The sequence below is a fragment of the Candidatus Fokinia cryptica genome, assembly GCF_034359305.1.
Taxonomy (GTDB): Bacteria; Pseudomonadota; Alphaproteobacteria; order Rickettsiales; family Midichloriaceae; genus Fokinia; species Fokinia crypta.
The window spans coordinates 576,182-633,852 of record NZ_CP110343.1 but is presented as its reverse complement, the minus strand read 5'-3'; the positions used below and the strand labels follow the sequence as shown (position 1 = coordinate 633,852).

The window sequence follows — 57,671 nt, the reverse complement described above, 5'->3', positions numbered from 1 at the left end:
AATGAGAGTGATAGAGAAGAAATAAATCAACTGCATAAAAGTTTAAGACAATTATTACAGCATAAGGAAGCTGAGATTGTGAAATATTTAGCCCCAGCTTTAACAGATGCAATTAAAGTCGATAATATTACCTTAGATTCTACTTTTACAGTTTTAGAAGAGATATTGGATGAGAATATGAATCCATCATTTAGTGAGCGTTTTACGGCAATATATAACACTCTCATGAATGATGAGGCGGTAATAGATTTTTATAAATTAGGGGAAGGTAAAAATCTGATTGAATCATATTTAAATTCTATCTCTCAGTCAGTTTTTGACCGAAGCATGAGAGATGAGATGCTTAATAGCTATATAACTGTATTGAAGGATAGGAAAAATAATACTGTGAGATTATTGGAAGATTTTAACAAAATTCTCCTTTCTATCGATGTTGGTGCAGTTAGGGATAATTCTGCTTCTAGTAGTAATTCAAAGTCGAAGAAAGATATTACTAAATTCTGGAAGAGTTTATATTCAAATCTTTCTAAGGGTAATATCTTTATACTTAAATATTTGGATAATCCAGAGATAATTGCTGAAAAATTCGCTCCTCTTACAGAAGGGCACAAAGAATATATTATTAAGCTTCAAAAGGCAGTTCCATCTTTAGTAAAGAGTACGTCTTTTCTATTAGAGAAGGAGGAAAAGCTTCTTGAAAGCTTAGAAGCTTATAAAGATGCTATATACGGAAAAAATTTGATTCAAGCTAGGGAGGAGCTTTTGAAGTATCCGCTTATCAAAGAAATACAGCCTTTATCGTATTATAGTAAATATGAAGCTTTGAAATATAAGTTTTTATTCAATGAGGAATTGATGACGTTATCGGCTTCTGATGCTTTTGCTAAGCTTGAATCAGGTCAAATAAGAAAAAATACAAGAGCAGAATTTATAGAAGTAATAAACGATGAATCAATTGATGAAATTTTCTCATTAATATCTCGTGTTATATTAGGTTATAGAACATCAGTTGCAGTTTTCGGAGTAGATTCATCAATTTCTAGTATTATATCAAAGCTTAATAGTAGTTTTGCATTACCTCTTCTTCAGGAAGATAAAAATCGAACTCCGAAAGATAAATTATTAGCGGATGCTTTAAGATTTTTATTCGAGCACTCTGGTGAGAATTCTTCTTCTATAATGGACGCTGTTATATCAGCTAGTAATAGTGCAAGCATGGGGGTTCGCAATTTTATAACTGATGTGATAGGTAGTATGAGTAAAAATTATGAAGATACTGCTGGTCCGTCCAAACATTCTATCAATTTAAAAATAGAGGAACTTAGTAAGGGTTTAGATAACCTTAAGAAGACTATAAGTAATTCTCGCTTGTATAGTAAAGAGATAGAGCGCTTCTTTATAGGAGTGAAGGCAGAAATATCTAAAGAGTTAACGAATTTTGATGAAAATGCTAGGCTTTTAGTAGAAGAAGTAATTCATTTTGAAACCCAAAATACTCATATTGCTGGGATGTTTGGTGTTGCTCTAGGTAAAGGAGATAGAAGTGTATTTCAAAATAGATTTGTGAATTATTATAATTTAGCAACCAGTCTTAAAAAGCTTAATTTACCATTGGAGTACTATAAGAAAATTATGTATGAAGTTTTAGATTGGACGATGGGGCTATTTTATCATTTGGATTTAAGAGAAGCAGAAAAAGCAATAGAAAGGAACACTACCTCCATTATGGACGGTGATAAAAATAAAATATCTAGTATAGCGGAGCTAGTTTTTGGTAAAGCTTATACTAAAAATTACTCTCTAGGGGATTCACAAGGTAAAATTCAGACAAGAATCAAGGAATTAATGCGTCAAGGAATTGTAGTACGAGAGCTCGAAAAAATTCATCAAGTAGCAAATGAATTGAAAATTCTAAAAGAATATTTGATACAATATGACGAAAGTAGTGCTGACTCTGTTGAGGTTAAGTTAGAAAGCTTAGGAAAACCAGAAAAACTCAGAAAAGTTATTTCTGATGCTCATTTACGTCTAGAATGGTTTGGTGAGGGGACAAAAGAGGGTGATTTAAGAAAGAAATGGTGGGAGGCTTTCATGAAGCAATGCAAGGTGATATTGGAATCATGTGAAATGGGGAGATATATGCCATTTAGTTACATAGTAGAAATTGCATATTTGAGTATGGTAAATGATAAGGGATATGAGAAATATGGGGCAGAGTTGAAACGAATGTATGCTACATGGCATCATGATATTGATAAAATTCTGAAAGATACAAAAAATAGTAGTGATTTTGGTGATAGTGTAGATGTGAAGCTTGAAGATATTGTTGATAAAGGTTCAAAGTTAGCTTTAAAAGCTTTATGGAAACATGTTGGTGAAACTATAAATGGGATTGCTGAACAAGAATTTGTTACTACAGAATTTTTTAGAAATGAATTGAAGAAAGTTCTTCCGTCTCATCTTAAAATTAAAGAAGTTATCTTGGATCTCGCTCAAAATGTATTTTCTAGATATGCACGTTCAGATGCTACGGTAAAAGAAAAAATAGATTTCTTTGTAGGTATTATTAACATTTTCCTTCCAGTTGCTACAGATGAAGGTAAGTCTATAGATATCAATGCGTTACAAGAAATATATGGCGGTAAATTATCTATTCAGATTTTAGAAGAACAATTGCTTAGTCTTGTAGAAGATCTCAGAAAAATAAGCACTACATTTACAGAGACATTATTGCAGCACGATTCATCATCGCGTCTGTTTTCAGAAGCGGCTTCATATATGAAGGATATTAATAAATCTTTTGTCACTCAATTACTTGAGATAGATGAAAATATTTCATTATCTAAAGCATTAGCAGCTGAGACGTTCAAAAATTTCGTATCTTGCTCTTTGAGAAAGGGTAATATTATGAAATATCAAGATGTGCCAAATAGTGATGAAAAACAAAGAATTGAGGCATTACTAGATGAAATGAAATGTGTTGAGTGGAGTGATATTTTCGTATCAGAGAGATTATCAAAATTGAATATTAAGTACATTTTTGATTACTTAGGTACAAAGCTTAATAGTGCTCCTATTACGCAATTTAACGATATGACTGCTGCATACAATTTCTTAGTTGGAGATCAAGTTTTAGTTAAGGCATTTGGGACAGAAAATTTACAGAGTATTTTCAATAAATTTAGAGAATACGTTACAAAAAAATTGAATGGAGAGTCGAAATACGTTGGTGAGATATTTGTTGCTTTCATGAAAGACAAGTATGCTTCTTTTGTCACTGATGCAGAGGCATTAAAATTATTAGAAGGAGAGAAGTCAAAAGAATTTAAAAATGAATCTGAGTCGTTACTGGATATTACGTTAAAAGCAGCTAGGGAGGAACATGACATGAAAGGTATGGAAGATTTTGCTAAGAAGCACTTATACTATCATGAAATTTTACCTAAGTGTTTTGAGGGTATTAAGATTTCATTTATCGATCCATCTTGGAAAGAGCAGAATTTGGAATCTACGTTACGTTCCAATTGTAATAGAATTTTGAAGGAAAATGGCGAAAATCCTAAGGATTATAAAGAGGTAGCATCTTTTGTTTCAGTTATTATTTATGATATTCAGAAAAGTATTGGAATGAATAAGGTAATTGGAGGAGAATATCATTCAAAAATTGTACAAAATGTAGTGGAATATGTTCTTTATGATGGCAATTTAGCGCTTGATGAAGGTGTTTTAAGTGTAGCTGGGGTTAATTTAATTACTGTGCTTGCAAAAAATCTAAGGTATTCAGTTGATGAATTAAGGGCTGGTATAAAACAAGCTACTGGTAGGATGGAAGAGTTAAATGCTACTAAAGTAGCTTTATCAAAAAATTTGGAGAAATTTGAAAAAATTCTAGAGTCAAAAGATTCATTTTACGGTGAATTAATAGAATTTCCGAGAATGAAAAAAGCAAGAAAAGATTGTGTAGAGAGTGCTGTTCAGAATGATAGTGAAATGATGAAGCATTTAAAAGTTGTTATAAATTTGGGATTGGTACAAGCTAAGTATAAAGTTAAAGATATACGTAGAAATAATTTTGTAACAAAAAAGAATTTCCCTTCATTAACTCCACAAGAGTTAGTTAAGCTTAGAGAGTCTATAAATTTCTTACAAAAATATGAAAAACATCACTCTATATTTGGTGATAATGTGTTTTATAAGAGTTTTGATAAGCTTTATAATTTCAATAGTGATACTAAATATGAAAAACATCACTCTATATTTGGTGATAACGTGTTTTATAAGAGTTTTGATAAGCTTTATAATTTCAATAGTGATACTAAATCATTTGATTCTATGAATGTTTGGGGGAAATTTACAGATACAGAAAAATCTGAAAAATTCACTCTAAATGATATGGTAGAATCTGAAGAACAGTTTCTTCGCGCTTCTCTTTCAAAACTTCATACTGAGGATTTATACAAAGTTCTTGATAAAGTGAAAGTGCCTGGTGATGGGGATAGAAGAGGCATCATTTTTAATTTTTTGGATACTTTTAGAAAGGTGTTAAGTTTCTCTAAAGTAAATGGAAAGTTTCAAAATTTAAAAAATGTAGATTTATCCGTTGCACTTACGGAGATGATAAAGAATCTTACAGCGAATCAAATAGCTAGTATTGATCTTTCTAGTGTTGATATTGCTTCTTTCTTTGCAGCATTAGGAGATATGAAAGGTTCTATTACAAACATTTTGCTCGATTCAGATAGTAATTTGAATGCACTCAGTAATGATCAAGTCCAAATACTATTACATGCAATAAAAATTTCTTATGAAGCTAAACTTCTGGAAATAAATAACAATTTAACAGGAATATCTTACTATATAAGTTATTTTGCTCCTCCAGATGTTGCAAAGCAAAAGGCTTCTATTGAAAACAAAATAGATGATGTTGTAAACAATATAGAATCTCTTCGTGATGATGTATTCAGGATTTTTGAACCAAAAATTGAGAAATTATTCTTATTAGCTGGGTATATGTATGAGCATTACAACGATGCTGAAGATAGGGCAGCTATACTTCAGACTAAAAGTACTGCTTCTCTAATAGATACTATAGTGAAGCTTCTTTTGAAACGACAAGCTATCTCACAAGAGTTTGCGAAAGAGGCATTAGAAATTATGCATCTATTTGAGTCAATAGAAAAACCTTATAATGATGTTTATCATAGTAAATATGCGGAAACACTAAATTTTACTGACGGTATAAAGAACGCAATTATCAACTCGGTACTTGGTCTCACATCAAAAGACCAGATACTGTTAAAAAATGTTATGAGAACTGATAAATGTTCATTTATGGATCTTGATCCTAATGCTGATTTGGAAAAAATAACAGAAGAAGACAAACTCAAGCATAAGGCAAAATATCATACCGATGAAGTAACTCTTAATAAGAAGATGCTTTTTAATTTCTTCCAACATTTTGAGGTTTTTGGTAATGATATTCTTACAAGTGAAAATATTACTAATGCCGCATCTGATTATATCTCACAAAAAAGGAAAAGTTATGAAGAACTTATGAATTCTTCAGAAAATGCTAAAGCTTTAGAAGTGGAGAAAGAGATAAAGGAATTAGAAAAAGTGTTGGATATGCTTAAATCATTTGATAGGGATGGAGAGATTACAAAGAGGATATATGCTATATATCAGCCAGCATCATCATCTGAGCTTGAAGAATCCTCTTTCCTAATTGATGGTCTACTCAAGGAGTATATAGAGAATATGTCTGATAAGGAAGCTTCAAAGTTGATCGATAGCATCGTTGGGCTTTCTTATGATATGGTAAATGAAATTGCTTTCAAAGATATAAATCAAGAGATTGGGGAAATGCAAAAGAAAATTAGCGATCTCAATAAAAGCATTATTTCAGAGAATGATATCGGAGCATTTATAAATAATTTTGGTCCAGAACATATACAAATACGCGCATTACAACTGATGAGTGGAGGTTTAAGAGAGCTTTTTAAAGAAGACAATTTAATGGACATATTGCGTAATGCCAAAATAAAAGATTACTACCCTAATTTAGTTACGCTATTTGATAAAATGTTATCTTATAGAAACAACGTAATGGAAGATATGCCAGATTTTATTAAAAAGATGAAAGATGGATTTTATGGGTTAATAGATGCTATTAAAGGAGTGCAGTTATTCTCTGAAAGTAAATTTGATGTTGATTCGTTAAAAGCTAATTCAGACTCTCTAAGGCACTTTATTAGATATCTAGATCCAGAGAAAGGAATTCAATTTAGTGAAGATACGAGAACAGAAGAAGCTCTACGAAAAGTGGAAATGAAGTTGATTTCTATAAAAGCACAGATTAATGATGAACTGGTTAATGAAGTAAAAAAATTACCTATAAATAGTACTACTACAGTTTCGTTTGATATGTCTTCTACTTCAGATGAAATAGTGTTTTCCAACAATATAATAAAAGAGCAAAACCCATTCACACGTGATCTTAATCTGTCTTCATCATATAATGTGAATGATTTATTCTTTAACAAGATTTGTTCAAAAGATTATGAAGGTAGACTTGAAATAGTCGATATAGCAAGAAATTTTTCTTCAGAAAAGAAATCTTACGAGATACATCTGGAACGTAAGGAAATGAGTGCAGAATCAGTAGCAGAATGTGGCTTGGATAAGGTGCCAGAATTTGCTACTAATGTTACTAAAATCATGACAGAAAGTAATGTGTATGATTTTCCTAAATACCGCAATCTAGAAAATGATTCTCATAAACTGACGAAGGAGAAAGAGGAGAAAATCTTTAGTGATATCGTTAAAAATATTACACTCCTTGAAGAACAGTCGAATAAATTCACAGATGATATAAAGAGACAGTTGCAGGAAGGGACGATTACTACAAATGAACAGATACAGAAGATTCTTGCAGAAGATGTTGTATACTCTCCAGTTATCAAACAAAATATTCAGAAAATTACTGATGGTTGTAGAGGTATTATGGTACGTTGTAATACTCATGGTATAAAGGAAATAATCGCTGCAGTTGAAGATGCTCCACAGTCTATATTTAAAAGTCATATGCGCGCTATATCGATAGCTAGTGTTTTAAACGGGCATTTACTGAAATTATGTAAAGGGTATGAGAAAGACTTTAGTGATAAATTAAGAGATGAGTTAGTAGGTAAAATTAGTACGGTGAAGGAGGCATTCGAAATCTTTACAGTACAGGAAAAATGGAGACTTTCTTTAGAAATGAAACTTTTTGCTATACAAAGAGGTATAGCTCAACAAGACTCTGACGTTTCTAATGCTAAATATCGTAATGTAGTAGAGGAAATACTAAAGCATAGAGCTGACGAAATAAAGAAAATAAAAGATTTTGAGGATTATGATAAAAATGACATTACTGAAAGAGCTTTAGAGATTAAGCGTTTGGAGGAAGAGCTTCTAAATACTAATAAAGTGGATGATGTCGAGCTTATATCGAAGATAGATAAATTATTATTATCGTTTAAAGAGGAATATCAAAAACTACAATTAACTAGAGAGTACTACTATACGACCTATACTAAGAAGATGAGTGAGATCGCTAGCTCGAAGAAAACGGAATTTACTGCACTATTGTCACGGAAGTTAGCGCCTCTGAATTTACATGTTGATAGTTCATTAGGTGGTAGTGATAGTATTTCAGCAACTGATCAGGCTCTTTATGAAAATCTGAAGAATGATATAAAGAATTCGAATACTGATAAATATAGTGAGCAGCAGCTTAAAGAGTTTGCTAAAAAGAATGGGCTTCAGTTATTTTCTCCTGAAATGATACAAGCTGTTGCTTCAGTGTATGTTGATTACAATATTGAGCATGTGGCATACCGTACTAACAGTAGAAGATGGGATAAAGATAGAAAAGACAGGGCTGTAGGGAAGTCTAAAAAAGATATAGAAAAATTTATGAGTGGTGCACTATTTGGTAATGCATTGAATACCGGTACGGTACAACTCGATCAGTACATTGTGGAAAAGCATAATGATGATATGACTCACTTTGCGGATTTCTTTACTAATTTGTATAGTTTCGTGAATGAAAGTGTAGAGGAGCATATTGTAGCTTATGAGTTTAAAACTAGAGCTGATTTTGGTATTTCTTACCATATAGATGATTTAAAACAGAGTGTAGAAAGTGTAATTCCCGAATTGGTAAAGAGTTATCTTGGTGATATAAAACAAGTACTAAATAATCGCCTTAAATTCTTCATTGAGAAAGGAAAAAGCGAAGTAATAATGGCGAAATATGAAAATATTGAAAAACTTGAAAAAAGGTTGAATCAAATAGTTCTTAAACTAGTGTCTTCTTATGAAGCTAAAGTTGCTGCTTTTGTGAGGGAGCAAAGTAATGTTATAGAGGAATGTGATAAAGCAGTTGACAAATTAACTTCTCTAGAGAAAGCGATAGATGATTTGTTTAGCAATGAAAGCATTGTTAAGAGCGAAATTATGAAAAATGAAGAATGGAGTAGTAGTAGAAGTGCTTACATTAATATGTTGGATAGTATTGAGCATTTCAAAGTTGCACTTTTATTCGTTAGTAGTAATTCTTGCAAAGTAGTATCTTTCGGAAATTTTGATGATAGCGTAAGAAACTATGTGAAAGAGTTTTCTGCTATTTTAAAAGAAAAAGCTGATAGAATTAAAAGTACAAAAATTAGTGTGCGGAATGGATTAGAGAGCAAAAAGTATGAGATGGATGCGTTTATTGCAAGTCAAGATTATATGAAAGCATTTACTGATGTTGAGACACTCTTAAAGAATAGTATGGAGCACTTGAATGAAGGAATTCTTAAGATTTCTCCCAATATTATAAATGGTTCAATCAAACTTTCTCCTTATGAGGCTTTAATTTCTGTAGTCAAAAATACAGTAGAAGATAGTTCTGAGTATGAATTGTTAGAGGAGTTATGCAGTAGTAAGAGCATGGTGAGTTATAGTGATAGATGTAATGATATTAATGCTAGGATTGCTGATTTTGGTATAAATGTAAGTAGCTCTATACGTGGTATGGCAACTATAGTAGAAGCACTATATAAAGATGCTCTGAATCTCGTGAAGAGTAAAAAAGATGAGACGATATATAATATCGGACAGATGAAGATGAGAACAGAAATTGAGATGAAAACTGCAGAGAATTTAGTGCAAGATATGATTTCTGGTATTCGAGGAGTATCTCTCAATGTAACTGATATCAATTTTAATATAATTGAGATATATGAGAAATTCATATCAGCATTCCGCTCAAGGCTATCTAATGACATAGAAAAAGTAATTAATGACGTCGTGAATACATTTACGTCACGACAAGATTATGCTTCTCTTAGTAGAGCTGTAGCGTTTGATAGTGAATGCAAAAAATTCATGGAGAGTAAGAAAAATATTGAATATGTTAAGGGTCTAATACGTAGTAGAGTCCAGAATCATAAAGATTTTGATTTTGCCGGTTGTGTAGATGATATTAAAGATTATATAGATAAAAACATAACTATACCGTTTACTTATAGGATGACAGAAAAAGACTTTAGTTCAGTACAGATGGTATATGATGATACTTTGCAGTTTTTCACAGTTTTTTGTAAAGACCAAAATACGCTACATAAAGATGTAGAAAAAGCGATACAGTATAAGTTGTCTGCTACAACTAATGACATGCTTGCATACAGTGCTATTGATAAATCGATAATAGAACAAATCAAGCACAGCTTTATTGAAGCTGTTAAAATAGTTATTGACGATATGTATAGAGGAATAGTACATTCCAACACAAATTATATGAAGTATTCGTTAGCGTATTGGGGTGAGAAGTTTGACGGTAGAGCTGGAAAAGTTTTTGCAGTAAATGCTCTCAAGAAAGTTATGTTTTCTATTGGTACCGTAGATTTTGTTAAGAATATCTTTTCTACTGAGAATACTAGAGATAGCATTTTGCTAATGATCGATAAGTCACACGGTGATAATTTAAAAGCTATTAATGATGTGTTGGTCGAATACGGATTAGGGCAATCACTGGATGAAAAGAGTACTTGTATGAGTATTATAGAAAGTGTATTAGAGGATTTTCCAGAACAGCATGCAATTACAAAGCGTTGCAACGATCTACAATCCCAATATAGTGCTAAGAAAAAAGAAGTGGAGGCGATATATAATGCTATTGCATATGTTGCAGCTCAAATAAATAAGCATGAGGAATTGTTAAGTAAATTGAAAGAAGAAAATAGCGATAGCGTAGAGCAATTTATTGACAAGGCAAGTAGTATAATGCAACAGTGTGAAGTAGAAATAGTCGCGTTTCTTAATAGTGCATCCTTACATAATAGTATATACAGTGCTATCATGAAGAAATTTCCTACATGTAGGGATAATCTAGCAAAATATCCTAATCATAAAATTGAGATGCAAGAGATGTCGAAGCATGACTTTTTTGAAGAAGAATCAATGCTGATTCACTATATGAATGCTGGTGTTATATTCCGACATGGTGTGCATGAATGTAGTGCTGTTGGTGAAAACAAATTTGTTAATGGAATTAATGTAATTGGTAGCAAGTGCGATGAAATTATTCCAATTAGTAATGAATATATTGATACTGTACAAAGGTTGGTATATAGAGCTTTAGGATATTGTAGTAGTAAGCGATTTATGGGTGAAGATGATATTATAACTGCTAAAAAAGCTTATATATTCTGTGAAGGAGTTAATAAAATACCGCCTGAAGCATTGAAAGATTTCAGTAGAATGAGTTATTATCGCGAAGAGAGTAAAAAAATGAAAGACGTATCGGAATTGATGATTCAGTGGAATGAAGCGATTGATAAGTTGGTGAATAATGGTATTTACAAGATAGATTATGACAAAGTAAAAGCGTCCTTTATCGCAAAGGATACATGTTCAGTTGGTCTTTCTGATGCTGTTATTCATAACCATAAAAATTGGATAAAGGATACAGTAAGTACATTAAAAGAAGAGGAGATATCTATGCGTTTTATGGAGAGGGGTGATGATTTATATACCAAGCTCTACGACAGTAAATACTTCTGTAACAACGATGATCGTTATAATGATTTCGTATACGGTACGAATGATCCTGCATTATGTGATTATAGAATTACGAAAAACGAATTCTTTGTATTTGTAATGGGTGGAATGGATTATTTTGTGATAGACAGGGATGAGTTGAATAAAATAGATGCTATAGTAGGTGAGACTTATTTGGAAGATATGAGTTAATAAAAGAGGGATTATAGCTTGTAGTCACGTTGTATTCCTACGACGTGGCTACATTCTCCTAAAAGGTTTGATGTTATAATGTAGTACTGTTAAATTTCTATGATTATGAGAATACGGTATGGTGGTTATTGGTAGAGTTCTAGCTGATATATATGTTGAGCCCGATAAGAGGTGCTTAACTTAAGATGCAGGTGTTAGTTGTATAGTGAAGTAGTTTTTAGTATTTTTTATGATATTGGATTTGTGCTATATAATCTGTAGTATAGTTTTTTTTATGGTTATAAGTGTTGTATTATCTATCTCTGTAAAAAGAAAAATGAGAGAGGAAGCGTATGTAAGAATAGAAATGCAAAGAGAGAAGATGGCTGTTAGAATGGAAAGAAGAATTAGAGGTAGGCTCTGGAGATATCACTGGATGTTTGATGAATAAACAAAATATTAGATTTAGAGTATTACATTTCTGGAGTTATTATAAGGTACTAAATGTCTTTATATGTAGTAGTTACAAAGTTATGTTCTATATAAATTGCTAAGATAGGTCGTTAAAATTCTTGTAATATTTCGCACGAAGTGTTTTCATTATTTTTAAACGTATTACGCGTCTTTCTTCTAGTGCTCTTTTTTTTATTTCCGCTTTTTTCTTTAGGTTAATACTGATTTTATAAGCTACTATTCCATTGATAATTGAAAATGAAGCAATGCCCATTATCATATAAATTCCTATCATTATGAAAATTTTTGCTGATAATAAGCAATTTATATAGCACGAAGATTCTTGCTATGAAATACCTCTTAAGTATATTAATGAGAGAAATAAGCTCATTTTTTGATTTCTATTTTTCCAAAGTGATACTCAATTATATATGTATGTATGATATAAGTTATCGTTTGCAGTGATATATTAAAAGAAAAATTACATATAATAGCCTCTATTTTCTGCTATTAAAAAGACTTGGTAATTTAGCCTCGCCGAGACCAGTACCAATTTTCCCCGCAAGTAACGCAGTATCTTCTAATTTTATTTTATGCAACATATTAGATATCTCTGCTCCCCAAAAAAGTGGAGATGGATTATTAGCATGTGTCGTCCAATCTTCTAATGGTAAGCTATATCTTTTGTTACCATCGAATCCACCTTGTGATAAGAATTCAGACTCCATATTAAACAGTTTCTTCTTAATATAGAAAAATTGTATATCTTTTATCTTTTATATGCAATATATCTAACTATTTTTCTATAAAAGCTACTACCAAAGACAGTATAAAAGCATGAGATATAGTTTGCGATATTTTACCTCTATAATTCACTATCTAATGATAATCGTAGATTTGGTAATACTGTAAAATTCATAGTATTGTCATATCTTTTTTGAGAAGTTGTTTCTAAAAAATAGCCATTTTTTACCTTTTCTATTGCCGTCCATGCAACCATTGCTGCATTATCAGTACATAAGGCTGTTTTGCAAAAAAATAATTTGCAGCCCAAATTATGTAAAAAATTCCCTATATTGTAGGATAAAAATGAGTTGGCTGAAACACCACCTGATATTACTACCCTCTCAATTTGAATACCATAATGTTTTTTAATATGTATAAGAGCTTGAGAAATTTTATCATTTAATAAATCTAGAATAGTACGTTGAAAAGAAGCGCATATATCACATATATCACGTTGTGTAATTTCACTTTTGCTATAAATTATTTTTTTTATAGCAGTTTTTAACCCTGAGAAAGAGAAGTTTAATGTATTGCTTCTATATAATGGCTTTGGAAATTGATATGCTTTTTGTTCTCCGTACAAAGCCATTTTTTCTATCAATGGTCCACCAGGATATCCTAATTTGAGAAATTGTGCAACTTTATCAAAAGTTTCTCCAATTGCATCATCTAGGGTTTCTCCAATTATTATATGTTTTCCTATATCTAGCGATAATACGAGTTGAGTATTTCCACCTGATACTAATAACAGTAAATATGGAAAGGTAAGATCTTTATTAGAGATTCTAGGGGCAAGGGCATGTGCCTCTAGGTGATTAATAGGAATGCATGGTCTTTGAAGAGCTGTTGCAATTCCTTTAGCAAAAGCTATACCAACCATAAGAGAACTTACTAACCCAGGTCCAGCAGTAACTCCTATAAAATCTATATTTAAAGGAGAAATTCCTGATTCATTGATACCTTTTATGAATAGTTTTGGGAGAGATTGAGTATGAGATCTCGAGGCAATTTCTGGTACAACTCCGCCATAAAATGCGTGTAATTTAATATGAGAGTATGAGTCGTTAAAGAGAATTGTACCATCAGTTTTAACTAATGAGATACAAGCATCATCGCAACTTGATTCTATTCCTAAAGCTATCATGTGATTCTTAAGATACAACTTCTATTAAAGTTTGAGATGAGCTATTAAGTTTTTCCCAGCATGCATCTAGTAAATGATTAATAAGACCTAATCGTTGTGTTTGTCCAAAAAGCAGCGCGATACTTAAGTATTCTGATATGATACGGCTTTTCCATATCGCATTGTCTTGTTCTACTTTTTTAGAAAGTTCATAAAATGCACATCTAAGGATTGCTTCTAGCATATAAGACATTGATATGTCTGTACCATTTTCAAGGCAACTAGACATTATCTTAATAATATTGAAGTAATTAGTAGAGCAATAAGAAACAGCATCTCTTACATTATCGTTTATAAACGGAACGCATGGCGATAAAGGATCGACTTCTTCATAGCCCAAACATTCTAAATTATCGTGCTCTGAAGGAATGTCCGAGTATTGACTAGACACAGTCACATACGTAACAGCATGCGATTGTCCTAGAAGAGAAGATTTACAGGAAATCTCATAAAGAATTTTTATTGCAGAGAGTCTATCATTTCTGTTCATAACTATTCACTTTCACTCAGCACTTGAACTAGATGTAGCTAAAATAGCTTTTTTAATCCCACGAAGCTTTAAGGTAAGCTTTTCGTCAGGAGTTGTGATAAGATAATTATCTATTCCATGATGCTTATCTAAAGTTCTTAAGCCAGAGGTTGATACCGCAAGTCTAAAGAATTTTTTCATCGTAGAACTAAATACACTAACATTTTGTATATTCGGTAAAAATCTCCTACGAGTTCTCCTATTAGAGTGTGAAACATTATTACCATAGGAAACCATTTTACCGTTTATATCGCATTTTCTAGGCATAGCATTTCTGGCTGAAATTCACTAAATTCGAGACAATACTATCACTAAATAATAGATAGTGCAACATTAAATATAGCAGTATATTGGGTATGGTATAGTTTTACTAAAGGTTTATATATTCCTGTTGTACATTTGCATATCTTATGATACCATTCCAAACGTTATTAAAATGGCAACATACTAAGTTATGCGAAGAAGAACTCATACTAGCTCCTCATACGGTGAGAGGAGTAACGAAAGGCGAAGTCCTAGACAAGGCGATGCACGCGGATACCGAAGCAATGAACGCTCATCTAATTTTTCCAATGAACGCTCATCTAATTTTTCTGCTGGTTCAGGCGATAGACAAGAAAGTTCCTTCCGTGGTAGGAACGATGAGCGTGGACAACGTGATGGCGAGCGTTCTAGGCCTTACAGCAGGCCGGATAGACAAGGAAGTTCATTCCGTAGTAGAGATGGCGAGCGTGGGCAACGTGATGGTGAGCGCTCTGGTTTTTACGGAAGATCAAATGATAGACAGGGAGGTTCATTCCGTAGGGATGGTGAGCGCGGACAGCGTGATGGTGAACGTTCTAGCTCTTACAGCAGATCGGATAGACAGGGAAGTTCATTCCGTAGTAGGGATGGTGAGCGTGGACAGCATGATGGCGAACGTTCTGGTTTCTTCACAAAGTTAAATGATTTTAGAGATAATTATGGAGCGAGAAGACAAAAGAAAATTTTGGGACGTGGTGTAGGTTCTGGTCTTGGAAAGACTTCCGGTAGAGGAGGAAAAGGACAAACAGCTCGAAGTGGAGTAGCATTAAATGGGTTTGAAGGTGGGCAAATGCCTTTGTATACAAGGTTGCCAAAACGTGGATTTAGAAGTGCAAATAGAATAGAGTACACTTTAATTAGCATTGATGCTTTGAACGATTTGATTAGAAGTGAGAAGATTAATGCTGACTCGGATATTACAATGGATATTATGCTGGAACTTGGATTAATTGAAGAAAAAGGTGAAAATGTGAAGTTACTAGGGCCTAAAGAACCAGATACTGTTCTTGATAAAGCTTTTCGTTCAATAGAAGTTCATAAAGTTTCTCAAAATGCTAGAGCGGTATTAGAGGAAAAAAATGTAAAAATCGTCGAGATAGATTTGGGTAGAAACAAAGTTGCCGAAGTAGAATTATAATTATAATTTTGAGAGCGCTCTGTATTGGAAAAGCAGAGCGCGAATTTCAGAGAGTATGTTTTTCATTTCGTAGTCATTTTCTTTTACGCTGTTGGATATAAGTGTTGTGTAATTTAGCAGTGAAAAGTTTTCCGATGCATCTTTCAAAGAAGGATGTAACAGTTCATTTCTGTATAATTCTAAGTGGTGTGCGTTTCCATATGTAGGTGGATAGTGTTTTTTTGGAGATATTACTGTCTTATATAAAATAGATATCAGCAGAAAAAGTATAACATTTTCTGGTGGTGATTGAGGTGATGGTATTCTGAATTCTATCCTTCTATTTTCGCAATGAGAGGATGGTATCCTGATAGCGGTAGTTCTATTATTGATCCCCCAACTTATCGTAAGAGGTGTGTGTATGCTACTTCCAAAGCGCGTATATTCTTCATCGTTTTGGGCTAATAAAAAATATAAGGCGTCGTTCAGCATTTCCAAAATGCTATCGATATGATCTATGAGTTGCTTATTTTCTGTGATAAGAGATTCTGAAAAGATATTTGTACTATTAGTATGCAGACTTATATTATATTGAGCACTTGAGCTGCTCTTACTTGGAAATGGCCTTGGTGATGTAATAATTGTATAATTATTAAAATTAGCAAGTATTTTATTACATATTTCAACTTTTTTGCATAGAAAGCACAGATTTGTGGTATGAGGTATCTTAATTTCGTACTGATTCTCCTCTTCTTCTGAGATAACTGATATTCCATACTGTTTCAATTCCTTTGTGAGATCAGCTATAAAATTGCATTTATACGTATTTTTAGGTATTGCATAAAATTCTATCTCCATTCCTATAGCACATTCTATTTTATATCTTTTTGTTATGATAGTGCTCAATCTATGGATGATTTCAGATTTATATAGCACTAAAAAAAATGATGTGATACCATGCACATAGTGTATTATAGTGTGCTAATGAAAGCTATATGAAATTAATATGGCGATATTTATTTCCACATATAATACATCTCAGATTGTTTCTTTTAGGTGCATGTAGTGGTACTTCTTTTGGTATTTTTTCAGCAGTAACCACGATTTTTCTTCACGATATACGATATTCCTTAATTTCATTAGGTGTATTTTCTATCAGAATGATGCCGTTTTCTTTAAAATCTTTAAGTGCTCCGTTTACTGATATTATACCATTAAATATATTTCCAGAAAAATGGGGGATAAGGAAGAAATGGATGTTCTTACTCCAAACTATGCTCTCATTAAGTATGATTATGGTTCCATTCGTTGCTCGTAATGAATATATATTTTTTATCTTTACCCTATTACAAGCATCTATGGGTGCCACTTTTGATAATAGTGTAGAAGCTTATAGACTTGAAGGTTCTAATAATTATGAAATACCGAAAGTAGATTTATACTTTATTCTCGGATGGACAATAGCGATTTCAGGTATAAGTTTCATTGTTCTTAATCTTGTAAGTTTCCTTTCTTGGAACAGTATATATGCCGTTTGCGGATTTTTATGTTCAGGATATTTGATAGTGATCTATAGAATAGATGATACCACTATCACAGTTGAAAAAAAGAAACATGTCATCACTTCTTTCATTAAAGAATACTACAGTGCCTTTACTGCCTTTCTCTCAGCGGATAAAGCATCATTAGTATTGCTTTTAGTTGCTACATTTAAGTTGAGTGACGGATTTATGGATGTGTTACTTATGCCTTTTCTTTTAGAAAATGGCTTTTCTAAAGAGCAACTTGCAACTTTTAATAAGGTTTTTGGTACAATTGGATTTTTCGCTGGTACTGTAATTGGAAGTTATGTCTTACGAAAGTTTTTTGAAAAGACCATACATATATTGTTAATTGCTGAAATTATGGCTGCTTGTTCTAATTTATTATTTTTGGTATTTCTATCATCAGCTTCTGGAAATATAATGCTTGGTGCTATTTCGTGCTTAGAAAAGATGTGCCAAGGATTCGCGAATGTGGCTATAATAAGTTTTATGAGTATATTTTGTAGAGCACAAGATTCTTATAGAGCTACTATGTTCGCAATTTTGAGTTCATCTTCTCAGCTCTTAAGAAATATATTTGGCTCTTTTTCAGGATTTGTAGCATCGTTTTTTGGATGGAAAGTATATTTTTTATTATCGGTGTTTCTTTCTATACCAGCGCTCTTTATTGCTACTCTCTTTTTGAAGAATAATTATCAATCTAAATTTAGTGCAAGAGATTAAGACAAAAAATACGTGCTTGTACTAGTTAATGCTTTAGAATAGGATTTCGTTTATCTGAGTGTTATAAGTTATTTTAATTTGAAGATTAATGTTAAAATATTCTTTTATTCTCTTTATATTACTTTTGCTGCATAGCAACTATGTTATTGCTGTTCATGATAATAAGCTGTTGAAGATTGAGCGATTTATAGAAGAGTGTGAAAGAGAAAAGCATCAACTACATGGTGGTGCTATAGCAATTTTATATCAGGGACGCGTAGTTTATAAGACAGCTTTTGGGAAAAGAGTTGGAAATCGTAAAAATATTACTTTCGATACGTTATTTCCACTTGCATCTGTTTCAAAGCCAATATCAGCATTGACTATTGCATTCATCGCAGAAAATGGCAATTTCTCTTTTGAAGATAAAATGAATCTTCCATATCTTAGCAGTAGTATTAGTATGAAAGACATCTTGAGTCATAGTACAGGCTATAATTTTTCAGGCAATTCTCAAATAGAGAAAGGATTATCTAGAAATGCATTACTTTCGCAAATATCGAAACAATATCCAAAATGTAAGGTAGGAGAATGTTATTTTTATAGTAATGCTATTTTTAGTTTAGCTGAAGAAATTTTGAGCGCTAAAGAACTTAATTTACGAAATGCTATTCTTGCTATGTCTAATCGCTTGGGAGTAGATGGAATTCATATGTTTCCAGTTCAGAAAAGTTTTATGATAGCTTATCCACATCTCGTAATAAAAAGAAAAAAGAAAAAGATATTGAAATCTCTCCCATTTCCGCCTTATTACCCTAAGACAGTTGCTTCTGCTGCTGGTGTATTTGCTTCTCTTAATGGGATGATAGAAATCTTAAGATTGAGTTCTGGGTATAGAACAGATATTATTTCTCAAAAAATGTTACATTACTTATACACTCCAATCGTAAAGAGTGATTCAAGAAATACTCGTAACGATATAGAAAAATATTATGCAATTGGGTGGAGAATAGGAAAGAATTTAAAGAAAAAAATGATTTTTCATGGAGGATCAATTAATGGAGTAAACTCTTTTATCGGATTTGTACCTTCTGAGGAAGTTGGGATAGTGATTCTTACCAATCAACAATCGAATTTTCCTTCTAAGAAAGGTTTAAAATTTTGCGAATTATTTATGAATTAATACAGTTTTAACCTGTGGAGGGATGAAGTGATAGGTAAGGAGTTTTGCATTTTTCTGAGAGCGAATCAAATCGTCTTCGCTTATAATCTCACCTTCGACTAAATTTGTGCCACCAGACTTAACTACTTCCATTCTTCCCATCATCTGACGTAATAATACCTCTATATGTTTATTATGAATGTTGACACCTTGTAATCTATAGACTTGTTTAATTTCGGATATCATATATCTAGCGAGAGCTTCTTTACCAAGCACGCTTAAGATCTCACTAGGAGAGACATCACCCTCTACTAATAAAGCTCCACGTTTTACAAATTCTTCTGGATTTACAACTATATTTCTATATCTAGGAACAAAATATTCATATAATTTATCACTTCCATCTGCAGGTTTTACTACAAGTCGTTTCTTAGATTTATAATCTTTTCCAAAGCTTATTACTCCATCTACTTCACTTATAATTGAGTGTTCTTTTGGTTCTCTTGCTTCGAATAGTTCTACTACTCTTGGTAATCCTCCTATAATATCCCTTGCTTTAGACGAGCCTTTTGGTACTCTCGCCATAATATCTCCTACCTCTGCTCCATCTTATTAACACTACCACACATGCTAAAAGAGAAGAAACATGAGAAGTTCGCTGTTTTAAGGCGCTTCCCTTATTAATCTTAATTAGATCGTTGTTCTTCTTCACGTATACTGTTTGGATGAGCCGCTATAATAACAGCAACTCCAAGCACACCATATGTAGTACGAGCAATCGCATTACTCTTTTCGATCGGCATTCTCAGTGTGTGAAGTGGCACGCTCCCGTCTTTTTGCCATTCCGTTCTTGCTATTTCAGCTCCTCCTAATCTACCACTTATAGCAATTCTCACTCCGTATGCTCCAGATTTCATGACATCTCTAATAGCCTTTTTCATTGCTTGTTTTGGAGCTACTCTCTGCTCAAGTTGTTGAGAAATCATCTTTGCTACAACTCTAGATTGTAGCAAAGGCTTCTTTTCTGTGTCTATATTAATATCCACTTCTAATCCATGATCTACAATACCAATAATACTCTTTTTGAGAACTTCTACCTCAGAACCGTTCTTACCCAATATCATCATAGCTTTCGCAGCGACAATTCTCACATTCAACTTAGACGAAGAACGACGCATCTCAATTTTAGATATCAAAGCACCTCCGAAACGTCGTTCTATAAGTTCACGTATAGCAATATCCTGACGTAAAATGCGAGGGTAATCTGTTTTAGACGCGTACCACATCGAATCAGTACTTCTGTTAATGCCTAATCTTAGACCTACTGGATTAGCTTTCTGTCCCATATTGAGAAAATTCCGTAATAATAACGAACGCGTTGAGCGTATCATAATGTATGATGAATTGCAATCTGTGGAATATGCAATTCAGTAATGTTGAGTGTATTTACCGTTTTAAAATGCTTTGCTTTATTGAATTTTACTAATTCAATCTTTAATCTTTATGAGAACTGCTGTAGAATAGCGTGAAAAGACGTGAATAATAATAAAATTTATGGCTGTAAAAAAGAAAGTCGGCGACTTTAATGCAAAACCTGTTATGCCTAAAGCTACCGCTATGTGGTTGATCCTTAATACAAAGTTGACTTTTACGCAGATTGCTACTTTTTGTAAGTTGCACCTTTTGGAAGTACAAGCTATGGCGGATGATGAATTAGGGAGGAAGATTACACCTATAAGTCCCATTAGCATGGGACAACTTGCTGCAGAAGAAATTAAAAGATGCGAAAATGATGTAAACAGTACCTTAAAGATGTCTGAAATAATGAAAGGTGTACTCTTTACTAAGAATAAAGCAAAGAAATACACTCCTGTTGCATTGAGGAGAGAAAAAGCGAATGCGATATTGTGGGTTATCAACAGATTCTCGACTGCAAATTCTAAAGAAATAGCAAAAATTCTTGGTACAACTGAAAAATTAGTCGACTCTATAAGAACTAAAACTCACTGGAATTATGAAGAATTAGAGCCAAAAGATCCTGTACTTCTAGGTATATGCAATCAATCTGATCTAGATTCTATTAAATGAGTGACGGAAGAATGTGAACTAGTTTTCAAGGAGAATTTGAAGTATTTAGCATGCTAGCTAAACCTGGTAGGACGTTACCACTGAGAAATGAGATGAATGAGCCACCACCATCTGATATATGAGTTATGTTATGTTCATTTTTGATGCATGCTATTGTATCACCTCCTCCTATAAAGCTTTTAATAGTGCCATTTTTCGTGAGTCTGGATAATATATTCATAACATGATCAGTTCCTTGTTTGAATTTTTCATTCTCATACATTCCTAGTGGTCCGTTCCATATTACTGTTTTTTGTATTTGTAAGATATTTTCTATAGCGGAATTTGTAGCATTGCCTATATCAAAAATTGAGAATTGCTGTTTGTTTATGTTTAATTCTTGTATGTTAATTTTCAGTATTTCTAAGTTTTTTCTACTATCCTCAGAAATATGAAAATCTGATGGTAATAAAATTTGTGTTATTTCAGAATCTTCTTTATAAAGGTTAATTGGAACGATTTTACAATTTTTATTACAGAGTAAATTATTTATCTCTAATTCCATTCCTATTTCTGTCAAAGAAGAACCTGTATTATAATTAAACCCGTACTTTAAAAGTGTATTAGCAATACCACCTGACACTATAATATTTCTTACTTTTCCAATCATAAATTTTATTAACGGTAGTTTTGTCGATATTTTAGCTCCACCAAGGATAATTGTAGTATCTTCAAAATTTACCTTCATAAGTGGTAATATAGCTTGCAATTCTTGTATGAGACGAATTCCACAAAATTTATAAGTAGTATGCATTGGAAGGGAATACATTGACATATGCTTTCTATGACAACACGAAAATGCTTCATTAATGTAGAATTCGGAGATTTCTGAAATTAGCATTTGCGCTGCTTCATCAGAATTTTTTTCCTCTTCTTCATATAATCTCATATTTTCAATAAGAAATACTTTTTTTTCTGTTTCTTCAGTGATTGAAAGAAGCTTTTGCAATGCTGTTATCTGTTCTGAGAAGTTACTTCTTTCGGTTACTAAGTGTAGTTCGTGAAATTTATTATTTTTGAGATATGAATTTATCTGTTTGATATGCATTTCAAATTTTTCGTACTTCTTTCCAAGATGGGATAAAAGCACAGGAATACCACCACATTCGAGAATGAAATTTATTGTATCTTGAGCTTTTTCTAATCTTTGAAAATTTGTAATTCGCCCACTTTGATCAGTTGGCATATTAAAATCCACTCTTACTAATACAGCCCTATTTTTAGTTAGTCTTTTTTGGAAAAAGTTTTGAAAATTTTGTAGATCTTGCAAATTATCAAGGATTTTCACTTTATTTTTTTATAATTGTTACGAAATTTTCTTTGCGACATCATAGATACGTTTAAAGCTATTAACTGGTATTGGAATTTCAATCGTTCCTGAGTTCTTAGTAATAAATGCTAAGATTGCATTTGGTTCTGAAGTTGTGCAAGTAGCTTGTATGTTAGATATTATTGCTTCGTCTTGTTCTTTATCGTAACTAGTCGCACAGTACACGTTATCACCATTGAATAGTATAAATGATTTATTATTTACTGTGATACTAGCGTTCTTATCCATTTCTATTTCATTGCTACTGCATATAGATATAGAAAATTTACCATTTTTTCTTTTCTCCAAAGCGATATATGCAGTACTGTTGTGGGAGTTATTTTCAGTACCTATAATGAAATTTCCTTTTTCTGATGAAACGAGCTTCCAATTGTCATAATGAGCTATGATATGTACTTCATTAACATCTTTCTCTTGTGTACTTTCTTCATGTTTCTGAGTTGTGGTTGATGGTGTGGAGGACGTATTTGCAGTGTTATTTACTTGAGGTGGTTGAGGTGGAGTGGCTGTAATATTTTGTTGTGTGGTTGATGATGTAGATGATGTATTTGCAGTGTTATTATTTATTTGAGATGGTTGAGGTGGAGTGGCTGTAATGTTTTGCTGTGTGGACTGTGTGGTTGATGGTGTGGATGACGTATTTGTAGTGTTATTTACTTGAGGTGGTTGAGGTGGAGTGGTTGTAATGTTTTGCTGTGTGGACTGTGTGGTTGATGGTGTGGATGACGTATTTGTAGTGTTATTTACTTGAGGTGGTTGAGGTGGAGTGGTTGTAATGTTTTGTTGTGTGGACTGTGTGGTTGATGGTGTGGATGACGTATTTGTAGTGTTATTTACTTGAGGTGGTTGAGGTGGAGTGGTTGTAATGTTTTGTTGTGTGGACTGTGTGGTTGATGGTGTGGATGACGTATTTGTAGTGTTATTTACTTGAGGTGGTTGAGGTGGAGTGGTTGTAATGTTTTGTTGTGTGGACTGTGTGGTTGATGGTGTGGATGACGTATTTGTAGTGTTATTTATTTGAGGTGGTTGAGGTGGAGTGGCTGTAACGTTTTGCTGTGTGGACTGTGTGGTTGATGGTGTGGAGGACGTATTTGTAGTGCTATTTACTTGAGGTGAGCTATCGTTAAGATTATCTACTGTTGAAGAATTTGATTGGTCTTTAGCTTGAACATATGTAGTATTTGCAATACATACCGATGCTATCACGAAGAAATTAAAGATTTTTGATTTCATTTTTACTGCCGTAATTACCTTAATAGAAGGATAGGAAAAATAGCATATTAGTCAAGAAAATGAGAGGATTTTGTTCGTCATTATTTGGATTATGTTTTTCTGCTAAATAACAAAACAACTTTCACTTATGAAGTAATACTATTCTGTGTTTACCTCAAATGGTCTGCGATGTGCTGATTGTTAAAAAAACAAGCAGTTTTTAATTGCATTAGGAGCATTCAAATAATTAAGATAAGTCCTACGATGATTTATAAGTTAGAATATTACAGTGTTGAGTAACATGAATTTCAATTTTGTCCGCTATTTTCGTTGGGCAGTACTCCTAAGTATCATACTAACAACTTATTCAGTTTTCATTTTTCTTTATAAAGGGTTGAATTATAGTGTGGATTTTACAGGTGGTATTGTGATGGAACTTACAGCTAACAACCAAATAAATAGAGATATTCTAGAGCAAAAATTAAAGCCTTTTGTAAAAAATTTAAGTGAAATAAAAAAAGTGCAAAATCACTATATAACGGATAGGGAGCTTTTTCTCGTTAGGGTAGGAGGCGCGGAGAACAATGTGAAAAATTTAAGTAGAATGGTGCTTGATAGTTTAAAGGAATATAACCCAACTATAGAGAGTATGCAGTATATAGGCCCTAAACTAGGAAGTGAGCTTTTGCATAGAAGCTATTTTGCGATAATTGTTGCGCTTCTAGGTATTATGATATACACGTGGTTAAGGTTTAAAATGGAATTTGCAATTGGTGTACTGATAAGTCTTGTGCATGATGCTGTAGTTACGGTGGGATTTTGCTCGACTTTTGGGTATGAATTTGATAGTGCTTCGATAGCTGCTTTGTTGACAGTAATAGGGTACTCTATTAATGATAGTGTTGTAATATATGATAGGATAAGGGAAAATTCTAAAAGCAATGTGCCATTATCTGATGTTATTAATTCTAGTATCAATCAAACACTTTCTCGCACTACAATGACAGTAGCGAGTACTATAATTGTGTGTGTAGTGTTATTGCTCTTTGGTGATGAAAAACTCAGGAGTTTCAGCTATATTACGACGTTTGGAATAGCATTTGGTACCTATTCTTCTATTTTTATATCAGCTCCTATTGTGCTATTATTCAGTCCAAAATTAAAGCTTTAATGTTTTTTTTCATCTTGTAAATATGAAGATATATTTTCTATATTGTGTTGTTTGTTATCTTGTTGGCTCCATATGTTTTGGAAAAGCGATAGAAGCTCTTTTTGGGCTTGAGGATTTACGCAGTGTTGGCTCGGGGAATATAGGTGCTACTAATGTTTATAGAGCTGGAGGTGCTATACCAGCAGCAATCACTCTTTTCTTAGATTGTAGCAAAGGATTTGCAGTTGTTTCCGGATTGTATTACTTATCTCAAAATACATCTATAAGCATTCTGATATTTGGTAAATTTAGTATGGCATTGATATGTGGTGCTCTCGCTATTATAGGACATATAAGACCACTTGTTATGTATCAAGGAGGTAAGGGGGTAGCTACTGCGTTAGGTGTTACACTAGGATTATCTCCACTTTCTGCATTACTCGGTGTAATTGTATGGTTGAATGTTTTTTTACTAGTAAGAAATGTAGCTTTATCATCATTGTGTATGATATGGGCTATGTATATTCAGATAATAAAGTGTGAAGGTGGTATTTTTGCTACTATTGCCTGTATGGTTTTCACATTCTCCTTTCAAATGATTACCTTTGCACATAAAAGAAATTTTACGCATTAAAGTATGTCAGATAGCAAAAACTTATCTCTTACAAGGACTAAGCTATATGCTTTGTCAAAAGTAGATGATGTGATGTCGTACTGTGATGCATCGATCATTGCTAACATTATAGTAGCAAAATATAGAGAATTTGGATATGCAGTTGTTTTAAATAAGTTGTTGATTGCTGATAATTACATTAAAGTTTGCGGAAATTATTTAGCAGAGAGAAGGTTTATATCTGATTTGCAAATATCTGATGATATGTGGAATTCTGCTGCAAAGTTGATTGGAATAACTCTTTTTAAAGAAGCCGTATTATCAGAAATAGAAAAGCTATTTAAGATAATATATTGCGGTGAGATAGCATTTCAGATAATGCATCTTATCAACAAAGACGTAGTTGACTTTCTTATTAGGGAAATAGAAAAGACTTGCGGAGTATATAAGCTCCGTTCTAAATCCTTTCATTCTTTAGATAATTTAGGAAAAATTTCTGTAGATTTAAAATCAGATTCGTCGATATCTTATCTTTGCTCTTTTCAAAATAAGTATGTTAAGATATCCGTCCATGATTTTTCTACGAAGATAAGATGGGATTCTCCTGAAATATTGCTTATTGCTGATAATGATTGTTCAATGCAAATTAGTGAATTACGTACTAATATGTTGAATAATCAAGTACCTGTACTCATCACTTCGATGAAGGCTAATTTTTCAGAGCAAGATACAGTTTTATGGTGTATTGCTACGGCAGTCTCTTATAGTTTTCACTTAAATTTACCTATAATCGTTATGGTATGTCATGCTACAATACGGCAAATGGCTTTTATATTGGATGATTTTTCAATTAGATTAAATTTAGGTAATGAATAATATTGCATATTAGGTTTGCGAATGTCACTATTAATTACAGCAATGCATATAAAAGTATTTAATGCGTGGTATTTTCTGTGTTGTGATACCATTATGTATCGTGTTTTCTACCGCTAGCGCAGATGATACGCAGCTTATTCAGAATTATGCAAATGTTTTAAATAAGCAACGAGATGAAAGTCAGGAGGTATTTCGTAAAGAAAGCATAAGTTTTGATGCTTCACTTATAAAAAAAGCGTTTTTTGGAATATCTGGTGGAATATCTACCAATTTCGAACTTACTACTGCCGCACCAGTAGTGCCTTATGCATTAGATGGTAATGTTCAAGGAGGCTCCAGTATAATATCATTAGCAGAAAATGTTAGAAGTAATAGTGTTTTTGCTCAGGTAGGGTATAATTTGTATGCTCAGGATACTGATGTTATTTCGTGTGGTTTAGCAGTAGGTTATACTACCACTACGAGTAACAATAACACCACTACGAGTAATAATACCTCTTCTTCAGATGATAGTAGTAGTGCCCCATCTTCGGGTAATGTTGCTACTGCTCTGGAAGTTGACAGACTTAATATAGGGGGCTTTTTGCAATATCAATATTATTTTACCTCGTTAAATGGAGTATATTGCTACTTAAAAGCGTATGCATTTGGTAGTCAGGTAAAATTAGATCTGTCTGTAGCAGATGATTGGGAAATGGTATCGGCATATGGGCCAGCTTATACTGATAGCACATGTTTGACTCCAGTTAATGCTGCATATGTACAAAGTACAAGCTTAGCTTCTGTAGAGTCTGCAATAGGATTTGGAACTTCATATAATAAGATGTTTTTCTCTCCTGGTGTAGAACTTGGGGTGGGCTATTTATGGAATAAATTAGGTATGTATTTTGGATTTTGGGGGAATTTTCTCGATTCACAGCAATCGGTGTTAGGGAGCGATAATTTTGGTTCTATTATTAAGAAGAAAAATGTTGGAGAGCTGCAAGTCGATAATGCTGCAAATTCCTTTTATAATGCTGGTACTACATCAACATCAGTTATGACTCGTATCGTAGGAAGTAGTACTAAATGCATTCAAATTAATCAGGTAAAAAGTCTTTCTTCACTTAATGATAGTGTATATAATTTCAGTAATCTTAAGTTAGGTACTAAAGAGTTTGTTTTTTCTTTTGTTGGGGGAGTGAATTGGTATTTTTAAGGCAATTATCTATGTTATTGCATTATATGATGTGAGGCTATACAATCCCACCGTTCCGTCGTTTCAGTTCTAAAATTAATAATTATGGCTTATGTGTTACATTAAATTTCTTATCTCTTTGGTTACATCTCTTTCTCTGTTTGTTATATGTACAGAAGCGTACGGAGATGAAGCGAGTGTTGTTACACCATATCATTATGATTTAAGCCAGGTTGCTGAAAAAATTCTTCCTGCAACTGTTGAAGTGAGAGCGCATTATACTAGTAAAGAATCCGTGATGGAGGTTGATGATTTATTTCGAGAGTTTGAGAAATATATGAAGGAAGGTGTTCCATCTCGTAAGAAATTACTTGGTTTTGGCTCTGGGTTCATTATATCCAGTGATGGATATATTGTTACGTGTGCTCATGTAATTAAGGATGCAAGTAAAGTAAGTGTTCTTTTAAGAAGTAATGGAAGAACAAGAAGGGTAGATGCGAAAGTTATAGGGTATGATGAGATGAGTGATGTTGCGGTAATAAAGGTAAAAGAGTCAAATTTGCCATACTTGAAATTTGCTGACTTTAGTAAAGTAAAGGTTGGGCAAACAGTAGTAGCATTTTCTTCTCCTATGGCTCTTTCGTGGTCATTCACAAGTGGGGTAATTTCGGATATAGGTCGTGATGGTTATGTGCAAACAGATATGTCAGCAAATAGGGGAAGTTCAGGAGGAGCAATGTGTAATATTCATGGTGATGTCATAGGAATGTTAGCGTTTATTACTACTTTTCCAAGTTCTTCGGCTTTTTCTGGAATATCTTTTGGTATACAGGGTGATAGCGTACAAAAAATAGCTCTTCAACTTATTAAAATCGGAAAAGTTGAAAGAGGATATTGGGGAGTGTGGTTACAAGCACTAGATGAAGATGTTGCTAAATCGTTACAATTGCGAGATGAAATGAGTGGTGTTTTAGTGACTGATGTAGCTCCTGGCTCTATAGCTCAAAGGGATGGTATAAAAGCAGGTGATGTAATACTTGAAGTAAATGGACAAGTAGTGAACAATACTGCGCAACTTGCAAAAATCATACGAGAGAGTGATGTTGGGATTAAGTTGCCGGTAAAAATAATAAGAAATGGTAATTCGATAATGCTGAATGTTGGAGTGGAGAAAAAGGTTGATAATGAAAATGATGCACAAGAAGAGCAATATGGAAAGTCTATCAAGAAGAAGAGTACAAAACTTGAAATGGGTGCTTATGTCAAACCTATTACTCAAGAATTAAGAGATCTCTTTCATATACCTTCTACAATTACATATGGTCTTGTAATTGTTGATATAGAGCAAGATTCTATTCTTTGGGATACTCAAAAGCCTGTGATTGGATATGTGATAGTAGAAGTTGATGGTACTAAAGTAACTTCAACAGGCGATTTTGAGAAGGCCATTTCAAGTGCAAAAAGAAGAGAACAAAAATATGTAAAAGTCGTAGTAGCTAAGGAAAGTAGGATGTACATTGGATTAAGGATTAAGTAAAATTTTAAACAGTCATAGACTTTTTGTCTATGGCTTTTGTATTGGTCGCACTACCTCCTTTGACGTGAGGGAAATCCATAAAGAAACTTGTTCCTTCTTTGTTCGAAGTGCACGATATTGTAATTCCTAGCATATCACACATTTTTCTGCAAAATGCTAGTCCAATTCCATGTTGTGTAGTGGGAGAACTTGTCTCAGGAGTCATTGATGAAAATAGGTTAGATAATACATTTGATTTTATAGACTCTCCATTATTCACAATAGTTACATTATTTTTTCGAACTTCGACTATAACTTCTACATCTTTTCTTCCACCGTGTACAAGAGCATTTTGTATAATATTATTGATGATAGATTTCAATAATCCGGATGGAGAATTATATATAAAATCTTCAATAATGTTGAATTTAATATTAGGTTTTTCTTGATACAATTCTCTTAAACTTCTTATTACAGTGTTACTCAATGAAAGTCCGGTAGATATTTTGTTGTCTTTTGTTTTTGATATTCTTATGGATTGTAATAACGTACTAATGAGATTTGATACTTCGATTAAATACGAATTCATATGAGGTAGCAATCTATCACATACAAAGGCAATATCTGGTCCCTTTAATTCTAAAATATCGTCATTTCTTGCGTTATTTATGATTTTTTGTAGGCTATCTAGTAGCATTCTAAGTGTTGCTATTGGCGCGTTAACTTCATGTGCTATAGCAAAGCCTAAAAGCCTAGATTCTACTATTTCTTTCCTGTCAAGCTTTTTTTCTACAGTAGAATTGAGGTGCTGATATACTACTAGTAGAAATGCTGATACTGCAACCAGTAGGAATCCATGTTCTCTATAATTTTCTAATTCCCATGTTAGTTGGGAGAATCCATCGTCGCTAAGCGGGATTGGCGCCGATATTAAGAGTGCTACAAAAAAGCTTGGTACTGTGAGAAATATAACTTCTATGTATGAAAAAAATAAGCTAAGAAGTAAAAGTATCAATGTTGTACTTAAAAGATAGTGCATTCCAAAAAGAGATTGGAAGAATAAAAAGAATTGCATAAATGAAATAGAGAATGCAAGTACTAGGTAATAGTAGGTACCTCTATAAATTGATGGGACGAATTGAAAATATTTTTCACAAAAATAAATCGAAATCATTGCTGCGCCTGCAATAAATTGCAAAACGGGAAACGGTGCTGGTATTTTCAAAAGTACTGGTAATATGAAAAACGCAAGCGAACATGTCATAAGCACCTGTAACTGCAAATAAAATCCTTTCTCCATCATTTTACTAGGAAGAGAAAGAATAAAGTTCACAATATGCTTAGTAAATATTTTTTTTATTGAACTATATAAAAACACAAATAGAGAAAATTTTTATTGCCAAAACACGCCGCTATAGATAGCTGTATTATATTGACAATTCAACGTATAATGTATTTTTAAAATGTTAAACGCAGAAGAAATGAATGCTCTTTTCGCTGATATAGCCAAAAAAATGGAGGGAGCAATCGATAAATATAAAGAATTATTGGGAGGACTACGAGTAGGACGTGCTACTCCCAGTATGGTAGAAAATATACAGGTGGATGCATATGGAAGTAAGATGCCAGTTAATCAACTTGCTAATGTTTCTGTTGCTGAAGCAAGAGTATTGTTAGTAAAGGTTTGGGATGACGGTTTAGTGAGTAAGGTCGAAAAAGCAATTATTGAAGCGAATATAGGTTTAAATCCTAGAACTGAAGGGAGTACTTTGAAGATAAATATACCAGAATTATCTGTAGAAGTGCGAGAGCAACTTAAGAAAAAAGCTGCTTCATATGCAGAAGCTCAAAAGATTGCTGTTAGAAATGTTAGAAGATATGCTTTAGATGTGCTAAAGAATTTAGAAAAGGAAAAAGTTATCGATGAGAACACTATGAAAGATGCTTCTAAAAAAGTTCAAAAAGTAACTGATGAACATGTGGAGCAGATAGAAAAGTTATTAGATAAGAAATGTTCGGAAATGGATTAGAACGATTTTAAATAAGGAAGTACATTGTGTAGTTGATCATCCCTTTAGTTATCTTGAGCGCGAGAAGATGTCTCTCCCATCTAATACTAAGACATTGTCTTCGATTCTGTGAGTTATATTTTGATATTTGTCCAGCTCGCTTTCTTTTTCTCCGAATAGTTCTGTTTGTGGTATATTTTGTACGGAGAGTAATTTATCGAAATCCACTGAAAAGCCAGCTACTTTATCTTCAAACCTTACAAGGGAAGGGAAGGGTATGGAAATATTTTCATTCATACCATTGAAAGATAGGGTAACGGAGATTGCTTCGTATGATACTTTCAAATCCCTAAATTGATGTTGCAGTATTATTGTCATCTCCCTAGGATATTGAGCCTTAAGTCTATCTGAAAGGACTACTCCATAACTTCTTGTGTCAAAACTGATTACTATGCAAAAGTGATAAGTGCCTGTAGGTGCAGAAGCGAGGGTTTTCACAACATCCATCACTATCAGTTTCATTAGGTTTGAATATATCAAACCGTATTTAATTGTATCCATTACTGAAGTAAAATTCTGTATTTTTCATACGAGATTGTACTATCAAAATACTTACAATGCAAAGCGTAAATATATGATTTTAAATGTGTGCTACATAGTACATTAAATTTAGTTTTAATTCATATATCGATGAACGGGTTGTTATTTTTACTTTTTTATGTAAAGTTAAGGAAAAGTACTCTTTATTAGAGCATGTCTGCTAAAATTACTGCATTAGAAACTTATCTCGCTCCTCTCGAAAGTATCTTCGCTCAAGACGGTGTAAGTGAGATATCTATTAACAGGTATGGTGAAGCATGGATTGAAAAAATGGGAGAATTGTATAAAGAGCTTATTCCTGAACTTAACGAAATTCACTTAAAAGGGCTGACTACGTTAATAGCGAGTTTTACCGAGCAGAAAATAAGTGAAGAGCAACCGATTTTATCTGCTACTCTTCCTAATGGATTTCGTGTTCAAATAGTAATACCACCAGCTACTGAGATTGGCACTATTGGAATTTCTATAAGAAAACCATCTGGTATGAATTTTACTCTTGAAAAATATGAACAAGCTGGGATGTTTCAGAAGGCTGCAATAAAGAGTGTAAAAGATCCATATCTCAATGAGTTGCAATCACATCTTGATAATGGAGAGATAAAGCTCTTTTTAAGAAAAGCTGTTACTTACAAAAAAAACATTATCGTTAGCGGTGGTACTTCAACAGGAAAGACCACTTTTACAAATGCACTTTTACAGGAAATTCCAGCAAAGGAGCGGTTAATTACATGTGAAGATGCTAGAGAAATTTCGTTACCTTTACATGAAAATAGGTTGCATCTTATAGCTTCAAAGGGTGGACAGGGTAGAGCTAATGTTACAATTAAGAGCCTGATAGAAGCTTGTTTAAGATTACGTCCAGACAGAATAATAGTAGGAGAGCTGAGAGGTAGTGAAGCATTTGACTATTTAAGAGCGATCAATACTGGTCATCCTGGGTCAATTGCTACTCTTCATGCTGATTCTCCTGCAATGGCTATATCGCAACTAACTTTGATGGTTATGCAAAGTGGAGTAGAAATGAGTCTAAACGACATTACAATGTACATTAAAAATGTGGTAGATGTAATAGTCCAAGTGAAGAGGGGAGAGAAGGGTTTTAGGTATGTATCTGAAGTATTTCTCAATAATGAGAAGGAGAAAAAATAAATAAATGTTAGTAATTTAAATATTCTTGTTGAAATCGCTACATGATTTGGTGTAGAGTTTTCACCATAGTTATTTCTCGTGAATAGTGAGATAAAACGATTCGTAATTCTAAAATACCCCCTCTGGAAGTATGAAGGAATCTGGAATATTACAGGTAGTTCAGTACGTGTCAAGAGAGAAGAGCATGCCAGTTGGTTTACTTTTCGAGATGCTGGAGCAGACCATAGAGGACGTGATGTGCAGTAAGTACGGCAATCACAGATTTAAGTGCCGTTTTGATAGGAAGACTGGAAAGAGCGTCCTGTATAAAATCACTGAAGTAATAAGTGACGAAGATGCTCTGCTCGTATCACAGGAAGAAAATGCACAAGAAGCAAATATTTGTGATGTTATTTCTGTTTCTGAAGCTAAACAAAACGGACATGTTGTAGAGGTTGGAGATGAAATTTTGGAAGAAGTGCCAATGCTAGATATCGAACCTTCTATTGTTTCTAAAGCTCGTGTAGCACTTATTTCGAAAATAAAGAGGATAGAAGCAGAAAGAGAATTTGAGGAGTATAGTGAAAAAATTGGTGAGATGTTTTCAGGAGTTGTAGAGAAAGTAGATCGTATGGCTGTTGTAGTGAAGCTAGCGAATGGAGTGCTCGCAGTGATTCCACATAATCATCAATTGAGACAGGATAATTTCATACATGGCACTAAAGTTAAAGCTGTGTTAGTAGAGGTGAAACCTTCTCAAGATGAAGAGCCTCAGTTGATTTTATCTAGAACTTCTGATCTCTTTTTGGAGCAATTGTTACATAGAGAGGTGGCGGAAATTTATAATAGCACCATAAAGATTGTGAGAATAGCGAGAGAAGCTGGTTCTCGTTCAAAGGTTGTATTGTATTCTAGTGTTTCTTCCATCAATCCGGTAGGGGCGTGCATAGGTATAAAAGGTAGTCGTGTGAAAGCGATAATGGCTGAATTAGGGGGTGAAAAAATAGATTTTATACTATATTCGGATGACATGAGAGAAATGGTAGTTAATGCAATATCTCCAGTTGTTCCTCAAAAAGTCTCTTTTAGTGAGGATGAAGATGTAGTAAAAATTATAGTGGGTTCCGGAGTTGCTCACGAGGTAATAGGTAGGAATGGTCAAAATGTAAGACTTTTATCAGAACTTATAGGAATGAGAATTGAAGTTGCTACTGAGCAAGATTTAATTTCAGATGCTTATAACAAAACTAAAAAAGATTCTTTGATTCTTCAAAAGCGGTTAGATATAGATATGATATTAGCACAATTATTGATATCCGAAAAACTGAATACTGTTGAGAAAATTGCAGAAACAAGCGTCTCTGACTTGAGTGCGATAGTTGGTGGAGATGCTGAAATTGCAGAAGAGCTGATTTCTCGAGCTAATTTGGCAATTCAGCTTGGAATAGAAAATCATGCTGATCTTGAAGAGGAAAAGGGAGATAAAGCTGCTTTTGCTAATATAATTGGAATGACTTCCGATGGCCTAGTAAGAGAAAAACAGATGATGATGAGAGCATTTGCTCGTCTCAGATTAAATTCTCTAGCTAGGATTGCGCCTTATTCTAGCGATGAATTATATGAGATGTGTAATGCTAAAGGATTTGATATAAGGAAGGAGTTGTTGGATATCGTGATAGCTAAGGCTAGGCAAAAAGCCTACTTTTCTATTTTTAAAAATTCTGATGATTCTTAATGAATTTTCGTGATTTAGTGTAATGGTTCAAGATTTTAATAAATTGAGTTTTTCAGAATGAAGGATACATTTTTACTTGCTGAGTTTGCCAGATTGCGTAAATTCTATGGTCGTACATGCTTGAGTGATGTTTTCGGAGAAAATGATTTGATATCTACTCAAATAGATTCTTATCGTGATTTTCTACAATTAGACGTTGAGCAGGATAAAAGAGAGAATGTAGGTCTTGAAAAGTTGTTACGCTCTATTTTTTCCATAGAGAGTAATGAGGGTAATGCAACTTTAGAGTATATGGGATATAGGATAAATCCTTCTAAGTATTCTCCTCAAGAATGTAAAAGACGTGGAAATGCTTCATATTCTGGTGCTTTAATTGTTAAATTGCGGCTAGTTACTTGGGAAAAGAAAGAGAATGGAAGAGAGATTAAAAGTATTACTGAGCAAGAAGTTTATGTTGGGGATATACCACTTATTACTGAAAGTGGTTCATTCGTAATAAATGGAGTAGAAAAAGTTGTAATACTTCAGTTACACCGTTCTCCTGGTGTGTTATACACTCACGATGAAGGAAAAAGTAATCCAAGTGGTAGATATCTCTATTCTGTTGTTATAGTTCCACGTTCTGGGTTTTGGCTAACAATAGAGTTTAAAGCAAGTGGTATCATAATGTGTAAGAGCGAAAAAGGCAGAAAATTTCCTCTTACTACATTATTTAGAGCTTTAAATTTTAGTACGAAGCAGATATTTGAGACTTTTTACGATAAAGAGTGTTGCGAGTATCATGCTATAGGTATGTGGCGTAAGAGCTTTAATCATCTGGAGTATAGAAATAGAATGCTCAATTTTACGGTTTTTGATGTTGTAAGTGGTGAGGATTTTTTGAAGCCAGGTGATAGAATTTCTCCTAAAGTGATAGAAAATTGTGAGCAGAGGAAAGATAGATTATACTGCATTTTTCCTTCTCAAAGCTTAGAAGGTAGATATTTCATGTATGATGTACTTGATGATGATGGAGATGTGCTTGTAGAAGCTGGTACTAGAGTTACAGTAGAAATTTTGGCTGAAATAGAAAAATTGAAAGAGAATAGATGTTTTACATTGATTGCAGTTCCTAATCCTGGAGGAGGATATTATATTAGAGATACGATGATTGCCGATCCAGCAAAAAGCACTGAGGAAGCAGTAGTACAGGCTTATCGCATTTTAAAACCTGGAGAAGTGATGCCGGAATCTGGTGCTAATTTGCTGCATGATATGTTTTTCTCTGGTAAGTATGGATACGATTTATCAGATGTTGGTAGAATGAAGATGAATCTCACCAACAGGACAGAAGTTCCTCTAAATGTTCATCATCTCACTATTGAAGATATCATAGCTATAGTGAAGAAGTTATGTTTTTTTATGGATAACGGTGGTACTCCGGATGATCAAGATAATCTCGGTAATAGGCGAGTAAGGAGAGTAGCAGATCTTTTTGAAGCTCAATGTTCTTCTAACTTAACAAGGATGAGAAAGAGCATTTTAGATAAAATGTCATCTGTTGATAATATTGAAGCGTTTAATCCTTATGAATTGGTGAATTATAAATTTCTTTCACTAATGTTGTTTGAGTTCTTCAATCTTTCCGTGTTATGTAATTACATGGCGCAAACTAATATATTGTCTAGTATCAGTGAGAAAAGACGTATTTCGTGTTTAGGTCCTGGTGGTCTTACTCATGATAATGCTCCAGGTTCTGCAAGGGATGCTCATAGAACGTATTATTCGCGTATATGTTCTATAGAAACTCCAGAAGGTAAAAATATTGGTTTGATAAATAATTTAGCTTTATATGCAAGAGTTGGGCGTCATGGATTTTTAGAAGCTCCTTATCGTAAAATAATAAATGGAGTTGTCACAAATGAGGTAGAATATTTATCTGCATTGGAGGATATTGACACATTGATAGTTCAAGCAACAGAAGCAGTTGATGATAATAATGAGTTTGTTAATCCTACTGTAGAGTGCAGGTTTAATGGTGCTAGAGTTTATGTAAATAAGAATGTACCGAAATATATGGAAATTGCATCAAAGCAACATGTTTCTGTTTCTGCTTCTCTCATACCTTTTATTGAAAATTGTGATGCTGTAAGGGCGTTGACAGCTTCTAATATGCTTCGGCAAGCAGTTCCGTTAATGCGTCCTCAAACGCCTCTTATAGGTACTGGAATGGAAAAAGCAGTTGCTCAAAGTTCTGATATGATGGTAAAAGCTAAAGAGTCAGGGGTAGTAGTTTATGTAGATGCCGTTAAAATTATCATTAGAAGAGTAAGCGAAGGACAAAAAACTGATTTTGATATTTATAATCTGAACAAATATTTACGTAGTAATCAATCTACTTGTTACAATCAAAAGCCTACGGTTAAATTAGGTGATTTTGTAGTAAAAGGCAGTGTTTTAGCTGATTGTTGTACTGAATATGGGCAGTTAGCTCTTGGCATGAATATAAAAGTCGCATATATGAGTTGGTATGGCTGGAATTATGAAGATGCCATTATAGTATCTGAAAGGGTAGTAAGAGATGATTATTTCACGTCTTTTCACATAGAGAGGATAGAATGCATAGTGAGAGATACAAGATTGGGACCAGAGCGCGTAACTCGTGATATTCCAAATGTATCAGAAAATTTACTAAATCATTTAGATGAATATGGAGTTGTAATGCCAGGTTGTGTAATTGATACGGACAATATGATATTAGTTGGAAAAGTTACTCCTCAGCCTGAAGCTCCAGTTACCCCAGAAGAGAAGTTATTGAGAGCAATTTTTGGCTCTAAATCATCCGATGTTAGAGATTCTTCTCTAAGAACATCTTTTGGAGTAAGAGGTGTAGTAATAGGTGTTGAAATTTTTGTAAAAAAAGGAGCGGATTCAGATGACGAATTATCCATTATGAGATGTAGAGCTATTAATAATGCTACTAGAGAATATGAAGAATACGTAAGATTGCTTGAAGAATTTGTATATGATGAGTTGAAAAGTATCCTTTTAGGACAAGAAATTAATAAAAATACTAAAGAGGTTATTACACAAATAGCTTTGGATAGTTTAGATAAAGAAAAGTGGTTTGAGCTAGATGTAATAGATGATGTTGTAGCTAGTAAATTAGATAATTTGAAGAAAGTTCTTACAATTAAAAAAGATAAGTTAAGTGCGGATTTTGAGGCTCGTGTTGCTCAGATTAACGAAGACGATACTTTGCATTCGGAAGATCTAAAAGTAATTAAAGTTTATGTTATGGTAAAGCGTAGATTACGCGTAGGAGATAAAATGGCCGGTAGGCATGGAAATAAGGGAGTTGTTTCAATTATAGTACCAGAGGAGGACATGCCTATTATGGAAGATGGTTCGAAGATCGATATTATATTGAGCCCACTTGGTATTCCTTCCAGGATGAATATAGGGCAAATATGGGAAGTAACTCTTGGTAGAGGATTGGTTGCTTTTGGTGCGAAAATAAAATCTTTGAGAGAGAAAGCAATTGCATCTGGTCTTAAGTTTGAAGATGTAGAGAAATTGAGAGATACAGTTATAAATTTTTACTTGGGAAATATAAAACAAGAAGAAAAAGAGAAAAATTTAGGTATAGGTTGGGGGATCATGAATGACGATGATAGTAACGTTAATGTGGATTCATGTGAAGTCATTATTGATGCTATCAAACAGAATGAGAGATGTTATTCGCCTTCTTCCATAGTAAAGGTTTTAAAAAGCTTATCTTCTGATAGTTTGATAAGATTAACGAAAGAGATGGGTAATGGTATTCCCATCGCAACTCCAATATTTGATGGTGTGAAAGAGCATGATGTGGATGCTCTTCTTAAGGATTGTGGTATTAGCACTTCAGGGCAAGTGAAGTTAAGAGATGGAAAAACTGGAGAATATTTTGAAATGGAGATAACGGTTGGTGTACTGTATATGTTAAAGTTACATCATTTAAGTGAAGAAAAATATCATGTTAGAGCTACAGGTCCTCATGCATGTATAACGCAACAGCCTTTAGGAGGAAAAGCTAAGGGTGGTGGACAGCGTTTAGGAGAAATGGAGGTATGGGCATTAGAAGGATATGGAGCAGCGTATAATTTATATGAGATGCTGACTATTAAATCAGATTCTGTAGATGGACGAAATGCTGCGTTTAGGGATATATGTAAACTTATGGAGCATATTCGTGCTATGAATTATTGCACTATTATGCCAGAGTCTAGTTACATTCTTTTAAGTGAAATGAGATCTCTTGGATTGCATGTTAAGTTATCTTATGATGAGGGATTTCATTCTCGTGGTGTGACTAAAGTAAAGGATATAGAGATAAAAAAAGATGATGTTGAAGTGAAATCGTGAGCTTAGAGTTTTTTTTGTATCTTTCAATTATTTAAATTTTAATGGCTATGTATACATCGCAAAATATAGGTATGTTTAGTAGAACAGATTTCAATAGTGTACATGTAACGCTTGCTTCACCTAGTGATGTTTTAGCTTGGTCTTATGGAGAAGTTTTATTGCCAGACACTATAAATTATAGAAGTTATAAGCCTGAATTAGGAGGGCTTTTTTGTGCTCGTATATTCGGTCCTCTAAAAGATTATGAATGTCTGTGTGGTAAGTATAAAGGAATGAAATACAACGTAATAGTATGTGATAAATGCGGAGTTGAAGTAACATCAGCAAGTGAAAGAAGACGTAGAATGGGACATATTATGCTTGCGGTACCAGTAGTTCATACGTGGTATTTTCGTTCTTTACCTTGTAGGATAGGGTTATTGCTTGATATTTCTGCATCAGATTTAGAAAAAATAATATATTTCGAGAATCACATAGTATTAGAGCCTTCTAATACTCAGCTTAAAAAAGGCGATATCATTTCAGAAATGGAATTTAAGGATGCTACTAGACAATGTGAAGATGGATCGTTTAAGGCTGGCACGGGAGCAGAAGTAATAAAGTATTTGCTTTCTGATCTTGACGTAAAATATGAACGCAAACGTATTCTTGAAGCCATATCTCAGACGGGTTCGGAGCTTAAAAGAACCAAACTGAAGAAGCGATTATCGATAATTGAAGATTTTATTGAGTCTAAAAATTCTCCTTCTTTCATGGTATTGGATGCACTTCCAGTAATGCCGCCTGATCTTAGACCTCTTATTCCGTTAGAGGGTGGAAGATTTGCTACTTCTGATTTAAATGAACTTTATCGTAGAGTTATTAACAGGAATAACAGGTTGAAGAAGCTTTTAGATTTGAATGCTCCCGATATTGTTGTATGTAACGAAAAGAGAATGTTACAAGAGGCAGTTGATACTCTTATAGAAAATAAAGGTAATAGAGTTATGGGAAGGAGTGTCAAGAGACCTCTGAAATCTCTAACGGATATGCTAAAGGGAAAACAAGGTAGATTTAGACAAAATCTTTTAGGAAAACGTGTAGATTATTCAGGTCGTGCAGTGATAGTTGTAGGACCCAATCTTAGGCTACATCAATGTGGATTACCATACCATATGGCGATAGAGCTATTTAGACCTTTTTTGATAGCTGCATTAGAAAAGTCAGGTAAGGTAACAACTTTTAAAAAGGCAAAATATTTGGTAGAGCGACATGATCCGGTAGTCATGAAGATATTACCTCAAGTAGTCAGAGATCATCCTGTACTTTTGAATCGTGCTCCTACACTTCATAGACTTGGTATTCAAGCGTTTGAAGTTGTGTTAGTTGAGGGAGTTGCAATTAAGTTGCATCCTCTTGTATGTGCTGCATTTAATGCAGATTTTGATGGAGATCAGATGGCTGTACATCTGCCAATTACAATAGAAGCCCAAATTGAAGCATTACTATTAATGCATTCGTCTAAGAATATTTTAAATCCAGCGAATGGGCAATGTATAATGACTCCAGCGAAAGATATGGTGTTAGGTTTATACTATTTAACGCTAGGTATGGATGAAGAGGAAGGTGCTGAAGTGCCGATATTTTATTCCATTCAAGATATGAAATTAGCTCTATTTCATAAAAAAATTCCATTACATAAAAAAATCAACTTTAGAAAAAGACTTTATGATATTGACGGAAATGTAATCATGAAGGTTATTACAACAACACCTGGAAGAGTACTAGTAATGGAAAAATTGCCTGATCATCCTGAAATACATATAGAATATGCAAATAGAGTTCTCACAAAGAAAGAGATTGGAGAGCTTGTTGAGCATATCCATGAATTTACTTCATTAGATTTTGTAGCAGAGTTTCTTGATGCAATAATGGAATTAGGTTTTCGTTATGCAACAATTTCCGGAATTTCTATATGTAAAAATGATTTAGTTGTTCCCGATTCAAAGAAAATGCATATAGATGTAACAACAAAAGAAATCGAACTTTATGAACAACAGTATCAAAATGGTTTTATTACTTCCGGTGAGAAGTATAACAAAGCGGTAGATGCGTGGTTAAGATGTAACGAAAGTATAGGTAATGATGTGGTATTCGCTTTACAAAGTGATGCCAAAGCTAGGGGTAACGGATTATGGATGATGATTGCGTCAGGAGCTAGAGGTTCTCCTGCTCAGTTGAAACAAATATCTGGTGCTCGTGGACTTATTGCTCGTGCTGATGGTACTATTATTGAAACTCCAATACTTTCTAATTTTAAAGAAGGACTTACTCCTATAGAGTATTTCCTCTCTACTTATGGGGCTCGTAAGGGGTTAGTTGATACTGCACTGAAAACTGCTGATTCAGGTTACTTAGAGAGAAGATTGATTGATGCTGCACAAGATTGCGTAGTGAATATGTATGACTGTGGTACAGAAGAATTTTTAAGTTGTTCGGCAGAGATAGATGGTGGAGAGATGGTATCTACTTTTGCAGCTATGGCATCTGGAAGAGCGTTAGCCCATGATGTATTTAGTAGAAATGATGGTAAGCTTCTTTTATCTAAAGGGAAAGTTCTTAATCCTAAAGATATTGTACTACTTGAAGAAAATGGTATTGATTCGATAGGTGTAAGATCTTCTTTGTTTTGTAAAGCTCCTAATAGCGGCATATGTAGTGTTTGTTATGGTGCTGATTTAGCATATAAGAGTGATAGGTTAGTAGATTTGGGGACACCAGTTGGTGTAATAGCAGCTCAATCTATTGGTGAACCTGGTACTCAGCTTACTCTGAGAACTTTCCATATAGGTGGTGCGGTGCAACAATCAGACGTAGAATCGTTTGTTGTTAGCTCACATAATGGTATCTTACGGGTCAAGCATCAAAATTTTGTCACTCGTAAGAATGGAGAAGTTATTGTAATGAGTAGAAATTGTGAAGCCGTAGTTGTAGATGAAGTCAATTATCCTAAAGCAGTTTATAAAATTCCTTATGGTTCTAGGATGTTGCTTAGGGATGGAGATAGAGTTACGATTGGTACTACTATCGCTGAATGGGAGCCTTTAACGGTTCCTGTAATTACGGAAAAGAAAGGAAGGGTGAAATTTGTAGATTTTGTAGACGGAGTAACGATTAATGAAATTTTTGACGATATTACTGGTCGTGTTACAATTGTAGTAACAGAGTGCAATAGAAGAGATGTGAAATTAGAGCCTAGTATCATGATTTTAGATGAGAATAACGACCCTATAAGATATGCGGATGACACGATAGTTAGGTACCGATTACCAAAAGACGGGGTATTAAGTGTAACGGAGGGACAGGGAGTAGAGGTAGGAGATATTATGGCGAGAGTACCAAAAGGCTCGTCTAAAGCAAGGGATATTATAGGAGGATTACCAAGAGTAGTAGAACTATTCGAAGCAAGAGAACCAAAAGAACACTCAATTATAAGTGAAGTAGATGGAGTAATAAGCTTTGGAAAAGATTATAAATCTAAGAAACGACTTGTAGTAAAACCTGCAGATGGAAGTGATAAATTATATGAATATTTTGTTCCTAGATATAGAAATATAGTTGTAAATCCAGAAGAATTTGTAAAACGTGGAGCTTTATTAGTAGAGGGTGATGTCTCTCCTAGTGAGATCTTAAGCGTGCTTGGTAAAGAAGCTCTCGCTAGATATATGATATCCGAAATTAAACAAGTCTATAGATTACAAGGTGTCAACATTCATAATAAACATATAGAGGTATTATTACGTCAGATGATGGGAAGAATGGAAGTAGTTAAGTCTGGTGGCACAAATTTAGTCGAAGGTGAGATTATAAGCGAAGACGATTTGATTCGCTCTCAGAAAAATGCAAAACTCCTTACCTATCACTTCATCCCTCCACAGGTTAAAACTGTATTACAAGGAATAAGTAGCATAGCTGTAACTAATCCTTCTTTCTTGGCTGCTGCTTCTTTCCAAGAAACTACTAATGTTCTAATTGAAGCCGCGATAAAAGGGAAAAGAGATTATGCTCAAAGTTTGAAAGCTAGTATTATATGTGGAAAGCTTATTAAAGCTGGTACGGGCTTTCACTATGATTTAATGGTCAAGAATGCCGATCAAATTATAGAGGATTTAGAGAAAAAAGAGGCTGAGCAAACTGCTGCGAAAGTTATGAATCAGGTTGCTTCTAGTGTAACTGCTAAAAGGGCACAGTAACTCTTTTTTATATGATAGTAATATGTAATCGTTTTGCATAACTTCTTATTGTATTAAATTTTGGTGTATTATATAATTTTATCATAAGCTTTAAGAGAAGCTAACGATTTGATTTATTAATAATATGTATAATAAGGTTGTTATAGTAGGAGCAAAGCGTAGTCCGATTGGTACACTCTGTGGTAGTCTAAAGAAGCTGCATGCTCATGAGATAGGTATACAGGTGATTGACAAGTTGCTATTAGAAGTAGGGCTTAAACAGCAAGAAGTCACCGAAGTGATTGTAGGTCAAGTATTAACAGCATTATGTGGACAAAATCCTGCTAGGCAACTTTCTATAGGCGCTAAAATACCAATACATACCCCAGCTTGGCTTGTAAATCAGGTATGCGGTTCTGGTTTAAAAGCTATATATCTTGGTATGAATTCTATATTGAATTCTCACAGTGATGAGAAGAGCATAGTAATAGCTGGAGGTCAAGAAAGTATGTCTAAGGTACCTCATGCTACGCATTTACGTAATGCTGTAAAGCTTGGTAATGCTTCATTGCAGGATGTTATGATATTTGATGGTCTTTTGGATCCATTTAATAATATTCATATGGGGATTACCGCTGAAAATCTTGCGGTAAAATATAATATCAACCGTCAAGAACAGGATTTTTTTGCTACGAAATCACAAGAAAAAGCAAATGTTGCTAGAAAAAATGGTGCTTTTCTCGATGAAATAGTTCCAATTGTTATGCAAGATCATAAAAAAGATGAAATAGTGTTCTCTTCGGATGAATCAGTGAAATCAAGTGATCTTGAAAAAATCTTTACTCTTCGTCCTGCTTTCCAAAAAAATGGTACAGTAACGGCTGGAAATTCTTCTCCTATCAATGATGGTGCAGCGTATGTTGTTCTTACATCTGAATCTTATGCCAAAAGTAGAAAATTACCTATACTTGCTACAATAGAATCATTTGCTCAATCAGGTGTTGAACCTTCTATTATGGGTATAGGTCCCGTTTTAGCATCACAAAAAGCACTGCAGTATGCCGGATGGAAAGTTGCAGATTTGAATTTAATTGAAGCGAATGAAGCTTTTGCTGCTCAAGCAATAGCGGTAAATAAAGAAATGTTATGGAATGAAAGTATAGTAAATGTCAATGGAGGAGCAATTGCTTTAGGGCATCCAATAGGGGCTTCAGGTGCTAGAATACTAGTAACGCTTATACATGCCTTACGTAGAAGAGGCGGAGGAAAAGGATTAGCTACTTTATGTGTAGGTGGCGGTATGGGAGTAGCCATGTGTATTACAGTGTAAATTATGTAGTAGCACTGTTTTATCACGTTTATAAATTGTGTTAATATTTGACCTTGCCAATGTAGTATACTAGCCTTCTATCGGTAATATTGTTTGTAAGTTGTAATAATGAAAAAATTACTGTCAAAGTATAGAACTCATATATCGACCGAATTATCAATAGATAACATTGGGCAAGAGATTACAATATCCGGTTGGGTTAGAACCAAGCGTGATCATGGGAGGCTATGTTTTATCGATTTACATGATGCTCATGGTATAATACAATGTGTAATTTCGGATGATTCTGAGAGTAATGCGTTAGTAGATTTAGTGAAGAGTATCTCCGTTGAAAGCGTAATTACAGTAAAAGGTCTTATTGTAAAGAGAGCTGAGAATAATATGAATAAGGCTCTTAATTCTGGTGAAATTGAGGTGCTAATAAAATCTTGTAATGTATTATCGCAAGCTGCTCTACTTCCCTTCGATTTAAGTGCGTCTGACGTATCTGAACAATTGCGGCTTAGATATAGATTTTTAGATCTTAGAAGGGAGTGGATGAGGCAAAGAATGTTATTAAGAAGCGACGTTATACGCTATATCAGAAACAAGATGTTCGAAAATGGCTTTACTGAATTTCAAACCCCAATTTTAACCGCAAGTTCTCCAGAAGGTGCGAGGGATTTCTTAGTACCAAGTAGGCTACATCCAGGTAAGTTTTATGCTCTCCCTCAGGCACCTCAAATGTTTAAGCAACTTGTTATGTATTCAGGTTTTGATCGCTATTTTCAAATTGCACCATGTTTCAGAGATGAAGATAGTAGAGCTGATAGGGCTCCAGGTGAATTTTATCAATTAGATATAGAAATGGCATTTGTAGAGCAAGATGACGTATTAAATACTATAGAGCCTATAATAAGAGATATTTTTGTAAAATTTGGAGGAGAAGAAAAAGTAGTAAAAGGTGTTTTTCCGAGAATTTCTTATGATGATGCTATTCTTATGTATGGAACAGACAAGCCTGACTTGAGGATAAATATAAAAATATGTGATTTTACGGCGGAATTTAAAAATTCTGATTTCTCTATATTTAAAAATGCAGTTCAGAGTGGAAGCCTTATACGTGTAATTCCGGCAAAATGTCAAGGACAACCACGTTCATTTTATGATTCTATTTCTCAATTCGCAGAAAAAGAGCTTGGAGCAAAAGGGTTAGCTTATATTACATGGGGTGATGATGGAGTATTTAAAGGGCCTATAGCTAAATTTATTACTGGAGAAGTACTAAATAAAATTCATTCTGAAGGAATTTATAAGGAATTTGATACATGTTTTTTTGTATGTGATACAAAACAAAATGCAGAGAAATTATCTGGCAAGCTAAGAGTGAAAATTGCAGAAATGCTTAATATGATTGATGAAAATAAATTTGCATTTTGTTGGATAGTAGATTTTCCAATGTATGAATTCTCAGATGGGATAGTTTTTTCTCACAATCCATTTTCAATGCCTATAGGAGGGCATGAAGTGATTGATAATGCGCGATCTACGGAGGAAATGCTTACTATCAAAGGATATCAGTACGATATTGTCTGTAATGGTGTTGAATTATCAAGTGGAGCGATAAGAAATAATGATTTAGAGTTGTTGTATAAATGTTTTGAAAAAGCTGGATATAATAGAGATACTGTAAGTGATAATTTTAAGCCTATTGTAACAGCTCTTAAGTACGGAGTACCTCCACATGGTGGTATAGCTCCTGGTATTGATAGAATGATTATGTTATTGGCCGGAGAAAAACATTTGAGAGATATAATATTATTTCCACTTAATCAGAATGGAGAAGATACATTAATGGGTGCTCCAACAGCTCTCACACAACAACAATTACGTGAGATGAGGAGTATGCTTAGAGAGCTTATTGTTAGAAATTAATAGGTATATGGGGTTAATATCACTCTTTATGTTTTTGTCGTTACTACAATAGAATTGCTGATGCAATCAACAACAATTGTACTACCTTCTATTATATTTTCATTCAACATTATATTAGCAATTTTTTGCTTCACTTCTGTTTGTATTAATCTTTTTAGAGGGCGTGCTCCGTATGTACTATCATATCCGTTACTAGAAATCCACGAGATAGCAGCTTCGCTAACTTCAAAGCCGATTGCTTTTTCATATAGCATTTTAGAGAATTTTTTAAGTTGCAATTTAGTGATTTTAGCAACGTCGTCTAGAGTTAATCTATGAAATATTATCGTTTTGTCTATTCTGTTAATGAATTCTGGCTTAAAAAAGTTTTTCATATTTTCATATGTGGCATTTTCTATTTCTAGTTCATTCATTGATTTAGATAATATAAATTCTGAGCCGATATTAGATGTCATAATTATTATGGTATTTCTACAATCAATCGTTCTTCCTTGTGAATCGGTGATTCTTCCATCATCGGTAATTTGCAGAAATATATTAAATATATCGTAGTGTGCTTTCTCGATTTCATCAAGTAAAACAACTTGATATGGTCTTCTACGTATAGATTCAGTTAATAGTCCACCTTCATCATATCCAACATATCCCGGAGGAGCTCCTATTAATCTCGATATAGAATGTTTTTCCATATATTCAGACATATCTATACGTAACAAAGCTCTCTCATCGTTAAATAAAAATAATGCTAAAGCTTTAGCAAGTTCTGTTTTTCCAACTCCTGTTGGACCAAGAAATAAGAATACACCAATAGGTTTATTTGGTTCAGATAATCCAGTTCTTGAAAGTATTACAGCATTACTAATTGCATCTATTGCCTTTTCTTGTCCTATTACAAATTCTGATAGATGTTCTTTCATTCCTAGAAGTTTTTGTTTTTCTGTTTCTATTAGAGAATTTACTGGTATTCCTGTCCATTTTGAAATGATGGAAGCTATTTCAAACTCATCTACTACCTCTTTTAAAATTTTACTTTCTTTGCTAGAGAATTCCGCTACCTTAGTTTCTATTGATGGTATGATATCATATTTCAATTCTCCTGCTTTAGTAAAATCTCCTTCTCTTTCTGCTTTTTCCATTAAGATTTTAGCTTTTTCAAGCTGTTCTTTTAGTAATTTTCGTTCTTCTAAATACCTCTTTTCAGCACTCCAAGTGGAAGCAATGACAGAACATTGCTGCTGTAGCTCTTCAAGGGTTTTGTTTATCTTTTCAATACGTTCCATTACTTGTTCATTCTGCTCTTTCATTAGTGCAGCTTTTTCAATTTGCATTTGCATTATTTTTCTTTCTACATCTTCTAATGCCATTGGCTTGCTTTCAACTTGCATTCTAATATGGCTTGCAGCTTCATCTATAAGATCTATAGCTTTATCAGGTAGAAAACGGGAATTTATATATCTATCCGATAGCTTTGCAGCACTGATTATAGCATTATCTGATATATGAATTCCATGATGAGCTTCATACTTTTCTTTTATTCCTCTAAGTATCGATATAGTTTCTTCTACTGTGCACGGAGATAAATAAATGGGCTGAAATCTTCTGGCAAGTGCAGCATCTTTCTCTATATATTTTCGATATTCTACGAGAGTTGTAGCTCCAATACAATGTAATTCTCCTCTAGCAAGTGCTGGTTTTAAGAGATTAGATGCATCCATTGTTCCTTCAGCAGCTCCTGCTCCAACAAGTGTATGCATCTCATCTATAAACAGTATGATATTTCCAATCTCTGATACTTCGTTTAATACGGTCTTTAGCCTCTCTTCAAATTCTCCTCTAAATTTAGCACCTGCTATTAACGCTCCTAAGTCTAATACCTTTACTGAGACATTATGTAAACTTTCTGGGACATCTTTTGCAATAATCCTTTGAGCTAATCCATCTACGATAGCTGTTTTTCCAACTCCTGGCTCTCCTATAAGGACTGGATTATTTTTGCTTTTACGTGCAAGTATTTGTATTGTACGTCTTATTTCTTCATCTCGACCTATTACCGGATCTAACTTACCATCACGTGCTTTATCTGTAAGATCTACTGTATATCTCTTGATAGCATCCATTATGTCTTCTGCATTTTGAGAGGTAATTTTTTTTGACATTCGATAAGATTTTAAAATTGCAATTGCGTTACTTTCATTTATTTGAGACTCAGATACAACCGTACTATAAGTGCATGCAAGAGCTATAAATAGTACTTCGCTAGTAATAAATGCATCGTTATGCTCTTTTGTTAACATTTCTGCTTTTGCTACTACTTTAGCTAGTGCATTCGACATATTGAGGTTATGATTTATATCTATAACGACCGGTAATTTTTGTAAATTCTCTTCTATTTTATGAAGTAGCTCTTCTTTTGTGATATTTGATGAAGCAAGTATTGCTAATATTATAATGTTGTCGTGTTGTAATAAACCATATGTTAAATGCTCTGGAGTAATAGTTTGGTGATTAGAATTTAAAGCTTTAGATTGAGCATCTCTAAACGCTTCTAGAGCTTTATTAGTGAATCTTTCTTGTTTCATTGTGCGAATATATACATTAATTATAAGTATATTTATGTTGCGGAAAGATATTTTCAAATGAAAACACTGTACTACCTAATATCCATTACTTTATGTAATTGTATTGAGACAATTGCATTATGTTTCATTGCAATTTTGATAGTTTTATCAATATTTCGCTTGTTCTTTTTTAAATCATATTCATCCATTGGTTGCACATATACAGGAATATTAAATGCTTGTTGTCCAATTTCTTGAATATCATCATATCCTTCTAGATGACAAGAAATGATAAATTTTAGAGCGATTGTTTTTTGAAGTACATCTTCTCTTATGGGATGATATACTTTATTTGTTATCTTAGGAGAACATACTATCGTAGTATTATCCGGTATTTTGAAATATAATGTTCCATTTGTCTCAATTTGAACTTCAAAGCCATTTTCTTGTAAAATTTCGCACAGAGCTCCGATATTTTGTCTAAATGGCTCGCCTCCAGTGATAACTACCAAAATTTTATCAATACTAGGTAAAGTTTTTCCATCAGTGAAAGAAGTAATTTTACTCCTTTCATGAAGTACCTTCTTTAAAATATTTTGAATTGTAAGCTGTGTATATCGATCGAATTTGGTATCGCAAAAAGAGCAAGCTAGATTGCATCCACTTAATCTAATAAATATAGCTACTCTTCCAGCGTTAGGACCTTCTCCTTGAATAGTAGAGAAGATTTCCGTTACTTTAAGTTGCCTCCCATCTTTATTTTCTATACTTAATTTTTCATTCTCTCCAAACATACTATGTATTGGATTTTTTATTATACGTCATACAGTGTGCTGTAAATAACTTTAATAGGCAAGTGCTGTAAGTTATTCAACAGGATGTTCACATTTTTCTTTCCAATCTTGAACTGCACTTTTGATAGCTTCTTCTGCAAGTATAGAACAATGGATTTTGACTGGTGGTAAAGATAATTCTTCTAATATATCTTCATTCTTAATATTCAAAGCCTCATCTATAGTTTTACCTTTTAATAACTCTGTTGCATATGAACTAGCTGCAATAGCAGAACCACATCCAAATGTTTTAAATCTAGCTTCTTGTATGATATTATTTTGCGGATCTACTTTAATCTGTAATTTCATCACATCCCCACAAGATGGAGCTCCCACTAGACCAGTTCCAACATTTTTCTCATTTTTTGAGAATGAACCTACATTACGCGGATTGTCGTAGTGATCAATTATTTTGTTATTGTATGCCATATGTTTAAATATTAATTATAAAATTATAAAGATTGCTTATGTAATAGTTCAGTGATCGCTTTTCCAATTTATTGAAGAAAGATCGATGCCATCTTGAACCATATCCCATAACGGACTCATATCTCTTAATTTTGAAACGGCATTCTTTACAGATTGTATTGTTATATTAACTTCTTCTAATGTAGTGAATCTACCAAATCCAAATCTTATTGAAGAATGAGCTAAATCTTTATCTCCACCTAAAGCTTGAACTACGTAAGACGGTTCAAGAGAATTTGATGTGCATGCCGATCCTGAGGATACTGCAATATCTTTTAGTGCTAGTATCAAAGATTCCCCTTCCACATATGCAAAACTAAGATTTATACAGCCTGGATAGCGTTCACTAATACTTCCATTCAGTATTACATGTGGTATTTCAAGCATCTCTTGGATAAAATATCTCCCTAGAGACGATACATGCTCATAGTCCTTTTGCATATCCTGAAGTCCATATCTAGCAGCTTCTCCCAAGCCTACCACGAGTGGAGTCGGTAACGTTCCTGACCTCATTCCTCGTTCTTGTCCGCCTCCACTCATTAAAGGGTGTAATCTTACTCTTGTTGGTTGTTTACTGATAAAAAGAGCTCCTATCCCCTTGGGGCCATATATTTTATGACCTGAGATACTTAGCATATCAATACACATTTCTTTGACATTTATTGGTAATTTACAAAATGCTTGAGCTACATCTGTATGAAACATTACGCCTTTTGCTCTACAGATTTCTCCTATTGATTTTATTGGTTGTATTACTCCTATTTCATTATTTACCATCATTACGGATACTAATATGGTATTAGGCCTAATAGCATTTCTTAAAGTATCAAGATTAAGTATTCCGTTTGCTTCAACCGGCAGGTAAGTTACTTCAATTCCCTCATCTTCTAAACTTCTACAAGAGTCTAAAATGCATTTATGTTCAGTAACTAAAGTGATAATGTGGTTTTTTTCTTTGTGAAAGTTTTTATGGTAAAATCGTGCAACTCCCTTGAGTGCAATATTATTAGATTCTGTAGCCCCGGAAGTGAAAATAATTTCATCAGGAGATGCATTAATAACACTAGCAACGGCTAATCGTGCTTCTTCTACAGCATTTTCGGACTCCCATCCAAACGCATGACTTCGAGAATGGGGATTACCAAATTTCTCTGAAAAGAATGGTAGCATTACCTGTAACACCCTTGGATCTGTTGGGGTAGTTGCTTGATAATCCATATATATTTTATTTCTTGTCATTCTAGTAATTATAAATTTGTTTTTCATGAAGTGACTTTTGAATACATACTTTTCCATGAATTGATAAAAGTCTCTATCTCAGCATCTGTATTCTTCCTTCCTAAACTGATTCTAATAGTACTTTTCGCTTCTTCTAATGAATATTTCATTGCTAATAGAACGTGAGAAGCTTCCGTTATTCCAGAAGAGCAAGCTGCACCTATACCAACTGAACATTTCATCATATCTAATATTATTGCTTGAGTATTATTATCTACTCCTGTTATTCCAATACATGATGTGTTTGGTATTCTTTCTGCTTTATTTCCTACAAGAAAAATCCTGCTAATATCCAAAGAAGTACTGTATTCTAGTAATTTTTTCTCAATTTTATTTCTTAAAATTCTGACATTAGTATCCATTTGTTGGACTTTCTGAGAGATATTTTGTAGTGCAATTTCAAGAGTTACTATACCTATCGAGTTTTGAGTACCAGGTCTTACACCATATTCTTGTTCTCCACCATACATTATTTTTTGTATAGGCATGCGATTTCCAAATATCAGGCAACCTGTGCCTGTCATCGCTCCTATTTTATGCCCACTAAATGTAATGTAATCTGCTTTTATCTCATAAAAGGAGAGAGGTATTCGTGTTAGTGCTTGTGATATATCAGTATGGAGTATGCATTCATACTTTTGAGTAAGTGCATATATTTCTTTAAATGGATGAATAATGCCTGTTTCGTTATTTGCATACATTACAGATATTGCTACTTTATCACTATGCTTTTTGAATTGAGTAATCGCTCTCTCTAACTCAGATAGATCAAGTGTTCCATTTGGTTGAACATTTATTACTTCATGCTTTGCTGCGTGTTTAATTGGCTCTAGAACAGATTTATGTTCAGTAGCAGATGTAAGTATATTGTAATTATTATGTGTTAAACTATTGATCACAATATTATTTGCTTCTGTTCCGGAAGATGTGAAAATTACATTGTAAAGCTTCTGATCGCATTCAAGCGCTTCTAGTATATTTGTTCTTGCAGAATTTAGTTTTCGCTTTGCATCTTCGCCATAAGAATGTGTAGATGATGCATTTTGTGGTTTTCCTTCTATTTTCCTCAAGAAAGCTAATACATCTTCATCTAGATATGTAGTAGCGTTATGATCTAGGTATATCATTACTATACTGAGAAATAATTTTCCGCATTAAATTACATCCAGAACTGTCCTTAATGGAAGGTAGGTTTATAGAGTGAAGATAATCTTTGATATGTTTTTCCATACTGCTCCATAATTCATGTGTTTCACATTTTTGATTGTTTTTCATACACCCATATTCTCCGTTACATCTAGTCAATTTTATTCTTTCTCCGGTAGCCATAAGAATCGACAAGAGAGAGATTTGATTAGCAGGTTTTACGAGAGAGTATCCTCCACCAGGACCTTTAGCAGCTTTGAGAATTCCATTCCTTCTCAATTTTGTACATATTACTTCAAGATATGAAAGTTCTATGAAGTGCTTGTCAGCGATGCTTGATAACGTTATATACTTACCTTCGTTACTTTGTAATTCCAATAAAGCTATTACCGCATATTGTGTTCTGGTAGTGATAAACATATAAGGCTATCGAAGCATACGTACTATACAACTTTTATATGTCGTTCATATAATAGTCAACTTTTTTAGTCATGTATTTGAGAATGAAGATTTTATCAGGTAAATGTAAAGGTTTTTCGATCATGACATCTACTGTACAAAACGTTTCAGGTTACAAACCAACGAAAAGCATTATAAAAGAAGCCGTATTTAATATACTGCGTAGTAGTTCTATGGTACTTGAAAAGAGTAATTTTCTTGATGTTTGTGCAGGTACGGGAGCATGCTCACTTGAAGCCCTTTCAAACGGAATTAATGCCGTTACAATGATAGAAATGGAAAAAAAAGCCTATTCTCAAATACTTACAAATGTTGCGAGGTTCACGAAAATATACGTAGAATTCAGCAATTCGATTGAAGTGATAAAAAATGATTTCAGAAATATAATCCCGCATCTAAAGCAAATGTACGATATATTGTACTTTGATCCTCCATATGAAGTATCAATAAGTAATGTGGAACACATATCGAGATTGTTAACTCGCTTTAATATTATGAAAGAAGGTGGAATGATATTTTATGAAGTACCATCAAAAGATGCATTAAATGTAGTTAAGATATTAACTGAATCACATAAACAAATGTATAATGTAAAACAAAAAAAGTACGGAGATACAACATTAATATACATGATATATCGCTCAAATATGTTGAATTAATTCAACAAATCTTTTTTTATAATCAAGTTCTAAATTTAGAAAATATCCACTAAACGCAAATGTTTTAACTATTGCTGCATCGTCATGTATTCCTCTTTTTGAGAGGCATGAGTGAGAAGCTGATATATATACCGCTGTACCATGTGGTTGTAATACTTCGTCGATTGCATCTAATATTTGTTTTGTAAGCCTCTCTTGTAGTTGTAATCTATGGGAATACATCGATACTAGTCTCGAAATTTTACTGATTCCAACTACTGCATTTTTAGGAATGTATGCAATAACAGCATGCCCTATTATTGGAGCGATGTGATGTTCGCAATGAGATTCTACCTTTAAATTTGTGAGAGAGATCATATCACTATATCCTGCAGTTTCTGTAAAAGTTTTTCCTAGTATCTCGTGATGATTTTGATAATATCCGCTAAAATATTCCTTGAATGCTTTGATTACTCTCTTTGGAGTCTCTAATAATCCTTCTCTTTCAGGGTTTTCTCCTATATATTCGAGTATTCCTCTTATTGCACTTTCGATTTCATGTTCTTTTGTTTTTGACATTTCTCTTTACGTAAATTTTAATTAATCTTGGATTATGCATACGTATTTATCATTATGAATAACAGTACAGATAAAATAGATCTACAGCAATATTTTGACGATGTACGATGTTGGTATTTTACAAAATACCTATCGCAATATAGAGATTTTGTTTACTTGTCAATAGTATTACTTTTAGTTTCTGCTGCCCTAGCATTAAATATCTCAACGTATTTGAATGGTGCTCAGGTCAAAAAACGATCATTTGTACTATACAACGAAAATGCAGCTCTTACTTTAAAAAAAGTAAGACCATTGAATGTACAATCTGATATTAATGCTTCTATTGCAGAATATATACTTCAACACTACGTAATCCTGAGAGAAACGTACACTCCATCATTAATGAATGAAAAATTGAGAGAAAATACGCTGAAAAAAGTATTTGCTATATCTTCAGAAATGGTTGCAGATGATTACAGAAGTATTATTGAACCAAGCGAAAATTCTGATAGTCCAATATTACTTTATGGAAATTCTAAAAGTAAGGCTATTACTATGATTCGAGTTATGTTTTTACCTTATAATGATGTACCTTCAAATTGTATTGTAGAGTTTGAATCATGCGAAAAGGATGTATTGGGAAATGTTCAGAACATTCAAAAATCTAGAATACATATCGAATTTCAAATGTCAGATGCGAGCGCTGTACTTCGTGGAGATAGTGAATTTGGTTTCCTAGTTGTGAGGTATGAAGTAATGTAAGTTTATAAGCTAGTGCAATAATTGAGGTTTACTTTATTTATAGCTTTCACTATACTCACGCTATCTTGTAATTGTGTGTTCCTACCATGAATTTACTTGAAAGTTACATCGAGAAAAAAAGAGCAATATCAGAACAACATCCTCGTTTTAAAAGTGGTGATACACTAAAAGTTCATGTCAGAATTAAGGATGGTAATAACGAGCGTATACAAATAGTTCAAGGTATTTGCATAGCCCGTCATAACAATGGCTTCTCATCTACTTTTAGAGTCAGAAAAATAGTTGATGATGAAGGAGTTGAGAGAGTGTTTTTGCTTCATTCTCCAATAGTAACTAAGATAGAAGTGATGAAAGTAGGACGTGTGAGACGCGCTAAGTTGTACTATCTTAGAAATTTAAGAGGGAAAGCAGCTCGTATTAAGGCTGAGAATAACTATTCGCGTAGTAGTAAGTAGCATGTCTTTTTATTAACATATCTTATTTTTAATTTTAATATGAAAGGTAGTAAGAATGTAGTACTGGTGGGAATGATAAAGCTTGTAGTCCCAGCGGCTGCTGCGACTCCTTCTCCCCCTATAGGGCCAGCTCTTGGTCAGAAGGGTCTTAATATAGCTGCTTTTTGCAAGGAGTTTAATGATAGAACTTCTGGGATGAAAAAGGGAACTCCAATACCTGTAATGATTCAGGCTTATTCTGATCGTTCCTTCAAATTTGAAATAAAACAGCCTCCTGTTTCTTTCTTATTGAAAGAAGAAGCAAAACTTGAAAGTGGTGCAAAAGCTCCTGGGCGTGATGAATTTATCAAAATTACAAAAGAAGCTGTACGAAGGGTTGCTACTGTTAAAATGGAGGATATAGGAGTAGATGATTTAGAAGCTGCTATGAAGGTTGTCGAAGGTACTGCTAGATCTATGGGGCTGTGCGTGGAAGATTAAAGGATGTACCCTCGAATATTCGTTGATTCTCACTGTCATTTGAATTTTGATATTTTTGTAGGAGAGCTACCATCTTTGATAGAGAGTGCGCATCGTGCTGGCGTATTTCTTCTGAATACTATTTCTACTAAAAGAAGTGAGTGGGATGATGTGTGCAGTATGGCAGAAGTGAATGATAGTATCTTTTGTACAATAGGAGTTCATCCATTAAATGTTGTAGAAGATAATGTTACAGTATGTGATTTTGAAAAATATTTGTCACATCATAAAGTGATAGGTATAGGAGAAATTGGTTTAGACTTTCATTTATCAGATGTTGATAAATTAAAGCAAATTAGTGTATTTGAGCATCAATTAGAAGTATCTGTAATGCACGATTTACCAGTCGTTATACATCAGAGAGAAGCACACAATGAAATGTTAGAAGTGCTTCGAAGATTTAAGGGAAAGGTAAGAGGGGTAATGCATTGTTTTACCGGCACATATGATATGGCTATTAGCTATATAGAATTAGGTTTTTACATATCATTTTCGGGAATTATAACTTTTAATAGTGCTGATATGTTACGAGAGTGTGCTTCAAAAATACCAATAGATAAGATTCTCATCGAAACAGATTCTCCTTATCTCGCTCCCGTTCCTTATAGGGGAAAAGTAAATTCTCCAGCAAATGTTATAGAAGTAGCAAGAAAAATTGGGCTAATACGTAAGATGAGTATAGAAGAAGTAGGTAAAATAACTACGAATAACTTCTTCACGTTATTTGGTAAAAAGAATAAATGTGAACAGTTTTTTTAAAAATTTAAGCTTTTATTGAATTTCGAGTAATTGTATTATCTTTGATGTTCTTTAGGTTTAATTGGCTCTCCTTTTTTATACTCATTCTCCGATGGTGTCTTTGATACTTCTTTTACGATATTACTCACTTTATCAAGGGGTGGAGATTGATCTGCTATTCTTTTCTGTTCTAATTCTAATTTATATGTTACTACTTGCATTTGTTTCATTATTGCTTGAAGTTTATCTTGTAAAGAATCCTCTCTTTTAAGTGATTCTATGTGTTTTTTTTGCAACTCATTTTTTTCTTCTATATGTTGTAGTTCTAACTCTTTTTGCTTAATTTGCATTTGTTGTAGCTCTAATTCATTATTTTCTCGTAATTGTTTCTCAGTTATTGTTTTATCTTTTTCCGTTTCTAGCTGCATTTTTAATGATTTCGTTTCTGCTATAAGTTGTTCTAATTCATTTTCTTTTATTATCTTTTCGTCCTTGTTTTGTGAGAGTTCTTGCTGAGCTCGTTGTAGTTCTTGCTGAGTCTTTTGAAGCTCTTCTTTGTTTTGTGAGAGTTCTTGCTGAGTTTTTTGTAGTTCGCTCTCATTTTGTGTCAGTTTATCCTGAACTTGTTTGAGTTCTTCATTGTGTTTGTTCTGAGCTTCTTGGAGTTCTTTATCGTGTTTATCCTGAACTTGTTTGAGTTCTTCATTGTGTTTGTTCTGAGCTTCTTGGAGTTCTTTATCGTGTTTATCCTGAACTTGTTTGAGTTCTTCATTGTGTTTGTCCTGAACTTGTTTGAGTTCTTCATTGTGTTTGTTCTGAGCTTCTTGGAGTTCTTTATCGTGTTTATCCTGAACTTGTTTGAGTTCTTCATTGTGTTTGTTCTGAGCTTCTTGGAGTTCTTTATCGT

42 protein-coding genes and 1 pseudogene (1 of these 43 cut by a window edge) are annotated in these 57,671 nt (G+C 33.6%); 23 read left to right on the top strand and 20 right to left on the bottom strand.

Annotated elements, in window-relative coordinates; all coding sequences use genetic code 11:
* Together Fokcrypt_RS02870 and Fokcrypt_RS02865 are read left to right on the top strand one after the other, a co-directional pair.
* On the top strand, nucleotides 1-11,280 hold the 3' portion of the coding sequence (locus Fokcrypt_RS02870) for a synaptonemal complex protein 1 (RefSeq protein ID WP_323722035.1). 12,714 nt of this gene lie to the left of the window's left edge; only the last 11,280 of its 23,994 coding nucleotides appear in the window; its start codon lies off the left edge, out of view; it ends in the stop codon at nucleotides 11,278-11,280.
* Nucleotides 11,281-11,554: 274 nt separating this feature from the next.
* Nucleotides 11,555-11,710 (top strand): hypothetical protein, encoded by a 156-nt coding sequence (locus Fokcrypt_RS02865; RefSeq protein ID WP_323722034.1) that lies wholly within the window; start codon nucleotides 11,555-11,557, stop codon nucleotides 11,708-11,710.
* A 99-nt stretch (nucleotides 11,711-11,809) separates the two neighbouring features.
* On the opposite strand, the gene Fokcrypt_RS02860 is transcribed toward Fokcrypt_RS02865, so the two are convergent.
* The 5 genes from Fokcrypt_RS02860 to rpmB all read right to left on the bottom strand — a co-directional run bounded on the left by Fokcrypt_RS02860 (nucleotide 11,810) and on the right by rpmB (nucleotide 14,477).
* Entirely contained in the window at nucleotides 11,810-12,007 is a 198-nt protein-coding gene (locus Fokcrypt_RS02860; RefSeq protein ID WP_323722033.1) for a hypothetical protein, read from the bottom strand.
* A 202-nt stretch (nucleotides 12,008-12,209) separates the two neighbouring features.
* Nucleotides 12,210-12,440, bottom strand: coding sequence for a hypothetical protein (locus Fokcrypt_RS02855; protein WP_323722032.1), 231 nt, complete (start codon nucleotides 12,438-12,440; stop codon nucleotides 12,210-12,212).
* A 137-nt stretch (nucleotides 12,441-12,577) separates the two neighbouring features.
* Nucleotides 12,578-13,642 (bottom strand): tRNA (adenosine(37)-N6)-threonylcarbamoyltransferase complex transferase subunit TsaD, encoded by a 1,065-nt coding sequence (gene tsaD / locus Fokcrypt_RS02850; protein ID WP_323722031.1) that lies wholly within the window; start codon nucleotides 13,640-13,642, stop codon nucleotides 12,578-12,580.
* Nucleotides 13,643-13,649: 7 nt separating this feature from the next.
* Nucleotides 13,650-14,171, bottom strand: coding sequence for a transcription antitermination NusB family protein (locus Fokcrypt_RS02845; protein ID WP_323722030.1), 522 nt, complete (start codon nucleotides 14,169-14,171; stop codon nucleotides 13,650-13,652).
* A 12-nt stretch (nucleotides 14,172-14,183) separates the two neighbouring features.
* Entirely contained in the window at nucleotides 14,184-14,477 is a 294-nt protein-coding gene (gene rpmB, locus Fokcrypt_RS02840) for a 50S ribosomal protein L28 (protein WP_323722029.1), read from the bottom strand.
* 187 nt (nucleotides 14,478-14,664) lie between these two features.
* On the opposite strand from rpmB, the gene rplO reads away from it, so the two are divergent.
* Entirely contained in the window at nucleotides 14,665-15,651 is a 987-nt protein-coding gene (rplO, locus tag Fokcrypt_RS02835) for a 50S ribosomal protein L15 (RefSeq protein WP_323722028.1), read from the top strand.
* Here rplO and Fokcrypt_RS02830 read toward each other — a convergent pair whose 3' ends face one another.
* On the bottom strand, nucleotides 15,652-16,566 hold the full coding sequence (locus Fokcrypt_RS02830; RefSeq protein ID WP_323722027.1) for a hypothetical protein: 915 nt from the start codon (nucleotides 16,564-16,566) through the stop codon (nucleotides 15,652-15,654).
* A gap of 59 nt (nucleotides 16,567-16,625) precedes the next feature.
* Between Fokcrypt_RS02830 and Fokcrypt_RS02825 the strand changes: the two genes are divergently transcribed.
* Together Fokcrypt_RS02825 and Fokcrypt_RS02820 are read left to right on the top strand one after the other, a co-directional pair.
* Nucleotides 16,626-17,897, top strand: a complete 1,272-nt coding sequence (locus Fokcrypt_RS02825; protein ID WP_323722026.1) for an MFS transporter — start codon at nucleotides 16,626-16,628, stop codon at nucleotides 17,895-17,897.
* An 88-nt stretch (nucleotides 17,898-17,985) separates the two neighbouring features.
* Nucleotides 17,986-19,059: a serine hydrolase domain-containing protein gene (locus Fokcrypt_RS02820; protein WP_323722025.1), complete on the top strand. Its 1,074-nt coding sequence runs from the start codon at nucleotides 17,986-17,988 to the stop codon at nucleotides 19,057-19,059.
* A gap of 134 nt (nucleotides 19,060-19,193) precedes the next feature.
* Here Fokcrypt_RS02820 and Fokcrypt_RS02815 read toward each other — a convergent pair.
* A pseudogene (locus tag Fokcrypt_RS02815) lies at nucleotides 19,194-19,623 on the bottom strand (DNA-directed RNA polymerase subunit beta'); the annotation flags it as partial.
* Between the two features lie 101 nt (nucleotides 19,624-19,724).
* Nucleotides 19,725-20,429: a 30S ribosomal protein S3 gene (gene rpsC, locus Fokcrypt_RS02810; protein WP_323722023.1), complete on the bottom strand. Its 705-nt coding sequence runs from the start codon at nucleotides 20,427-20,429 to the stop codon at nucleotides 19,725-19,727.
* A 163-nt stretch (nucleotides 20,430-20,592) separates the two neighbouring features.
* Between rpsC and Fokcrypt_RS02805 the strand changes: the two genes are divergently transcribed.
* Complete coding sequence (locus tag Fokcrypt_RS02805; RefSeq protein ID WP_323722022.1) at nucleotides 20,593-21,126, top strand: cell cycle transcriptional regulator TrcR; 534 nt, start codon at nucleotides 20,593-20,595, stop codon at nucleotides 21,124-21,126.
* 25 nt (nucleotides 21,127-21,151) lie between these two features.
* Here Fokcrypt_RS02805 and pgk read toward each other — a convergent pair whose 3' ends face one another.
* Nucleotides 21,152-22,453: a phosphoglycerate kinase gene (gene pgk / locus Fokcrypt_RS02800; protein WP_323722021.1), complete on the bottom strand. Its 1,302-nt coding sequence runs from the start codon at nucleotides 22,451-22,453 to the stop codon at nucleotides 21,152-21,154.
* An 18-nt stretch (nucleotides 22,454-22,471) separates the two neighbouring features.
* Entirely contained in the window at nucleotides 22,472-23,728 is a 1,257-nt protein-coding gene (locus Fokcrypt_RS02795; protein ID WP_323722020.1) for a hypothetical protein, read from the bottom strand.
* Nucleotides 23,729-24,008: 280 nt separating this feature from the next.
* On the opposite strand from Fokcrypt_RS02795, the gene secF reads away from it, so the two are divergent.
* The 5 genes from secF to Fokcrypt_RS02770 all read left to right on the top strand — a co-directional run bounded on the left by secF (nucleotide 24,009) and on the right by Fokcrypt_RS02770 (nucleotide 29,060).
* Complete coding sequence (gene secF / locus Fokcrypt_RS02790; protein ID WP_323722019.1) at nucleotides 24,009-24,878, top strand: protein translocase subunit SecF; 870 nt, start codon at nucleotides 24,009-24,011, stop codon at nucleotides 24,876-24,878.
* 22 nt (nucleotides 24,879-24,900) lie between these two features.
* Entirely contained in the window at nucleotides 24,901-25,491 is a 591-nt protein-coding gene (locus tag Fokcrypt_RS02785) for a glycerol-3-phosphate acyltransferase (RefSeq protein ID WP_323722018.1), read from the top strand.
* A 3-nt stretch (nucleotides 25,492-25,494) separates the two neighbouring features.
* Nucleotides 25,495-26,346, top strand: a complete 852-nt coding sequence (locus Fokcrypt_RS02780) for a hypothetical protein (protein ID WP_323722017.1) — start codon at nucleotides 25,495-25,497, stop codon at nucleotides 26,344-26,346.
* 61 nt (nucleotides 26,347-26,407) lie between these two features.
* Nucleotides 26,408-27,544, top strand: a complete 1,137-nt coding sequence (locus Fokcrypt_RS02775; protein ID WP_323722016.1) for a hypothetical protein — start codon at nucleotides 26,408-26,410, stop codon at nucleotides 27,542-27,544.
* 91 nt (nucleotides 27,545-27,635) lie between these two features.
* Nucleotides 27,636-29,060: a trypsin-like peptidase domain-containing protein gene (locus Fokcrypt_RS02770; protein ID WP_323722015.1), complete on the top strand. Its 1,425-nt coding sequence runs from the start codon at nucleotides 27,636-27,638 to the stop codon at nucleotides 29,058-29,060.
* Nucleotides 29,061-29,064: 4 nt separating this feature from the next.
* On the opposite strand, the gene Fokcrypt_RS02765 is transcribed toward Fokcrypt_RS02770, so the two are convergent.
* Entirely contained in the window at nucleotides 29,065-30,372 is a 1,308-nt protein-coding gene (locus Fokcrypt_RS02765; protein WP_323722014.1) for a sensor histidine kinase, read from the bottom strand.
* 130 nt (nucleotides 30,373-30,502) lie between these two features.
* Here Fokcrypt_RS02765 and frr point away from each other — a divergent pair, with 130 nt between their 5' ends.
* Entirely contained in the window at nucleotides 30,503-31,069 is a 567-nt protein-coding gene (gene frr / locus Fokcrypt_RS02760; protein WP_323722013.1) for a ribosome recycling factor, read from the top strand.
* A gap of 48 nt (nucleotides 31,070-31,117) precedes the next feature.
* Here frr and Fokcrypt_RS02755 read toward each other — a convergent pair whose 3' ends face one another.
* Nucleotides 31,118-31,609 (bottom strand): ClpXP protease specificity-enhancing factor SspB, encoded by a 492-nt coding sequence (locus tag Fokcrypt_RS02755; protein ID WP_323722012.1) that lies wholly within the window; start codon nucleotides 31,607-31,609, stop codon nucleotides 31,118-31,120.
* A gap of 192 nt (nucleotides 31,610-31,801) precedes the next feature.
* Between Fokcrypt_RS02755 and virB11 the strand changes: the two genes are divergently transcribed.
* The 6 genes from virB11 (at nucleotide 31,802) to aspS (ending at nucleotide 46,349) form a co-directional block, all read left to right on the top strand.
* Nucleotides 31,802-32,797 (top strand): P-type DNA transfer ATPase VirB11, encoded by a 996-nt coding sequence (gene virB11, locus Fokcrypt_RS02750; RefSeq protein ID WP_323722011.1) that lies wholly within the window; start codon nucleotides 31,802-31,804, stop codon nucleotides 32,795-32,797.
* 130 nt (nucleotides 32,798-32,927) lie between these two features.
* Nucleotides 32,928-34,511 carry a transcription termination factor NusA gene (gene nusA, locus Fokcrypt_RS02745; RefSeq protein ID WP_323722010.1) on the top strand — a complete coding sequence of 528 codons (1,584 nt, stop codon included), beginning with the start codon at nucleotides 32,928-32,930 and terminating at the stop codon, nucleotides 34,509-34,511.
* A 57-nt stretch (nucleotides 34,512-34,568) separates the two neighbouring features.
* Entirely contained in the window at nucleotides 34,569-38,894 is a 4,326-nt protein-coding gene (gene rpoB, locus Fokcrypt_RS02740) for a DNA-directed RNA polymerase subunit beta (protein ID WP_323722009.1), read from the top strand.
* Between the two features lie 47 nt (nucleotides 38,895-38,941).
* A complete protein-coding gene (rpoC, locus tag Fokcrypt_RS02735; protein ID WP_410519736.1) occupies nucleotides 38,942-43,126 on the top strand; it encodes a DNA-directed RNA polymerase subunit beta' in 4,185 nt (1,394 codons plus the stop codon).
* Between the two features lie 124 nt (nucleotides 43,127-43,250).
* Nucleotides 43,251-44,435, top strand: a complete 1,185-nt coding sequence (locus Fokcrypt_RS02730) for an acetyl-CoA C-acetyltransferase (RefSeq protein WP_323722007.1) — start codon at nucleotides 43,251-43,253, stop codon at nucleotides 44,433-44,435.
* Nucleotides 44,436-44,555: 120 nt separating this feature from the next.
* Nucleotides 44,556-46,349, top strand: coding sequence for an aspartate--tRNA ligase (aspS, locus tag Fokcrypt_RS02725; RefSeq protein ID WP_323722523.1), 1,794 nt, complete (start codon nucleotides 44,556-44,558; stop codon nucleotides 46,347-46,349).
* A 26-nt stretch (nucleotides 46,350-46,375) separates the two neighbouring features.
* Here the strand turns inward: aspS and Fokcrypt_RS02720 are convergent, their stop codons facing one another.
* The 6 genes from Fokcrypt_RS02720 to Fokcrypt_RS02695 form a co-directional block, all read right to left on the bottom strand.
* A complete protein-coding gene (locus tag Fokcrypt_RS02720; protein ID WP_323722006.1) occupies nucleotides 46,376-48,928 on the bottom strand; it encodes an ATP-dependent Clp protease ATP-binding subunit in 2,553 nt (850 codons plus the stop codon).
* A 71-nt stretch (nucleotides 48,929-48,999) separates the two neighbouring features.
* The gene (locus Fokcrypt_RS02715; protein WP_323722005.1) at nucleotides 49,000-49,701 is read right to left on the bottom strand and encodes a 7-carboxy-7-deazaguanine synthase QueE; all 702 of its coding nucleotides are present in this window, start codon (nucleotides 49,699-49,701) and stop codon (nucleotides 49,000-49,002) included.
* Between the two features lie 72 nt (nucleotides 49,702-49,773).
* Entirely contained in the window at nucleotides 49,774-50,169 is a 396-nt protein-coding gene (gene iscU, locus Fokcrypt_RS02710; RefSeq protein ID WP_323722004.1) for a Fe-S cluster assembly scaffold IscU, read from the bottom strand.
* Between the two features lie 48 nt (nucleotides 50,170-50,217).
* Entirely contained in the window at nucleotides 50,218-51,447 is a 1,230-nt protein-coding gene (locus Fokcrypt_RS02705) for an IscS subfamily cysteine desulfurase (RefSeq protein WP_323722522.1), read from the bottom strand.
* Between the two features lie 23 nt (nucleotides 51,448-51,470).
* Nucleotides 51,471-52,613, bottom strand: a complete 1,143-nt coding sequence (locus Fokcrypt_RS02700; RefSeq protein WP_323722003.1) for a cysteine desulfurase family protein — start codon at nucleotides 52,611-52,613, stop codon at nucleotides 51,471-51,473.
* Nucleotides 52,594-53,052, bottom strand: coding sequence for an Rrf2 family transcriptional regulator (locus Fokcrypt_RS02695; RefSeq protein WP_323722002.1), 459 nt, complete (start codon nucleotides 53,050-53,052; stop codon nucleotides 52,594-52,596). The genes Fokcrypt_RS02700 and Fokcrypt_RS02695 overlap by 20 nt, the downstream gene beginning before the upstream one ends.
* 71 nt (nucleotides 53,053-53,123) lie before the next feature.
* Here Fokcrypt_RS02695 and Fokcrypt_RS02690 point away from each other — a divergent pair, with 71 nt between their 5' ends.
* Nucleotides 53,124-53,750: an RsmD family RNA methyltransferase gene (locus Fokcrypt_RS02690; protein WP_323722001.1), complete on the top strand. Its 627-nt coding sequence runs from the start codon at nucleotides 53,124-53,126 to the stop codon at nucleotides 53,748-53,750.
* Here Fokcrypt_RS02690 and folE read toward each other — a convergent pair.
* Nucleotides 53,733-54,308: a GTP cyclohydrolase I FolE gene (gene folE / locus Fokcrypt_RS02685; protein ID WP_323722000.1), complete on the bottom strand. Its 576-nt coding sequence runs from the start codon at nucleotides 54,306-54,308 to the stop codon at nucleotides 53,733-53,735. The two genes, Fokcrypt_RS02690 and folE, sit on opposite strands and share 18 nt — an antisense overlap.
* Before the next feature lie 54 nt (nucleotides 54,309-54,362).
* On the opposite strand from folE, the gene Fokcrypt_RS02680 reads away from it, so the two are divergent.
* From Fokcrypt_RS02680 to Fokcrypt_RS02665, 4 genes are all read left to right on the top strand, one after another.
* Nucleotides 54,363-55,052 carry a VirB8/TrbF family protein gene (locus Fokcrypt_RS02680; RefSeq protein WP_323721999.1) on the top strand — a complete coding sequence of 230 codons (690 nt, stop codon included), beginning with the start codon at nucleotides 54,363-54,365 and terminating at the stop codon, nucleotides 55,050-55,052.
* Between the two features lie 86 nt (nucleotides 55,053-55,138).
* The gene (gene rplS, locus Fokcrypt_RS02675) at nucleotides 55,139-55,507 is read left to right on the top strand and encodes a 50S ribosomal protein L19 (RefSeq protein WP_323721998.1); all 369 of its coding nucleotides are present in this window, start codon (nucleotides 55,139-55,141) and stop codon (nucleotides 55,505-55,507) included.
* Nucleotides 55,508-55,546: 39 nt separating this feature from the next.
* A complete protein-coding gene (gene rplK, locus Fokcrypt_RS02670; protein WP_323721997.1) occupies nucleotides 55,547-55,987 on the top strand; it encodes a 50S ribosomal protein L11 in 441 nt (146 codons plus the stop codon).
* A 3-nt stretch (nucleotides 55,988-55,990) separates the two neighbouring features.
* On the top strand, nucleotides 55,991-56,785 hold the full coding sequence (locus Fokcrypt_RS02665; RefSeq protein ID WP_323721996.1) for a TatD family hydrolase: 795 nt from the start codon (nucleotides 55,991-55,993) through the stop codon (nucleotides 56,783-56,785).
* Between the two features lie 35 nt (nucleotides 56,786-56,820).
* Here Fokcrypt_RS02665 and Fokcrypt_RS02660 read toward each other — a convergent pair.
* Nucleotides 56,821-57,671: coiled-coil domain-containing protein (locus Fokcrypt_RS02660; RefSeq protein ID WP_323721995.1), on the bottom strand; the 851-nt coding region annotated here is incomplete at its 5' end.

Bases quoted from the DNA above. Each gene is read 5' to 3' on its own strand.
- virB11 (WP_323722011.1), top strand. From the start codon at position 31,802: ATGTCTGCTAAAATTACTGCATTAGAAACTTATCTCGCTCCTCTCGAA.
- Fokcrypt_RS02720 (WP_323722006.1), bottom strand. From the start codon at position 48,928: ATGAAACAAGAAAGATTCACTAATAAAGCTCTAGAAGCGTTTAGAGAT.
- Fokcrypt_RS02855 (WP_323722032.1), bottom strand. From the start codon at position 12,440: ATGGAGTCTGAATTCTTATCACAAGGTGGATTCGATGGTAACAAAAGA.
- folE (WP_323722000.1), bottom strand. From the start codon at position 54,308: ATGTCAAAAACAAAAGAACATGAAATCGAAAGTGCAATAAGAGGAATA.
- Fokcrypt_RS02860 (WP_323722033.1), bottom strand. From the start codon at position 12,007: ATGATAGGAATTTATATGATAATGGGCATTGCTTCATTTTCAATTATC.
- rpmB (WP_323722029.1), bottom strand. From the start codon at position 14,477: ATGCCTAGAAAATGCGATATAAACGGTAAAATGGTTTCCTATGGTAAT.
- Fokcrypt_RS02680 (WP_323721999.1), top strand. From the start codon at position 54,363: ATGAATAACAGTACAGATAAAATAGATCTACAGCAATATTTTGACGAT.
- Fokcrypt_RS02780 (WP_323722017.1), top strand. From the start codon at position 25,495: ATGTCAGATAGCAAAAACTTATCTCTTACAAGGACTAAGCTATATGCT.
- Fokcrypt_RS02665 (WP_323721996.1), top strand. From the start codon at position 55,991: ATGTACCCTCGAATATTCGTTGATTCTCACTGTCATTTGAATTTTGAT.
- rpoB (WP_323722009.1), top strand. From the start codon at position 34,569: ATGAAGGATACATTTTTACTTGCTGAGTTTGCCAGATTGCGTAAATTC.
- tsaD (WP_323722031.1), bottom strand. From the start codon at position 13,642: ATGATAGCTTTAGGAATAGAATCAAGTTGCGATGATGCTTGTATCTCA.
- Fokcrypt_RS02770 (WP_323722015.1), top strand. From the start codon at position 27,636: ATGTGTTACATTAAATTTCTTATCTCTTTGGTTACATCTCTTTCTCTG.
- Fokcrypt_RS02820 (WP_323722025.1), top strand. From the start codon at position 17,986: ATGTTAAAATATTCTTTTATTCTCTTTATATTACTTTTGCTGCATAGC.
- Fokcrypt_RS02695 (WP_323722002.1), bottom strand. From the start codon at position 53,052: ATGTTTATCACTACCAGAACACAATATGCGGTAATAGCTTTATTGGAA.
- rplS (WP_323721998.1), top strand. From the start codon at position 55,139: ATGAATTTACTTGAAAGTTACATCGAGAAAAAAAGAGCAATATCAGAA.
- rpsC (WP_323722023.1), bottom strand. From the start codon at position 20,429: ATGATACGCTCAACGCGTTCGTTATTATTACGGAATTTTCTCAATATG.
- Fokcrypt_RS02705 (WP_323722522.1), bottom strand. From the start codon at position 51,447: ATGACAAGAAATAAAATATATATGGATTATCAAGCAACTACCCCAACA.
- rplK (WP_323721997.1), top strand. From the start codon at position 55,547: ATGAAAGGTAGTAAGAATGTAGTACTGGTGGGAATGATAAAGCTTGTA.
- Fokcrypt_RS02755 (WP_323722012.1), bottom strand. From the start codon at position 31,609: ATGGATACAATTAAATACGGTTTGATATATTCAAACCTAATGAAACTG.
- Fokcrypt_RS02690 (WP_323722001.1), top strand. From the start codon at position 53,124: ATGTATTTGAGAATGAAGATTTTATCAGGTAAATGTAAAGGTTTTTCG.
- Fokcrypt_RS02700 (WP_323722003.1), bottom strand. From the start codon at position 52,613: ATGATATACCTAGATCATAACGCTACTACATATCTAGATGAAGATGTA.
- Fokcrypt_RS02715 (WP_323722005.1), bottom strand. From the start codon at position 49,701: ATGTTTGGAGAGAATGAAAAATTAAGTATAGAAAATAAAGATGGGAGG.
- Fokcrypt_RS02775 (WP_323722016.1), top strand. From the start codon at position 26,408: ATGCGTGGTATTTTCTGTGTTGTGATACCATTATGTATCGTGTTTTCT.
- Fokcrypt_RS02795 (WP_323722020.1), bottom strand. From the start codon at position 23,728: ATGAAATCAAAAATCTTTAATTTCTTCGTGATAGCATCGGTATGTATT.
- frr (WP_323722013.1), top strand. From the start codon at position 30,503: ATGTTAAACGCAGAAGAAATGAATGCTCTTTTCGCTGATATAGCCAAA.
- Fokcrypt_RS02845 (WP_323722030.1), bottom strand. From the start codon at position 14,171: ATGAACAGAAATGATAGACTCTCTGCAATAAAAATTCTTTATGAGATT.
- iscU (WP_323722004.1), bottom strand. From the start codon at position 50,169: ATGGCATACAATAACAAAATAATTGATCACTACGACAATCCGCGTAAT.
- nusA (WP_323722010.1), top strand. From the start codon at position 32,928: ATGAAGGAATCTGGAATATTACAGGTAGTTCAGTACGTGTCAAGAGAG.
- Fokcrypt_RS02865 (WP_323722034.1), top strand. From the start codon at position 11,555: ATGGTTATAAGTGTTGTATTATCTATCTCTGTAAAAAGAAAAATGAGA.
- Fokcrypt_RS02785 (WP_323722018.1), top strand. From the start codon at position 24,901: ATGAAGATATATTTTCTATATTGTGTTGTTTGTTATCTTGTTGGCTCC.
- rplO (WP_323722028.1), top strand. From the start codon at position 14,665: ATGCGAAGAAGAACTCATACTAGCTCCTCATACGGTGAGAGGAGTAAC.
- rpoC (WP_410519736.1), top strand. From the start codon at position 38,942: ATGTATACATCGCAAAATATAGGTATGTTTAGTAGAACAGATTTCAAT.
- secF (WP_323722019.1), top strand. From the start codon at position 24,009: ATGAATTTCAATTTTGTCCGCTATTTTCGTTGGGCAGTACTCCTAAGT.
- Fokcrypt_RS02825 (WP_323722026.1), top strand. From the start codon at position 16,626: ATGAAATTAATATGGCGATATTTATTTCCACATATAATACATCTCAGA.
- Fokcrypt_RS02805 (WP_323722022.1), top strand. From the start codon at position 20,593: ATGGCTGTAAAAAAGAAAGTCGGCGACTTTAATGCAAAACCTGTTATG.
- Fokcrypt_RS02730 (WP_323722007.1), top strand. From the start codon at position 43,251: ATGTATAATAAGGTTGTTATAGTAGGAGCAAAGCGTAGTCCGATTGGT.